Genomic DNA, 57671 nt, shown 5'->3' with positions numbered 1-57671 from the left:
GCGATCGTGAGCCTCGGTGCGTTCCTCTCCGCCAGAAGCAGGCTCGCGTTCCTCTGCGCCAGAATCGGGTTCGTACTCATCGCCGTTGTCGTACATTCGCCTACCTCGCTGCCGGGAACGTTGTGGATACCGCAATCCTCGACACATCCACATCCCACAACCAGACGACATTGGATTACCAACCGATCCCCCAGGTGCCCGGCACCTCACCCCCGCGGGGGACGACGTTCCCCGCGCACGGTGCATCCCGCCACCGCGACCGTCCCTGAAGAGCCCCCGCCGCGAGGCAGCAGCGCAGCATCGCAATCGGCCCGGACAACACCCGGCACGCCGAAGATGCCGGCCACAGGATCAACGGATGGGCGGACCACGTCTGCATCCCGCGCCCAGCCAAGGATGGTACCCGCAACTGGGGGCCGAACCGCCACATTCCACGTCTCGGCCGGTGCGCCATCCACACTGGACGGCGAGCACCGCGGCGCGACTCGACCACTCGACGAGTCAGCCTGAAGAAGCAGTCGAGCGCAGCCCGTCGACAATGAGGCCGGTGATACGGGCGGCTCTGACCGCATAATAACCAAGCGAGGAATCACGCGACGACGTCATGCACCTCACGGGATTTGACCGGCCGGCACCCGGTTACCGCTAGGGAACCCCGAAGCTTCCGAATCCCGGAGCGACGGACAGTTGGAACCGATTGGGATCGACGGACGCAACAACATCCGCAAACGCGGCGACCGTACCGCTACCGGTAACCACCCGGACCGGGGTATACCGGCACCAATCCACCGCAGCGATCGGTCGGCTGAAACCCATTGGCGTCACGCCACGAAGCACAGTGGTACCGGCAGCGCCAGTGGACAGATTTCGCCAGTTCACCGCCAGGTCGATACAGTCCAGCGTGGTCATCACGGGCGACTGTTCAGCCGTGAACGTCACTACGCCAAGCGCCTGTATCGATGCCGACGGTGTCACCGACACTACCGGCGGCACAGCGCACACGAGCAGACTGAAGCATCCCGAGACAAACGTCGCAGGCACCGCAAACGCCGTAGTCACCGCTGACGGCGGCGGTTCCGCCCCCGCAACAGCAGCCGATCCGAACGGGAGCGAAAAACCGGCCACAAATGCAATAGTCCATGCCACACACAATCGGCGAGTTCTCGTACAGCGCATCGTTGACACTCCCGCCTGGGATTTGGCCCCGACCTGCCGAGCTCCCAGAATACCCGTTCCTGCTCACTGTGTGGCACACCACTGATGTTGCTCCACCAACTCCCGGCCACCGGAATTTTCACCGGGCCGGTCAGCGGTGGTCACCTGCAGGACGGGGCAGAGTAAGTCGGTGCCGCTGAGACATCCGATGTTGCAAAGGGGATAACTGTCGCTGAGAATCCGAGCTGACATGTTCCCGCGGCCAGGACGGCGTGGTGGTAGGGGTGCGATCAGCGGGTGCCGGCGTGCACACCCGGGACCAGGCTCAGCACGCGGGCGAGGGCAGTAGCTACCGTCATCACGGTGGCCACCACCACGATGACGCACACGAACGTTGCAGGAGTCGGTGGAGTACCCGAACGCTGCCCCGCTGCCCACACCGGCGACGGTGGCTGCGATCGCACCGACCCGAGAGGCAGTGCGCACCCTTGCGCCAGTACCGCTCTGCGGGCGGAGAGCACCAACACCAAAGCCCATCTCACGGTGACGTGAACGCGGCGTGCAACAACACCAGGAACGGAGACAGCCCGACGAATGTCATCGCTGCAGGTCGACAAACCCCGTATTGTCGACCTGCAGCGGCGTCAGGAGCCGTTGATAACAAGGTCGGCGAGCCAGACCAGCCACGGTATGCCGCCTTCAATTGGCAATTCCCACATTGTTCCCTCCCGGTGTTTCGGTTCGCTGTGACCGTCACATTGTGCCCGACTCTCCGGAGCCAGACCAGGATCCCGTCCTCGTCGGTACCGCGCCGATGCCGCTGACACCTTCGGACAGCAGCTACCCTTGATACCGGACCGGTCGTAGGCGCGCGGAGGCCGGTTACCCTCATCGTAGGAGGGTGAGCCTGGCGGTGCGGTGCCGAACTTACGCTCCGTGTTCCGATTTCAGTTCGGAATGGCAGGGTTCTCCTCCGATCCCAGGTTTCGCACCAGCCATCGCCCGTCGACGAAGCGCATGAGGACCGGGCACACGTACCGGGGATCGTTCGGCTGCCACAGGCCGCCCTCGAGCGTCGAGACATCGAGCACGTACAGCGCCTCGACTCCTGGGGCGACCATCCTTGCGGCTGAACTGATTCCCCACGTCGCCGGATCAGGAAGCATCGTGCGGAATGACCGCACATGCACGCGCTCGAAATGCACCCACAGCGGATGATTCGGCGTCGGCCCCGCGAGGGCCGCCGCGACCGCGTGACCATCCCACCCGTCAACGGTCATCTGATAGTGGTTGTCCTGCACCCACTTCTGCGCGAGCACCACCCGGAACTCGGGATCCACATTCGGCCATACCGACCACAGATCCCCGTCCACGCACACCGGTGTCAGGAACGCCCACACCGCACTCACCAACTCCGCATGCCCGAGGAACCGCACCCGTTCGACCGGATCCATCGCACGAAGCTGCCGGTACGTCTGCCGCACCTCGGGCGGCAAGGAGTCGATCTGCTCGTCGGTCAGCTCCGGAAGGGACGACGCCGCCGGTGCCGCACCGGCGGCAGGATCTTCGTACGGTGCGAAAAGCCCTGCCCGGAGGGCGCCGACGAACCGCGGGGTCAGCGGCTCGAGTGACTCGAGCATCTCCCCCACCGTGCGCGGCGGGAGTGCATTGCGGGCGACCAGTACGTGTATGCACTCGAACACCGCTGCCGGGTCCAGATCGAGTTGATCGCAGAGGAATTCGTCGGGGTCGATTGCCTCGATGTCGAACGGGTCGAGGGCCGCTGGAGGGAAGTCTTTCAGGTTGGCGGTCACGATCTGTGCTGCACCTGACCGTACGGCCGCAGCCAGGACGTGCCGGTCCTTCGGATCGTTGGCCATCGCGGGGATCAGTTCCCGGTATCCGCGTGACTCCTCCTCCGCGAGGGGAAATACCCTGCGCATCTGCTGCACTCGCCGCGCTGCCTGTTCCGGCGACTTACCGAACTGCTCGCCGGACAGGTTGCGCTCGACCTCCGCGAGCAGATCCGGCGTCCACACCGGCCGGAACACCTCGGCATCGGCGAGGGTGAGCAGCAGATTGGTCAGGGTCCGGGGAAGCAGGACGCACGCATCGAGAACCACCCGAAAGGCAGCCATGTTCGGATCAGCGGGTCGACACGAAGCTGTCCGCGGCGGCGGGGTCCGGGATTTCTTCGTGCGCCATCTCCTCGAACACCTGGCCGCGGCGCCCGCGTTCACGTTGCTGGAATTCGAGCACGTCCGCCAACTCCACCCGCCGATGCCGGCCCGGTGAGGTGTACGGGATCTTCCCCGCCTCCAGCAATCGCACGAGGGTCGGCCGCGTTATGCCCAGCAGTTCCGCGGCCTCCTGCGTCGTCAGCACGGTGCGATGCGGCTCCACCGTCACCGCCTGCCCCCGATCCAAGGCTGTGACCGCGTCGACGAGCAACCCCCGAACACTGTCCGGCAACGGCACCGAACCGTCCGGGGTCGAGATCGACACATCCTCATGAACAGCGAGAACAGCCTTCAGCGCGGCGAGAAGATCCCGATCGTCGGCGCCCGGCGGCAACACCGTGTGGTTCATCAGAGCACCCATACCCCACCATAAAACGAAAAAAACGAACACGCAATGTCAATCCGCCGATCTGAGGCTCGCTTCCGCCCATCTGGTGCATGCCCACCTTCCTCGGTGCCGCTCGTACCCAGGAACCGGATCGACCCGTCCGTCGACTCGGGCTGGTTGTAGAACACGAGATCCTCATCCGAGCGAACCTTGCCGCCGGAGTCCAGCAGCAAAGCCGACGCATCGACCTCGACCTCCGACTCGGTCCACCCGAGCACCACATCGACCTGCTCCACCGCAACCACGGTGCTCGACGGCGTTCAGGGTCTGGCCTTCGGCCAGCCGCATCGATTCGTCGATCACACTCGTGCTACCGGGATTGATCCCGACACGCCAGTCGCTGTCGAGTCCGAAGACAACCGCGGGAACGAGGTCGGGCACGCACACCCTTTCGGTTGCCCATGCTTGCCGCGGTCGAGGTCATCGTTCTCATCTGCGTCTGGAAGCGGCCCCGTGGCTTCCATGACGGCGTCTATTCGCCGTCGGACCAGCTGACGTGCTGGGTCAAACTCTCGATACGCCAGCCATCCGATGTGCGGGTGGAGTTCGCGGTCTCCCAGGGACAGAAGGCCCGCAGCCCACGAATGTGCGGAGTGTCTATCGAGACCGCGGGGCCCGATCCTGTCGGTGCGATTCTCTGACATGGCCGACAGCGCCGGCAGCCACCCACGGAGCCACTACCGCGACGGCCTTGATCGCACCGGACCGTCCGACCAGGCGGGCGCCGCAGATCCCCACCAGGAGGTCACCGGTGTCACTGGCGAGCCCGGCCGACGCCCAGCGGCGGAACTCGTCGGGCCTGCCCCGAGTCCAGGCCAGAACCGCACCCCCACCGAGGACGAGGTCGCGAACCCCGACCGTCCGCATCAGCACGGCGTTCGTACCGTTGCCGGCGTCCTCGCGAGGCAACACGACGGTCGGCGCCGCGATGAGCAACACCCCGACGCCGATCCGGGCGGACGCGAGCAACAGCGAAACGTCGACGCGCGCAACCATGATGAGAACAGTATCGCCACGCGCAAGCACGTGGCGCCGTCGAGGCACCTGCGCAGTAGCCACCGACCACCGTCGTGCCCAAGCCAGGTCCGGGCCGATGCTTCCCGTCGAGTCATTGATGATGCACTCAGTGCGGTCCGGTTCGGCGCCGAACACTCATTCGCCGACTCGACGCGGCGGATGTTGCCGGGTTTCCCGCCTCGGGGCCGTCGTCAGATCCCGACCGGAAAGCCCCGGTCTTGGACCGGACGATGTCGCCGAACCAGTTCGTTTCACTACCGCGCTGTTCGATGATCTCGTGGACTCTTCTCCATGTCGAACCTGCACCGGCGGGCAAGGACACCGAGCTTCGCGCGCCCAGCGAACGAGGACTGCCGATCGGGCTATGCTCGAGGTTGTTCGGGAACACCCACGACCGCCCGATGACGGGCACCGAGGGGCGATGCAGGGGCCAACCATGGCCGTTGATCCACTGGCCACGAAACGTGACCTGACAACGCGGATAGCAGCGGAGCTCGCCGACGCCGGATTCGAAGCAATGCACGAAATCGGTCATGGCGGCTTCGGCGTCGTCTACCGCTGCCGACAGCCTTTCCTCGATCGGATGGTCGCGGTCAAGGTGCTCACCGCCGACCTGGAGACGGACAACCTCGAACGGTTTCTGCGCGAGCAACGTGCGATGGGCAAGCTGTCCGGACACCCGCACATCGTCAGCATCTTCGGCGTCGGCGCCACCGACTCCGGCCGACCGTACCTGGTGATGCAATACCACCCCCGTGGATCGCTCGACGCGCACATTCACCAGTCCGGCCCTGTCGACTGGGAGTCCGCAACGCACATCGGCGTCAAGGTCGCCGGCGCGCTCGAGACCGCGCACCGTTCCGGAATGCTGCACCGCGACGTGAAGCCAGGAAACATTCTGCTCACCGACTACGGCGAGCCGCAGCTGACCGACTTCGGCATTGCACGCATCGCCGGCGGATTCGAAACGACCACCGGCGCGGTGACCGGCTCGCCGGCTTTCACCGCGCCGGAGGTGCTGCAGGGTGACGCGCCGAACCCCGCCGCGGACGTCTACGGCCTCGGCGCCACCCTGTTCTGTGCCATCACCGGTCACGCAGTCTTCGAGCGTCGCAGCGGGGAGGAGGTGGTTGCGCAGTTCCTGCGAATCGCGCGGCACCCCGTCCCCGATCTTCGTGCCGAGGGCATCCCGGCGGATGTGTGCGAGGTGCTCGAGCACGCAATGTCTCGGGATGTTGCCACCCGGCCGCCGACCGCGGCCGACCTGGGCGAACTGCTCCGCGACCTGCAGGGCCACCACGGGTTGGCGGTCGACGAGATGCCGGTCCCGATCTCGGCGGGGCCCGGACCGTCGGTGCGGGGAACCGGACAGCACAGCGGCCCGCAGCAGGGTGTGCCGCGGCCTCGCCTCACCCCAACCTATGTACGGACCGCCGCGTGGCGGTCGTCCACGGCGGCGATCACTCCGCCCGCCGCAGCGACCAGATTCAGCCCACCGGAGCGGGCTGGGCAGCTGGTACCGCGCCTACGCCTGCTGGACCAGTTGCGGGCCGGGCAGCGGCGGCGGCTCGTCGTGATCCACGCGCCGACCGGATTCGGCAAGAGTGCGCTGGCCGCCCAGTGGGCGGACGCCCTCGCCGCCGAGGGCGTTGCGGTCGCGTGGCTCACCGTCGATCACGACGACAACACCGTCGTCTGGTTCCTCGCGCACCTGATCGAGGCGATCCGGGTGGTGCGTCCCGGGTTGGCCCGCGAGCTCGGGGCGGCACTGGAGGAGCACGGCGACGATGCGGAACGCTACGTGCTCACGTCGCTGATCAACGAGATCCACAAGCGAGGCGAGCAGGTCGCCGTGGTCATCGACGATTGGAACAAGGTCAGCAGCGCCGACACCCGATCGGCGTTGGCGTTCCTGCTCGAAAACGGCTGCCACCATGCGCAAATCGTTGTCGCCAGCCGAACCCAGTCCGGTCTTCCTCTGAGCCGCATGCGGGTGCACGACGAGCTGGTCGAGATCGACTCCACTGCATTGCGATTCGACCAAGGCGAGTCGAGACGCTTCCTCGTCGACCTGGCGGGACTGGACCTTGATCGCGGCGACGTGGAGGATCTGACCGAATCGACCGGCGGGTGGGCGGCGGCACTTCAGCTGGCGTCGGTGTCGCTGCGTGACTGCGACGATCCCACCCTGCTGATCGCGCATCTGTCCGGCCGACACCATGCCATCGGTGAATTCCTGACCGAGAATGTGCTCGCCTCCCTCGATCCCGCAATGCTCGACTTCCTGCTGGCGACGTCGGTCACCGAGCGGATCTGCGGCGAACTGGCCTCCGCACTTTCCGGCGTATCGCGCGGTCAGGAAATGCTGGCCGAGGTCGAGGAGCGCGATCTATTTCTACGCCGCGTCGACGACGAGGGCCAATGGTTCGCCTACCAACCACTGTTCGCAGACTTCCTTCGGCAACGACTGCAGCGAGATCGACCGGAGAAGATTCAGGAGCTACACCGCACCGCATGCGAATGGTTCGCCACGCATCGAATGCTCAGCGACGCGGTCGATCACGCACTGGCCGCCGACGATCAACGGCACGCCGTCGAACTGGTCGAGGACGGCGGCGTCTACCTGATCGACCACTCACAGGTGACCACACTGCTCGGGCTAGTGGGGAAACTCCCGCCGAGATTGGTTGTGGGGCGACCACGGTTGCAGCTGCTCCTCGCCTGGGCAGACATTCTGATGCACCGCACCGACGCCGCGCGGCAGGCGCTCGCTATGGTGGACGCAGCGCTCGAACACAGCGAGCTGGAAGAATCGGAAGTCGCCGAACTTCGGGTCGATGCCGCCGTGGTGGAGGCGGTGGTCGAGTCGCGCGCGGATCACACCGACCCGGTTGACAAGCTTGTCGCGGCCGCCCTGGCACAACCGGATGCATTGCCGCCGTGGGTTGTTTCGACCGCCGCGAACCTCGCGACGTTCACCGCGAGCACCCGCAGCGACTTCGCTGAGGCCCACCGCCTGCAGGAGTGGGCGCTGCCGTATTACGAGCGCAACACCGGCCCCTACCTCCTCGTGCACGGGCAGTGCTGGTTGGGTCTCGCCGAGATGGAACAGCTCGAACTCGACGCCGCCGAGAATCGGGTGCGCAAGGCGGTCCGTACGGCCCGCCGAACCGCCGGTCGGCACTCGCTCGCGGCCCGGCTGACAGGGTCAGTACTCGGCGAATTATCCTACCACCGAGGCGAACTCGACGAGGCCGAGCGGCTGCTCGACGAGGGCTACACCCTCGGTGGCGAGCCAGGGCCGGTCGATTTCAAGCTCGCGCGCTATGCGCTCGGCGCCCGCATCAAGGTGCTGCGAGGCGACCCGGCCGAGGCGTCCATCCGGCTCAACGAGGGCATGCGGGTTGCCGAGGCCATGTCGCTGTCACGGCTGCGGGCTACGGTCGAAAACGAGCGAATTCGGTTGGGGCTCGATCTCGGGGCCGATCTGACGGGGCCGCCGCCGGTGCAGTATGCGCAGCGCCGACGGCCGGTCGCCGGCATCGATGCGATCATCGCGCAGATCGAGGAGGACACCGGGATCCGACTGCTGCACGGGCACGATCCCGAGCTCGCCTGCCTCTGGGCCCAAGAATGGGTGGATCACCACGATGGCACCGAACGCAGGTATTCACTGCTGCTGGCCCAGCGGTTGTCGGTGGGGTGTCTGGCCGCGGCGGACCGCGTCGACGAGGCGAAGGCGCTGCTCGCCGAGATCGCCGCGCGCTGCGCCGCGCTGCGACTCGCGCGTTTCCTGCCAGACGGAGGTCCGCGCCTCGCCGCGCTGCTGGCGGCGTTACACGCCGATCAGCGCGAGGGGCACTGGCGGCCGGAATGGGCGGCGGTACCGGCGGCCTTCCTGCAGGCGGCAACGGCTGCCGCGGTGCCACACACGCTTTGAAGGTGGACGATGAGCAGCTGGCCCTACTGGTTTGAGATCGCCGTGATCTGCGGGATCACGGCCGTGGGCACCATCGTGTGGGGACACTGGGAGGAACACACCCCGAAGTGGCGGCGGATCGGGAAGATCGCCGTGTTTTGCGGGCTGTCGGTCCTCCTTTCCGCCACGGCCGGGCGATTCTGGTTCTTCGTGCTGCTCGGAGTGCTGGTCGCGATCGTGCTGCTGATCCACGCCTGGTGGCTTCCGCGGAAAGGCATCAACGGTTGGACCGGCGAGCCCCGCGAGAAGTACTACGCTCTCCGCGGCTGGAAGTGGCCACCGGAGATACGATGAATTACTGGTCATAACTGAATTAGATTAAGGGCGTTCGCCCTTCGCGGCTGCGGCCCACGGGCAGTGGGAGGGTGCACTCGACAATTTTGGCATGTTGGCGGGAATACGGCATGCACGGAATGCCTCCGCCCCACCACCAAGTGGCGGTCAACATCGCTTCTCCGTGTGGTGCGCCAAACTTGTTTCGAGATCTCCCTTTTGAGGCAGCCTTACATTCTAGACCTGATCACTCGTACCTGACCCGGCCCTATCTACCGCGGAGTCCCGAGACGGGCAGGTACCTCGGTGTTCGGGTCGACAGTGGACTCATCGCGATGGCAGGTAACGCCTGAGGACGGCACCTACAACCAGATGGGCAGGCAGGACTCGCTGATCCCGAAATCGGCCGCGATCTGCTTCAGATGCTCCACCAGTTCACGGTTGTGGGCCACGCGGACGACATCGTCGCGGAACTTGCGGCATCGGCGGGGAGGGTCTCATCCCGCCTCCGCCCCTGCCATGCTCCCGTACTCCAACTCGGCCCCGAGACTGGCAAGCAACCGTGATGCTGTTGCGTTCTGGATTGCGATCATTTCGCTCGTGTCTGGCGTAGCGCCGGGCCCGAGGCCGAAGTAGGCCCAGCGCGGCCGCAGCGTACATCCTCGCCAGACCTTCGCAGCCGTGGTTCCGAGTCCGTAGTGGATTCGACGCACGCCATTGCGCTGGGCCCATTTGATGACGTCGTAGTAGACGACGTTGAAGTAGCAGTATGCACCTGAAGATGCCTCGTAGTCGAAGCCGGCAGCACGCGTATACAGCACATCGCCGAACCGGAACGCCATCAAGTATCCGAGGATCTGTTCGGTCCCGCGTGCGCTGAACACGACGAGCCGCTCGCCCACAGTTTCGCGGAGGGTGTCGAACTCCTTACGCGCCCATGTTTGTCCCGCCGTGTGACCGTATTTTTCCCGCAATGCCGACCGCAATCGGACATGGTCGTCGGTGAGCGCCCCTGGGCCATAATCGACTTCGGTTCGAGCACCGAACTCGGCGTATGCCCGGATTTCGCGACGGATGGTCCTCCGCCGCGAACTGGGCAGCATCGAGAGGTAGTCGTCGAAGTCGCCGTCTGGCACGTCGAGGACGCCTTCACCGCCGAACACCGAACGACAGAGTCCGGCGACGACGGCGTCCGACGCCAACGCGGCGTCCTCCTCCGGATCGAGGTACAGCAGTGCATGGCTTCGGCAGCCGACGAGTTCGGCGACCACCTCTGCCAGTCTGGCCAGCGCCGGGACGACAGTTGAAACGGGGAGCGTCATGCGACCGGGTGCAAAGGGCCGCAGTCCGAGGTTCGATCCGAATGTGCCGACCGTCAGCGACGGGTAAAGTGCCGGCCGCGCCGCCTCGACCCCAGCGGTCAACCAGGGCAGCGCTGCCTGCTCGTCCGGCGCGAGATGGGAGACCGAGCCGATCGCGGACAGATCACCAATGATCCGCGGACCGTTGTAGAACAGCAGGCCTCGGGTGTCCCGAACGATCAACGCCGGTGCTGCGGCGACCGGTCGGCTGTCCGCGCCGTCGATGACCAGATACAGCGATTCGTGGTCGGGATCGGCCTCCACAAAGCGCCACCATTCAGGCGAGGTCCACGCCGCCTCCCCGTTCGACGCTGCCAAACCTTCCTGCACGAGTAGGTCGACCGTGGCGACTACCCGCCCGGTCAACCCGGCACCGAGCTCGATCCGCTCGACCGGTGGTAATCCGTTGGCGCGCATCTAGGTCTCCACTCGCGGCCGGGACAGCGCCACCGCGCGCCGCAGAACGTCTCGGACATCGTCGTAGCTGACCGATCGGGCGATCGCGTAACCGAGCACGGCGCTCAGTGCGTCACCGGGCGGGAGCACGATGTTCCCACCAATTTCACGCTCGAAGACGAAGTGCTCGATTCCAAAGATGTTGAGAACCTCGGCCAGACCGTCGAAGCCGCCGAAGCGGCCCCGCGCCGGGCTGAGTACGCCGCGGCTGCCCGCGTACCGATTCCGAGTCGGAATCATGTCTGGCTGTTGTCCGGTTGCCACTCGAACCAGGTTTTCGTGGAAGGAAATTTCGGTGGCGAACGGAATCAGGTGGGATGTGATGTAACCACCGGCCGGCCGGGCGGCGATCTCGAGCAGCTTGGCACTCCCGTCGGGAAGGACGCGACATTCGAGATGGAACGCACACCAGTTCAGGCCGATCGCCTTGACCACGGCTTCAGTGAGGTCGTGCACGCTGCGCTGCGCGGCTGCCGGCAGAGCGGTGGGGTGCACCTGCTCGTACTCGACGTAGTACGGCTCGGTCACCCATTTGTCCGTGATCCCCGCGATATGCACTTTCCCGTCACTGGCCAAACCCTCGACACTGTGCTCGGTGCCGCCCAAACGCTCCTCGTAGACGAATTCGCCTTCGTAGTCGGCAAACAACCGAGAAATGTCCGTTGTGGTCAGCCGGGACGCGTGCGCGTACAACGCGGCGAGGTCGGCCCCCTCCTCGACGTGAAGTATGGACCTGCTGCCACTGCCACCCGCCGGCTTGAGCACCGCAGGTGTGCCGATCTCCTCGTATGCCGACTGCAAGTCCGACAGGGAACGGACATGCCGAAACCGTGGAATGAACTGCGCCTGATCGGCCATCGCGGACCTCATCGAGTGTTTGTTGCGAGCCCGGTGCGCCGCCTCGGTGCCAGGACCCGGCCATCCGCATCGCTCTGCCAACGCGGCGGCCAGCTCGACACCGATGTCCGTCCAGGACACGACGCCCTCTGCCCCGCTGCGGGCCGCGAGCGCCATGGCTGCCTGCAGGGTTGCTGGGCGGTCGAAGATGTCGACGATTTCGACATCGTCGACCAGGTTCTTGCACATCGGCGGAACCGACCCGGTGACCAGGGCAACTCGATACCCGGCAGCGTGTGCGGAGAGCAGTGCTGCCTGCACTTCCAGAGGGACACGCCGAGTGCCCATGAAGACGATCGTTCGACGTACCATATTGCTAGTCCCCTTGTCGTTGTTCGGAGTGTGCATGGCAGTGGTGGTGTGCGTGCCGCCGTCCGGTGCCGGCCGGTCGTTCTTTCGCCGGTGGCCCCGCGCTGTGGACGGGGCGCGCGTGGTGCCGTTGTCGCGGCCGGGTCATGAGGAGCGCATGAACGAACCGCTTGCGACGTCGCTCACCGCGGCCGCGGCGGACGTGGCAGGCAGGGTTCTCGCCCTCGAGCAACCCCAGGTTGTCCTTTTCGGTCACAGCATCGGGGCTACGGTGGCGTTCGAGGCCGCCCGTCTGCTCGCCGATGACGCGGTGGACGTCGAGCTGGTGGTGTCCGCGCGGCAGGGTCCGCAGTGCGCTGGAATTGCAGGAGAACTCACCCACCAGACCGATGCCGAATTGCTGGCCACGGTACAGTCGTGGGGCGCGCACGCACTCGACCAGTCCGTTCAGGACATGCTGATTCCGTTGCTGCGCGCCGATTTCGAGCTGAGCGCAAGCTACTCGTGGGATGGTGTCCGGGTGTCCGCGCCGGTGACAGCGCTGAGCTACATCGACGATGTGGTGGTCGACGCCGCCGCAGTCCGACAGTGGTCGGCGGCCACCTCGGCCTCTCATACCCACCTCACGCTGCCGGGCGGCCACTTCGCGGCAAGCGATCCGACGGATTCACTCATCGCGGTCCTCCGTGCCGCCGTGTCCCGGCTGCGATCGGGTCAGCCACGCGTCTGAGTGTTCTGTCACCGATATCCCCGTCGCTAGGAATCGCTCGAGAAGTGCATCCGCCTTCCCGTCGACCAGAACTTCGTGGGCGTAGTGAACACCTGCTCCCAGGCCGCATACTGCCCGAATCGCAGCGGCGTGCACCGCCCCGGTCAGTCGTCCCATACCGGTGACGCCGGTGACGGCGTCGGTCTCGGCGATAGTCACGGTCGACCTGTTCGAGGGCGTTCCGCCCGAAGTTCCGCTCGACTGGACGGCCAGCACGGTGACGTCGGTGTCCCCGAGCTGAGGGGAAATGTGCGGAGCGAGTATGGCGTCGAGCAGCGCGCGGGGACGGACCGGGCCGTCGATGGTCTGGACCGGCAGCTCCCCTAGCAGGCCAATCTCGGCGAGTAGCCGGACACGATCGGCATAGCCCCGCCACCGCAGCGTTTTGGCCGTGTAATCGGCCAGCGAGCCGAGCACGGCATCGGCGCCGACGTAGGGCGACAGACCGTCGTGGAACGCTTCCAGCGAGCCGAGGCCGGGGACGTCGACCATTTCGACCCCACTGAATCGTTCGACCTGACGGAGCACGCCGCCGCGAAACTGGTAGGTCGGTCGCGCGTCGATCGTCATGCGCGTGCCGTACCAGGACACGTGATGCATCGGCGGTCGCGGTGCCCGTGGGACCCCGCCACAGTATGAGTGCACGGTTCCGCCCACATCGAGGTCACGTGCCAATCGCCGCGCGAGGATTTCGGTCAAACCGGGCTCGAGACCGGCGCCGACAACGATGGAAGCACCGGATACCGATGCGCGACCAGACAGTTCTGTTCGGGGATCTGCTGGTGGGCGACCGATACCCACCAGCCGAAGTCCGTGCTCCAGCGTGAGATCGAGCGCCGGTGCGGCATCGACCCACGACAGGGCGGTGGCCAACACCGTTTGCTCCGCGAGTAGTTGCCGGGTGGGATGGTGTGCCGCGTCGCCGTGGTGCGCTTCGACCGCAACGCCGGCCGATGCCGGTAGGGCCGCTGCGAGCGCACGCAGCCGTCTCGCGTCGCGGTCGACCAGAGTCAGCTGCAACGGCTCCCCCTGGCGGGGCCAGGAAAGCACCAGCTCGCGGGCAGCGGCGGCGCCCATCGGACCACAGCCGATCAGCGCGCACCTGACGGGATCGCTCATCCTCGTCCTCCACTCGTGCGCTGTGCGGCACCATCGAAGCGCGTTCGCGGCACCGCGAAGGCGCTGGCCAACCGGGCCGCGGTGTCCGGGACAAGCACTGCCCCATTGACCAGGACCTTCAGGACCGCGTCCCGAAACCTGTCACCGTGGGATGCCCCGGCCAACCCGGTCAGGGTGAGCACCGCCCGAGCCGCGTTCTGGCAGGACAGGCTCTCGGGCCGCAGCGCATCGGCAAGTTCGGAGGCCGCGTGCTCGAGCTCGATGCAGGGATCTCTGGAAGAGTCCTCATCACCGGGTGGAACCTCGCCGGTATCCGCCCACGCTCGCAGCCGACGTACCGCGGAGACCTCTGCCGACTCCTCGAATGCCGATCGGGTGAAGTTGGTCGGCGAACGCTCGGGCCGGTTCGCAGCGAGGTACAGGCGGGCCGCATCGGCTCCCGCCACTCCGACAAGTTCTGCGACGCCGACGATGTGGCGGCGGGACGTGGAGAATTTGGCCCCGTCGAGCATGTAGAAGTAGGTCAAGTGCATGACGTCCGGAAAGGGAGCGTGCGTTTCGGTCAGCCCGCGCAGCACTGCGGGGAAAAGGAATACTCGCTCGAACGCGTTGTCGACACCGAACACCATGGTGGTCCTGGTGCGTGCGGGTTCGTAAGCACTACCAGCGCGGTGTCGCGCAGTCATGACGACATAGCGGGGTGCCAACTCGAATGCCGGATAGATGGTCTGACCTGGCAACTCCTCGTCCAAGGCCGGGATGCCCGGTCCGCCGAGTACCGTGACGGCAACGGACGGCAGCGCCTCCGACAGCACGGACTCCGCGTATTCGCGGACCGGGTCGCCGAGTGTGATGCTGCCCAGGTATTGCTCGAACCAGGCACGCTGTGGTTCCAGCTCGAGGAACGCACGGCGCAGGGGCCGAAGTTCTGTCGGCTCGTGGCACACGGTGCACACGGCGTCGAGCAGTTCGGCGTCGTCGTGGTACAGACCGCACTGTTCACAGTCGATGCCGTACGCGTCAGACGACCGGCAACGCGGGCACCGACCGGCAACGAGTCCCTGGAAGCGCCACGCTCGGCATGGCGAGCAGTAGTGTGCGACGGAATCCCGCACCACGATCATGCCGAGCTCGCGCAGCGTCGACCATGCGCGCCGGGTCATCTGCTCGATCGACGGCATGTCCTCGTGTCGAAGCATCACGTCGTACCCGATATCGGCTGCGGCGAAGGACTCCTCGATCTGGGCGGCGAACTCGCTCGCGACAGCAAGGACATCGCGACCCTGCCGGCGGGCGGCCAACAGCACATGCGTTTGCTGCCAGGCGGTGCCGAGCAGGACAGCGGCGTCTTCACCCCGGGCGATGGCAGCACGCCGTAGTGCGTCCGCACCGATGTACGGTCCAGCGATGTGCCCGATGTGCAGGTCCCCGTTCGGCGTGGGATTGCTCGGCACGATGAGGTGCTGGGTCATGGTCGGCTACTTTCCGTCAGCAGGTCGACGCCGGAATCCACCGGCGGGTGGGTGGCAGCACGATCCGCGACGTCCCACGAACACGTCGAGCTACGCAGGTCGGGATACAACGGGGTCTCGGTGATCGTGTTCAATACAGTGGCCGCACGCCACGAGGCGAGGCTGAGATTGGGATCCGCGATGCCGTGACTGAGCTTTCCGGCGTTGAGGAAGAACATCTTGTTTCCGGCTGGGCCCGCCCATGAAACCGAGTAGTCCGCTGCAAGCTGTGGCAGGCCGCAATTGGTACGCGCGATACGACCCCCGAGGGGGTGGAGGAACTCGGGAAGGGGGAAATGGTACCCGGTGGCGAGGACCACGATATCGGCACCGACCGAATCGATTTCGCCGGTATCGATGTGCGTCAGGCTCATCCGCCAGCCCCTGCCACCCGGCCCACGGCAGAGTCCGGTCACTTCACGGCCAGGCAGCAGGGTGGTCCGAATGCGATCCGAATCGACGAAATCGTTGTGATACAGCCTGCGGTAGATCGATTCCAGCAGCCCCTTCGAAATGCCGTCGCTGGCGAGCTGCTGGGCATTGAGCAACTGGCTACGACGGCTCTGCGATAGGCCGTGGAAATACCGAACATAGTCCGGGTGGAACCACTCGTTGGTGAACGGCGACTCGTCGAGCGGCTGGAACCCGATCCGCCTGCTCGCCCAGGTGAGCGAGCCGACGGCATCCCGGCCAGAGAGCTGCAGAAGGTGTTCCACCACCTCGGCGCCGCTCTGCCCACCACCGACTACCACGACGTCGCGGCCAGCGAGCGAATCGGTGTGGTAGCCGAAGTCAGATGAGTGGAACACATCCTCACCGAGCTTGCCGGTGGCGACCTCCGGCACGTACGGCCGCGGGCCGACCCCGATCGACAGGTGTTGTGCCGCATACGCACCTCGGGTGGATTCCACCCTGAACGCCTGCCCGTCGAATGTTACTTCCTCGACCGCACACCCGAACTGCACCTCATCCAACTGGTCGCTGACCCAGCGCAGATAGCTCTCGTATTCTCGGCGAGCGATCAGCGGGGTATGCAAACTGGCGAAGCGGTGGAGCCGACCCGTGCGCGCGAGGAAGTTCAGGAAGGTGTAGCGACTCGTCGGATCGACCAAGGTTACGAGGTCCTTCAGGTGCGAAACCTGCAGCACCGCGGCGGACAGCATCAGACCGGGGTACCAACGTTGTGTCGGTTGCCGGTCCAAGAACTTGCACCGCAGCCGACCGATCGGCGCGGAAAGCGCTGCGACGCTCAGATTGGACGGACCTGCACCGATACCAACCAGATCAAGGTGTTCCAACATTGACTGCTCCCTCGACTTCGGGACGGGCAAGCGGTGCGAGACGATTCAGGCTGTCCAGTACGAACTGCCTCGAAGGACCGAAGTCGATCAGGCAGGCGACCTCGTCCACTCCGGCGGCGGCGACCGCCTCGAGCATTGCCAGGCACTTGGGCACGGCGCCGAGCAAGCTGGCGTCGTCGAAGAAACGGCGCGTGCGTTCGTCGAGCAATTCCTCCACAACCGCCTCGGACAACGCGGGCAACGCAAGTCGTCTGCCGCCGCTCACCCGGCCACCACCAGCCGACGCACGCAGCTCCAGCTCCAGCGCCGATCGCAGGTACGACCGCAACGGTGCGCGAGCTGCCGTCCACGCCTGCGCGTCGTCGGCCGTTGCCAGCGTATGCAGCATCAGGGTGACCCGGCCGGAGCCGGGGTCGTGGCCGGCCGTCGCTCGCGCGTCACGGTAAAGTTTGATCTTGCCGGCCAGCTCGCCCAGGTCCTGGCCCAGCAGGTGCGTCAGCAGATTGGTTCCCAATCGTCCTGCCGCAATGAACGTGTCGGGATTTCCCGAGGCGGTCAACCACAGTGGCAGCTCACTGGAAAGTGGTGGCGGCTGGATAGCCACCTCGACCGTCCGGCCCGAGCCGTTACGCCGGGCGACCCGCCGTCCGGCCCACAGCGCGCGAAGCTCTGCTATGGAGGCCCGTGAATCGGCCACCCTGGTCTCGTACCGGTCGGGCGCCAACACGAAGTCGTTCGTATTCCATCCGGAACCGATCGACAGCCCGACGCGGCCACCACCGGACAGATTGTCCACCACCGACCATTCCTCGGCGATCCTTATCGGATCATGCAACGGCGCAACGACACTCCCGGCGCGCAGGTGACACCGCGTCGTTGTGCCCGCAAGTGCGGCGGCCAGAACGGACGGGTTCGGGAACAGCCCGCCGAAGACGTCGAAATGACGTTCGGGCAACCAGATCGCCTCGTAGCCGAGACGGTCGGCGGCCGCAGCGGCGTCGTGAACCAAGCGGTAGCGGTCGGTGCGGTCCGCCGGCACCGAACCGGCGAAGAACATCACGCTCAAGCTTGGCCTGGCGTTCACGGACGCCACCAGATCGACACGATCTCGACCGGAATGTCGCCGTCGTTGTGCAGTTGGTGGCGTCGATAGCTCTCGTAGTACAACGTGTCGCCGGCCCGCACCCTCGACCGGACGCCGTCTAGGGTCAGAATCCCCGACCCGGACTGCACAAGCCAGATCTCCCGCACCTCATGGTGATCCTCGACGGTGGTGACGCCCGCGGGCACACGAATGTGTGCCAGCGTGAATGGCGCCACGGAGGCCTCGATCTTCGGCAGATCGAAGATTCCGAGTTTCGCGCCCGAAGGCCTGTTCTCGAATGCCAGCTCCGGCAGTCTTCCGTTGACACTGTGGACGATGCCCTGGGTGACCGAGTCTGTGGTCATCGACTAACTCCTTCAATGGGTTCGGGTCGGGTGCGATCGCGAGATGATTCCCACGGCCATGACGGGGACAGAGCAGGGGTCAATTGGTCGATCCAGACGGCGCTCTCGCTGTGTCCGGCGAAGAACAGCGTGCCGGCCAGCGCTTCATCACGTGCCTGCAACAGACGCAGTACGAACAACCGCTCGCCGTTCACGACCGTCTCGCCATCTATGGCGATCTTGCCGGGGGTCGCTGACATGACCGGGCCACGTGCAGTGCGAGCCAGACCGGAAACAGCACGCTGCGCCTGCTGGAAAATGGTCAGCGCATGGGCTAGCGGAACCTCGAAGAACGCGCTCGCGCCGGTGTCGCGCTCGACGAAGGTGTAGTAGGGCTGGATGCCGAGCCGCACCATGTGCCGCCACATCGTTGCCCACGCGTGCGGTGAGTCGTTCACGTGGCGAATAATCGGCGCCTGCGCTCGGACTATGGCCCCCGCTGAACGCAGCCTTGCTACGGCGGCCGCTGCCGCCTCGCTTTCGAGCTCGCGTGGGTGCGAGACGTGCAGCATGATCGCGACGCTCTTTCCCGCGGTAGCGCACGCCTCGATCAGCCGCAGCAGCTCGTCGGCATCAGGTCCGGACGTGACGCGGTACGGCCACTGCACCAAAGCCTTGGTGCCGAGGCGGATGTTCGTCACATGCTCCAGATCAGGCGCTAACAACGGCGTGACCCACCGGGCCAGCACCGGAGTCGACATGATCAGCGGATCGCCGCCGGTGAGCAGCACGTCGGTGACCTCCCGGTGGCCACGGAGGTAATCGGTCATCTGACCGGGACCCGGTGCTGCGAACTTCAGGTCCGCATCACCGACGAATTGCGCCCAACGAAAGCAGTACGCGCAGTACGAGTGACACGTCTGACCCTGGGATGGAAATACCAGAAGCGTTTGTCGGTACTTGTGCTGGAGCCCAGGAACCGGCTCGTCGTCGAGCAGCGGCACGTTGTACTCACGCTGGCCGGACGGATGCGGGTTGAGGTCTTGGCGGCCTTTCCGCGCGATTGCTTCCAGCTGCTTTCGGTCAACGCCGTTCAAGAGCGCGTCCGACACCAAATCGTATATACGCGGAGGCACCATCTCTCGGACCGGAAAGGTCATCCGAAAGATAGGGTCGTCGGGAGCCGACGACCAATCGATCAACTCATCGAGAACATAGTTGTTGACTTTGAAAGGCAATAGGTTTGCGACGACCCGCATTTCGTGCCGGTCCTGCTCCGTGAACTTTTCAAGCTGCGGAAGGTCGGCAAGCTGCACGCCGCGGAAGGTTCGCATTGGGTTCTTCATGTAGCTTGCCCCGATCCAATCGTCGCGCCCGCTGGAAACACCACCGACAAAGATCGCCCGACTGAGCTCGAACCCGGTTTCGGCAGAGACACACTCCGCGAGTTCGATGGTGGTCAGGTCGTTCGTCCTCATCTCGAGACCGACTCCTCGGCGGCCTGGGAAAAATCATGGGTGGCTCTCCACGCCACCGATAGACACCCTTGGGTGCAAAGTGACCCATCCACGGGCCGTCCGATCGGCGCGGAACCTACTCGCCCAACTACGGCCGATAGATGCGTCACCGGGGTACCGAGCGCAATTCCCGAACGCGACTGACGTGCAAGGTGCGCGACGCCAAGCCACATCTGCCGGGCAAGGGGTCCGATACTCCACACCAAGGGTGGATTTACTCCAAGCGTGTCCGGCGCCCATGATGTGTCTGTCCATTTGGGGGTGATCTCTCCTAAATGATTGTCTCATTGAGCAATTCGTCCTGGGCGTTCCGCTGGAAGGGATTTACTGATGGATGCCGTTTCAATCGCAGCTTTGTGGAGTCGGCTACTCGACGGGGCTTCTGTCCGGCCCGATGACGATTTCTTCTTCGACCTCGACGGGAACTCGTTGCTCGCCGCCTCGATCGTTTCGGAACTTTCGGTGTCCACGGGATTGCCGGTCGAACTCAGAGATCTTTATCTGGCCCCAACTCCGCGTGAGTTCGCCAGCTATCTCGACCATCTGAATCGACGTCTCGGCGAATACCGCACAACTTTGGCCGCTGCCTTCGACCTCGGCGTCGTCGCAGACGCCTTGGCTGAACTCGGTGCCTCGGCGGCGGACGCCCTGCTGCCCGCCGAGGTGACGCTCGCTTACGGCGATGGCGACGGATCCCGGGTTGCGCTGTTGCGTCAGGCCCGCGGAAACGGCGCCTGCACACGCCTTCCTATGCAGGGCGGCGACGTGCTGATACGACGGGGAGGGACGGTGCTGCGGTTTGATTGCGACTCTGATACTGCCGGTGTGCGGATCCTCGTCACCGACCATCCCACCGGGTAGAGCGATGCGCTCACCAGCCACTTACGCCGCCGGCTCGATCGACGTCCCACTGCGTCGGCTGATCGAGTCCGGATTGTGCGGGACCGACCCGATGCACCGTGCAGTCGTGCAAGGCGATGCCGTCCTGACCTATGGTGAGTTGCTCACGAAATCGCGGGAACTCGCCGCGAAACTCACCTCTGGCACGGGCCCAGTTCTGATCAGAAAACCACGGGGCGTGGAGTCTCTCACCGAGATGGTGGGATGCATTCTGGCCGAACGCCCGTTCCTACCAGTTCCTCCAGATTCCATGAGCGATCCGGCCACCCTCCCCGACACGCCGGAAGGCTGCGGATACCTGCTGACCACCTCGGGCACGTCGGGTGAACCGAAAGTCGTCGTCGGCTCGCGTAGTGGGCTGGCTCGCTACCTACAATGGCAGCAGGCAGAACTGGCCCTCGCCCCGAGCGATGTGGTATCCAACACTGCGGATCCGTGGTTCGACTTCTCGTTCAAGGAGACACTTGGCGCTCTGGTCGCCGGCGCGACGATCGCAGTGACACCAGCTGCCGCGCTCACCGGCGGGACGACGTTGCTGACGTGGCTCGCCGAGCATCAGCCCACAATGGTGTGCCTCCTTCCATCGATGCTTGCCCGGTTGGTTACGGCGATGGACCGAGCCGACCCGACAACGGTCCGCTCGGCGACCGAGCGCCTACGGCGACTCCTGGTGTCCGGCGAACCTTTTCCGCAGCCACTGCTGAGGCGTTGGCGAACACACGCCCCTTACCCGGTCGTCATCAACCTGTATGGACCCACCGAGTCCACCGTGATCAAACTTCGCCACGTGCTGCCGGCGGGCGCCGAGGTGCACACTGCAATCGTGCCCGTCGGCACACCGATACCTGGTACCGCGGTCGAACTCGTGCCGGTCGATGACCTCGACGATGCCCAGGAGCTTTGTATAGTCAGTGAGGACCTCGCGCTGGGTTACCTCACACCCGTCACGGGGTCGACCCGATTCGAGCGTGATGCGGCGGGCCGGCGTCGACTGCGCACCGGAGATCTCGCCTCGCTCGCGCCCGACGGCAGCGTCGTTGTGGAAGGCCGACTGGACCACGTCGTCAAGCGCCGCGGCGTCAAGGTCTCGTTGCCGGCCATCGAGGCAGCGGCGGTCGCAGTCCCGGCCGTCGACGCCGCAGCCGCGGTGGTGCAGCAGGGCGGTCGGATCGTGTTGTACTGCGGTGTATCCGCAGGTGCGGACGCGCTGTCACTTCGCGCTATTCGGATGGCGCTGCTCGACACGCTCGCCCCAGCCCAGTTGCCGGACAAGATCCTCCTAGTCACGCGACTCCCGTTGGACAGGCGGGCCAAGGTCGATCGTGCGGCACTTCGCAACGGCACAACGGGAAACTCATGAGCGTTCCCGACGTCGCAAGTGAGCCGACAACGCCGGCACGTTCGCAGCCGAGAAGCATGCAGCGCCTGGTCGGAGGCGCTGCCGTGGACTCATTCGGCACCGGAATCAGCGCGGCTGCCACGATCCTCTACTTCGTCACGATCGTCGGTTTCACCGCCAACTCGGTCGTCGCCGCAATGTCGGCCGGCGCGGTCTTCGGTGTCCTCAGTCCCATCCTCGTGGGACGACTGGCGGACCGATTCGGGCTGATCAGGATTTACTGCACTGCCCTCGCGTTGCGCGGAGTCGGATTCGTCGCCTATGCCCTGGCCACCCAGTACGTCACCTTCCTGTTGTTGACGCTTCCGTTGCTGGCATTGGAGGCGGCGACGCCGCCACTACAACAGTCGCTGGTAGCGCAGTTGTTCGCCGGTGATGCCCGAATCCGGGTGATGTCCTCGATCAGGGCCGCGCGCAACGTCGCACTCGGCGCCGGAACTCTCGTCGCGGGCGCCGCATTGACGACGCACTCGCAGCCACTGGTGGCGGGCCTCCTCGCGATAAACGGGACCTCGTTTCTCGTACTTGCGTGGGTCGTGTACTCGCTTCGCCGCAGTGCAACACCACCGGCCCAACAGGAGGAGAAGAATTGCGGAACCTCGAGACCGGCATTGCGCAACCCGGCGTTTCTCAGCCTGGCCGGGCTCAACGGTCTGTTGCTTCTACACGACTCCGTCTTGTTTGTCCTGCTGCCACTGTGGATGGTGTTGCGGCTGGGGGCCTCGCCACTGTGGGTCTCACTGATGCTCGCGTTGAACACCGGGCTCACGGTGGTGATGCAACTGGGGTTCGGCCGTATTCGGCGGTTGACGACCGCGACGAACTCGACATTGTTCGTCGCCGCCGGTGCCCTCGTCGCCGCCTGTCTCTGCTGTCTCACCGCCGAACGAATCACCGGATCAACGGCAATTGCCCTCTGCGCGGGGGCAGTTGCGTTACTCACTCTGGGTGAGAACCTCCATAGCATCGCGGCGTGGCAGGTATCTTTCGAATTGGCTCCGGATGGCCGCCGTAGCGAGTACCTCAGCGCATTCAACAGCGGATCCGGCCTCCAGCGGATCGTCGGGCCGGTGCTCATGACCGGTGTGGTACTCGCGCTGCCCACAACCGGTTGGCTTGTTCTCGCCATCGTCTTTGCCGCGGCCACCGTTGGCTTCACGACGATATCAACTGCCTCTCGGGGCAATGACATTCACCTAACGGCTTCGAAATGAGGCGAACGATGTCCGATCACGTGCTTGTCGTCGGTGGAGGCATGGCCATGCCGGGGTTGTTGCGGTCCTTGGGCACCGATGTGCGGACGTCGGTCGTCTGCCAGCTCGCCATCGTGCCGAAACTGCGTGAGCAACATTTGCATCAGCGCATATTGGGTCTGCGGGCGGAGGCTAGCGACCAGGAGTGGCTGGCGATTGCGTCAGCGGTCCATCGCCTCGACCCCTTCACCAAGATCGCGTCGTTCGCCGAACGGGATCAGGATCGGGCAGCCGTGATCGCAGAGGAACTCGGCCTTCCTATGCACACCAGGCAAACCATTCACTGGGTGCACCACAAGCCAAGCATGCGGGAGCGGCTGTCCGCGCTCGGCATAGACGACACACCCCACGCCATCGTCCGGTCCGTCACCGAGCTGCGCGAGTTTACACGGATCCACGGATTCCCTTGTATCGCCAAGCCCGCCGTCGGCGCAGGGAGCATAGGAATCCGCCGGATCGAAACCGAGGCCGATCTGGCGACCGCCTTCGATGCAGCCGGCGTCACCGGCGAGTGGACCAGCGGAGGTGTGCTGGTCGAACGGCTACACATCGGGTCGCAAGTCAGCGTGGAGGCATTTTCCGAGGGAGGCGTTCACGAAATCATCTGCGTCACCCAGAAGTACTCCGACCCGTTTGCCCACGTCGAGGTAGGCCACGTGCTGCCAGCCCAGGTGAGCGCCGACCAACTGGCAGCGATCGGCGCCTACGTCCGCTCGGTGCTGTCGGCTTTGGAGATCGGCTTCGGCCCGACCCACACCGAGTTGGTGCTGACCGAGGGCGGGCCTCGGATCATCGAGACACACACCCGGCTCGCCGGCGATTGCATCCCCCAGCTGGTCCAGGACGCTCTTGCGGTGAACCTGACCGAGTACACCGTCCGCCAGGCCCTCGGCGAACGGAACCTCCTCAACGGGCTCCGCGCCGAGCTCGCCCACGCGGCGACGCGACCACCCATGTACGAGGCAATCTGGTTCGCGTCAAGCGAGATGGACTGCACGCTCGAGTCGATAAGCGGCCTCGAGTCGGCTCGACTCGGCGAGGGTGTGCGCGAAGTGGAGCTGTACCGCGCTGCTGGTGCCAGGTTGGAGCCACTGCGCACTTCTGATTCACGGTTCGGACATGCTCGTGCATATGCAGACGACCCGCGAGTAGCGGTTTCGCGAGCCCGAGGGGCTCTGGACGCGACCGAGATCCGGGTGCTCCTCCCTCCCCTGCGCTCAACGTCGCCGATTTGACTGGGAACGGTTGGGTGAGAGCGCGGATGTGGCGCGACTCGTGGTGGTCGCGCTACTCATAAAGACCTCGTCGAGGTGCCACTTATCGCCCGGTCGTGCCCGGTGTGGCCGCAGCCGGCTCGCTCGGTCCTGCCCGAACTTCGCGCACCAGCGCCGGATCGTCCCGTAGGACAACACGACACCGCGTTCGATCGCCCGTGCACAAGGCTGTTCGCGACTGTGGTTGGTCACGCCGAACGACAACCTCGACTCGATGCAGTTCTACCAGCGACGCGGCTTCCGCTTGTCGGCTGTTCGATGCGACGCAGTGGACGAGACGAGACGGACCCTGAAGCCGGACATCCCCGATGTGGGCTACTACTAGGTCCCGATTCGGGATGCAAACGAGTTCGAGTTCGAGCGCGACCTCGAGCCCGCGTAGGCGAGCCCGCCCACTCCCCCGCGCTCGATCGAGCCCGAGCGCCTGAGTAACGAGAACAACCACCTGATCGTTCGCGACGCTTCAGGTGCAGCAGTGGAGTCGGTTCCACCGGCGATCGCCGTCGACGGCTTCGCGCACCCGGTCGCCGCACTGATCAACGGCCGCACCACAACTCTGACCACCGATATGAGCCCGGCCGCCGCAACCCCGGTCACCCTGCCGTTGCGGCAGGTCGACCTGTCTGCCGCAACCACCGGAGTCAAGGACAACATCACCCTCACCGTGGGCGCAGGGTGAACGGTTCTCAACCATCCGCCGAGTCGGGGCACAGCTTGCCAGGTGTGGCGCGTGTGAACCAGTCGTCCCCGTCTCTCGTTATAACTAATGAGAGTCCATCGACCTCAGCCCCAGATAAGGGAGCGACCTGACATGCCGTCCGACGACCATAACCAGCAGCAGAGCCTGCGGAGCGATCAACTAGCGCTTCCCCGCCGAACAGTTCTCGTCGGTATCGGCGCTGCGGCAGCCGCCTTGGCCGCCGGCAGCGCGCTGTTCCGTAGAACCCACGCCTCGGCTGCGCCCGGCGCCAGCGCCAGGCCAGCCGCGAAGCCCGCGAGTGCAACCGTGCCGACCGGCGACGTTCCCGTCGGTGGCGGCACGGTGCTCGGCGATGTTGTCGTCACACAGCCCACCGGTGGTGACTTCCGCGGGTTCTCGTCGACATGCACGCACGCGGGATGCACCGTCTCCGACGTCTCTGGCGGCACCATCAATTGCCCGTGCCATGGCAGCAAGTTCAATCTCGACGGGTCTGTGCACACCGGTCCGGCGTTCGCTCCGCTCGTCCCACGAAGCGTCTCCGTTCAGGGTGACTCGGTCGTGGTCGGCTGAGGTATGTGACAGCGCCGTCGGTGGCCACGCTGATGCGGGCGCCACCGACTCGTCGTGCGACAGAGAGACGACAGCGTGGATCGTCAATACTGTCGCAACGGAGGAGCTGCCATGAGCGTGGCGCTACGCCCGGCCCCATAGCGAGTTCCTACATTCTTATTGGACCGCCCTGGCCACGGGTCCCTCCCGCCCAAACGGTGTCACCCCTGCCTCGATGAGGCAGACGGATGAAGTCGTCGAAACAAATCACTCACGCATGACGCAGTCCAGATAATTCCACTGTGCCGCTCCCCCGGTCATTCGCCTCACAGGAGTCGCGATGGACCCTAAGGCCTCCGAGTCAACTCAGCTTCCAACGCCTCGATGCCTTCGACAACCCCACGTCATGAAATCCGCCAGACTTCGTGGCTGCGCCGCAATCCAATGCCGCAAACCAATATAGAGTCGACAGCACTGGAACCGTTGGCCGAACCTGAGGTTGTGGAAACTATCGACGTAGATACTCGACCTGCCGTTGCGTCGGCCCCCGCGCCCGCTGCGACAGCCCGCGTTTCCTCGACGCAAGCCGCCGCGACGGTCGCCGCCACACCGGCCGCAGTCGACATCGTCGATCCCGGCGATTCGCCCCGGGATTAGCCGACGATCATGGCCGCACGGAAGACCACCCGGCGACGCTCCAGTCCCAGACGAGCCAGCGCCGCGCCGCTGATACCCACCCCGGGGCACGGGGAGCAGATCTGGATCCTCGATGTCCCTTATCGGGCGTCCGCGCCCGGTGCCAAGTACTACAAGGCACTCAAAGCGTATGCCTACATCGGCGCTCGATTGCCTGACGAACTCGCCGTCTACGCGTCGAAGCCGTACTCATACGCTCGCTGGGTCGAAGAGGACTTCAACGGCGTGCGGCAACCGCGCGCTACTGGTTTCCACAAGATACCGCGGCCAGAACAGGTGGACGCCGCGGAGGCGATCGCAATGGCCTTTCACCACGGCAAGCGCGGATTTCTGTTGGCCGACGAGCCCGGTGTAGGCAAGACCGGCAGCGCAATCATCGGCGCGAAAGCTGCGCTGAAATTGGGGGGCGGCGACACCGTACTCATCACCGTGGACCGGCCAGCCCAGATCACCATCGCCGCGTGGCGCGACGCCCTCGCTGCGTTCGGCGACGGTGGGTATCGGTGGCTGATCATCTCTCCGGACCAGCTGAAGAAGTTGCTCGGACGCAACGGCCAACCGAAGTACTCCTTTTCCCTCATCATCAATGACGAGGCACAGCAATTCAGGCACCTCACGGCCCAGCGCACCCAGTACCAGCGGCGCATTAACCGCCTCTCCGCGCCGCCAGAGAAGGCGCCGTTCGTGATAACCGTGACGGCGACGCCGGGTCATCACCCAGGCGAATACACCTACTTGTCTTCGCTTTTCGCGCAGCTGCACGATGACCCGCCGGGCGAGTGGGCCGATCTTGGTCAGAAGCTGGTCGAGCATGGATTTCCCCTGGCTCCCGGGTGGGACAAGGGGAAATGGGACTGGAACGACCAAGCAAAAGGTTCTCAGCGGCTGCAGCATCAGGCCGTCACCCGCGTCCGGAAGTGGATGACCGACTGCGACCCGCCCGTCATGGTGCATCGCGACGCGCCCTGGGGGCCGCCACCTGTCGACGGCCTGCCACTCGACTTCACCGCCACACAATGGGCTGCGTACCACCAGGACTGGAGTGAGTTCCGGAGCGCGATGAGGATCGCCCGCCAGGGGAACGACACCGCCCGAGGCCGTGCCGCTCTGATGCGGTTCCGGCAGAAGGCAGGCATGCTGCGAGCCCCGCAGACCGCCGAGTTGGTAGCCGCACACGTCGAACGCGGCTACCAGGTACTCGTCGCCGTCGAATTGGTCACCACGGCCGCCGACCCGGTAGCCAGCCTCTTGGAGGAGCACGGCATTGGCGTCTCGCGCATCTTCGGCGGGGGCGATCTCGAGACGGAGCGCATGAGATTTCAGCGCGGCCACAACCCGGTCGTGGTGTTCAACACCGCATCTGCGATCAATCTGCAGGCGTCCGAGTTGATGGTCGACGGCTCCCGCGCCTCATCGGCACGTCGCATCGGGTTCTTCCACCAGCCTCGCTACTCCGGAATTGCCGCACGCCAAACGATGGGTCGTGCGCATCGCGACGGGCAGGTTTGCTCATGGTCACTCCTGTTCGCCGCCGGAACGGTGGAAGAGCAGGCGGCTCGGATCATGATCAATCGGCTCATGGTGACATCAGCCAGTGTCGATGGTGATCTCGGGGCGTTCGGGAAGCTCGCGCGACTGTTCGACGCAGACTGGCTTCCCGAAAGCATGTTCGAGTAGGAATGATGCCTGGACCAGCCAGCTCCCAGGTGGGCATTTTTCCGGCGGTGTATCGGGAGCAGTTCACACCGTGTTACCTGCGGCGATGCAAGTTTGCACATCCCGGTTGCAGGTTCGGTGATTCCCCCGCCTTCCTTCCCCCGGCACACTTGTGTTCGGCCCCGCCAGAAAGCTAACGAACAGTTTTCGGGGTCATCCATGAGCTCGTACGAGTTGATGTCACCTGCTGGGCACACCCTCGGTCTCCGCGTGACACTCGGCTATCACACCGCTAGGAGTACAGATGAGCAAGATCGCTTTCCTCGGGCTCGGGAACATGGGCCTGGGTATGGCCACGAATCTGGTGTCCAACGGCCACACGGTCATCGGATTCGATCCCTCCCCTGCGGCAGCGGAGATGGCAACATCACGCGGAATCGGCTCTGCTGCATCTGCTGTCGAGGCAGCAGAAGGTGCCGAGGTGATCATCACGATGCTGCCCAGCGGTAAGCACGTGCTCGACGTCTATGCCGACCTGGTTCCGGCCGCCCAGCGGGGAACCCTCTTCCTCGACTGCTCGACGATCGATGTCGCCGATGCGCGGGCAGCCGCTGAACTGGCTGTCGGCGCCGGGCATCGGGCGGTGGACGCCCCGGTGTCCGGAGGCACGGTCGCCGCGGACGGCGGGACCCTCACGTTCATGGTCGGCGGCCCGGCCGACGCGGTGGAGCAGGCCAGCTCACTTCTCGACGCCATGGGAGCCCGCATCGTCCGATGCGGCGACTCCGGAGCAGGTCAGGCTGCGAAAATCTGCAACAACATGATCCTGGGGATCTCCATGATCGCCGTCAGCGAAGCCTTCGCGCTGGGCGCGCAGCTGGGTCTGACCGACCAGGCCCTGTTCGACGTCTCGTCGACCGCGTCCGGTCAGTGCTGGGCGTTGACCACGAACTGCCCGGTTCCCGGACCGGTTCCGACCAGCCCCGCCAACCGCGACTACGCCGGCGGATTCGCGAGCGCGTTGATGCTCAAGGACCTTCGACTCGCGCAGGCAGCCGCGGCGGACAACGGTGTCGACACAGTGCTCGGACGACGCGCCACCGAACTCTACGAACAGTTCGTCGCCCAGGACGGCCCGGGCCGCGACTTCTCGGCGATCGTAACGGCGATCCGTGCCGGCGCATTCGACGCGCAGGCACAACAGTCGTAGCCCCTCCCACGTAGACCTCACCCCGTGCTGCTGCGGCGCCGGGCGTGAGACGCTGCTCGATGTGAAAGGAATTCGTTGTGCGCATCATTCTGACAGGGCCGCCGGGGGCGGGTAAAGGCACACAGGCGCAGTCGCTTTCGACGGCCTTGCAGCTCCCCCATATCTCGACCGGCGATCTGTTCCGTAGCCACATCACACAGGGCACGGAACTGGGACGGACGGCGAAATCGTTCCTCGACGCCGGCGAACTGGTCCCGGACGAGGTCACCATCGGTATGGTCGCGGAGCGTCTCGCAGCCGACGACACGGCCACAGGATTCATTCTGGACGGCTTCCCCCGCACCGTGACTCAGGCAATCGCCCTCGATGAGCTCCTCGGCGGGCAGCTGAGCCAGATCGACGCCGTCCTCGACTTTTCGATCGCGGACGATGCGGTCGTCGAACGGATGCTGGCCCGCGGCCGCGCCGACGACACCGAGGACGTCATTCGTCGACGTCTGCGGGTCTATCACGACGAAACTCGACCGCTGCTCGACTACTACTCGCCACTCCTTCTCTCGGTCGATGCAGAAGGTGAGGTCGACGACGTCTACGCCCACGCGATCGGCGCGCTGTCCGAACGCGGAAGCGTCGCTCCGTCCACCTAGCACTGCTCCCTGCACCCCAGCAGAGCCATCCGTATATCAAGGAGATTCCGACATGACCTCCACACAAACCTCACTCGCTGAACTCCACATTCCCGACGCCCGCGATTACCCCATGTTCGTCGACGGGGCCTGGGTGGAAGCCCTGTCCGGTCAGTGGAGTGATGTGACCACCCCGATCCTGCGTAAGCATGTGATCGGCCGTGTCCCCGCCTCGGGCACCGAAGACGTCGATCGCGCGGTGCGTGCCGCGCAGAAGGCTCTCCCCCGGTGGCGCTCTCAGCACTTCACGGCACGAGGCCGGATCCTGAGCCAGATCGCCGACGCCATCGACGCGCGCGCCGAGGAACTGGCCCGCCTCACCGCCCTCGACACCGGAAACGCGCTGCGCACCCAGGCGCGCCCCGAGGTCGCCACACTGGCGAACCTGTTCCGGTACTTCGCCGGTGTCGCCGGCGAGATCAAGGGCACGGTCCTGCCCGCCGGCGACGATCAGCTCCAGTACTCCCGCCAGGAGCCGCTCGGCGTCATCGGCTGCATCCTGCCCTGGAACTCCCCGCTGATGATCGCCGGATTCAAGATCCCCGCCGCCCTCGTCGCGGGCAACACCGTCGTGGTCAAGGCTGCCGAGGCGGCCCCGCTGAGCGTGTTGCTGCTCGCCGAGATCTGCGCCGAACACCTGCCGGCCGGTGTACTCAACGTCCTCACCGGATCCGGCAGGGTCGCCGGCGAAGCCCTCGTCCAGCACCCCGACGTCGACAAGATCTCCTTCACCGGCTCCACCGAGGTGGGCCGGCATGTTGCCCGCGAGGCCGGTGGCCGTCTCGCACACGTCTCCCTCGAACTCGGCGGCAAGAACCCCTCGATCGTGTTCCCCGACGTGAACATCGACGACGACTTCATCAATCAACTGCTGCTGTCGACCCGGGTGCACCGCCAGGGCCAGAGCTGCACGGCTGGTTCCCGATTGTTCCTGCACCAGGACATCTACGACGAGGTCCTCGACCGGCTCGTCACCACCCTGGCCGGACTCGAGGTCGGGAACCCGCTCGCCGAATCCACGGACATGGGCGCCATCATCAACGAGACGCAGTTCGCCTCCGTCTGCGGGTTCCTCGACGACGGCCTGAGCTCGTCCAAGGTGTCGACGGTCCTCGACGGATCCCCCGCCACGATCCCGAACTCCGACGGCTACTACATGGGACCGACCGTGTTCTCCGGCGCCGACAACTCCTGGCGCCTGTCCCGGGAGGAAATCTTCGGACCCGCGCTCGTCGCGATCCCGTGGAACGACCACTCCGACGTCATCGAGATGGCCAACGACTCGCACTACGGTCTGGCCGCCTACGTGTGGACACACAACCTCGATCTGGCTCTGTCCACCGCCCACGCCCTCGAAACCGGGTGGGTGCAGGTCAACCAGGGCGGAGGTCAGATGGTCGGCCAGTCCTACGGCGGATACAAGCAGAGTGGCCTCGGCCGCGAAGTGTCACTCGAGGGCATGATCGCCGGCTTCACCCAGACCAAGCAGGTCAACGTGCGCCTGCGCACACTCTGAGAAGGGAGCGCCCCATGACTGTCGGACCACTGAACGACATCCTCGTGCTCGACCTCTCGCGGGCTTTGGCTGGACCCATCGCCGCGATGATGCTCGGCGACCTCGGAGCCCGCGTGATCAAGGTCGAAGCCCCGGGCACCGGCGACGACTCCCGCACGTGGGGGCCGCCGTTCGTCGGGCCGCAAGATGACCCGCAGTCGTCGTACTTCATGTCGGCGAACCGGAACAAGGAATCGATCGTGCTCGACCTCAAATCCGAGCACGGCAAGGATGCGCTGCGTCGGCTGATCCGGCGGGCCGACGTGCTGATCGAGAACCTGCGGCCGGGCGCGTTCGACCGGTTGGGCTTTCCCGCCGACGTGCTCGAGGAGCTCAACCCGCGTCTGATCACGTTGTCGATCACCGGCTTCGGGCATGACGGCCCGGAGGGGTCCCGCGCCGGCTACGACCAGATCGCCCAGGGCGAAGCCGGGCTGATGTCGGTCACCGGTGACCCCGCCGGGGAGCCGACGCGGATCGGAGTCCCGATCGCCGACGTCCTCGCCGGCGTGCATGGCACCGCCGGGGTGTCGGCGGCGCTGGCGTCGCGGGAGAAGACCGGCAAGGGCATGGTTGTGCGGACGTCCCTGTTGGCCGCCGCGATCAGCGCCCACACCTTCCAGGGCACCAAGTGGACGGTCGGCGACCAGGTCGCGCAGAGGTCCGGCAATCACCACCCACAGATCGCACCGTACGGAAGCTTCCGCTGCGGGGACGGATTCGTCCAGATCGCGGTGGGCAGCGAGGCGATCTGGGCAAAGTTCGCGCCGGTGGCAGGTCTGTCGGCACAGGATCCGCGGTTCGCCGTCAACCGGGACCGGGTCGCGGCCCGGGATGCGTTGATCGCCGCGATCGAGGCCGACTTCGCAGGCCGCACACGGGTCGATATCCTCGCCGAGCTCGAGGCCGCGGGTGTTCCCGCGGGGTCGATCCGCACGATCGACGAGGTCTACGAGTGGGAGCAGACCCGCAGCCAGGGACTACTGCTCGAGGTCGACCACCCCGTGGTGGGGCCGGTGCAGTTGCCGGGTCCCTCGCTGCGGATGGAAACGGCCGGCGGTGAGTCACTGGTGCGGTCCGCGCATGCTGCGCCGCCGGTGCTCGGACAACACACCGAACAGATCCTCGACTGGCTCGACACGGTCGACACCACCGATCCGCTCGACACCATGGTGCCCGCGCAGGTGTGAGTGCGGTGAGAGTCCGACTGGCACAACGGTCCGCGGCGTTGCAGGAGTCTGCGTCCTGCGACGCCGCCCCCAGTGCCGTCGGCAATTACACGGTGGGGACCAGTTCGGCTCGCCGACTGCGCGCCTCTTCCTGAATCGCCTGCCGGACGGCCTGGACCGCCGGATTGGTGAGGCTTTCGCGGCGCGCGGCCAGAGAGAAGGCGAGCCGGACGTCGACGGCATCGGGCAAGATCCTGCGCAGATCGGCGTGTTGGTCCGCCATGAACGCCGGTAACAGTCCGATGCCGCCGCCGGACCGTGTGGCAGCAACGTGGGCGAAGATGTTGGTGGACATGAACTTTGCCGCAACACCGGGGAGATGACGGCTCAGGTCGAGATCCCCGACCTGCAGCAGAGAATCGACGAAGAAAACCAGCGGGTGCGCTGTCAGCTCGTCCAGGTTGCCGGGTTCACCGTGGTCGCCGAAGTACTGTTCGCTGCCGTACAGCCCCAGCGAGTACTGGCACACGCGTTCGGAGACCAGTCGACTGGTGATCGGTGTGCCCACCGCAACGGCGAGGTCGAACCCTGATTGATAGAGATTGAGTTGCCTTGTATCCGTGATCAACTCGACGACAAGGTGCGGGTGACTCATCCGCAGCTTGGCCAGAGCGGGCGCGACGAACAACGACCCGAATCCGTCCGGAGCGGTGATCCGGATGGTTCCCCGCAGTGAACTCTCACCGATGCCGAGGACCACGTCGGCGGCTTCCTGAACCGCTTCCTCGATCAGTCGCGCCTTTTCGGCGATCGATCGGCCGACGTCGGTCAGCTCCCAGCTGTCGGCGCTGCGCTGTAGCAGACGGACACCCAGGGCCTTCTCGAGGGCGCGTATTCGCCGTGAGACGGTGGTGTGGTCGACGCCCAGGTCCAGGGCCGCGGATCTGCGGCGACCGGTTCGCGCCACGGCGAGCAGATACCGCAGGTCATCCGAGCGGATGTTGCGTGCGTCGGTCACGGCCGGCCTCCCGGCAAGTCCGCCGCCGCGATGCGCTGTCCGCCCGGTGCGGCGGTCAATGCACGTCGGGTTGCGGAGAGGAGATGGTGCAGATCGTCGTGAAGACGACTCATGATATTCGGGTCCACGAGGGCGAGGGCATCGAGGGCGCGGGTCGCCGAGACAGCCACCTCGCGGCCCCTGTCGGTGACCGAGACAAGGGTCGAGCGGCGATCGGAGCGATTGGTCGCCCGTACGGCCAACCCGGAACCTTCGAGTCCGTCGATCAACGTTCCGATGGTGGTGGGATGACGATCGAGAGCGCGGACGATCTGCACCATGGGCAGTGGGCCATTCGCGGCGACGATCATGGCCAAGACTTCATACCGGGCGAAGGACAGTCCGAGTGGACGAAGCGTTGCGTTGAGGTGATGGGTGATCAGCTTCTGCGTCTGCAGTACTGCGGCGAGCAGCGGCGCATAGGGCGCCGCCACAGAGTCGGCGACCGGCGCCGAGATGGGTGGTTGGGCAATGGCCACCGGAAGCCTCCTTGCTATCGGGAATCGAAATCGGCACTTGCGTGCGCGTTTCGGATCGTCGCCGTTGATGGCCGAGATCTTCGCCCCTGTTGAGGGCGCGTCCCGGCCCGATTGGTTTGGATTGGGTCACACCCACTGGCGAATTACCTGGATGTCCAACTATAGTACTTCCAACTTCCCCGATCTGAAAGGGTCGATTCATATGTTCACCTTGACCGATGACGAGCGGGCGATCAGCGACACTGCCCGCGACTTCGCGGCCGAGCATCTCGCGCCGCACGCCGTGGAATGGGATCAGACCAAGCATTTCCCCGTGGACGTCCTCCGCAAGGCGGCGTCGCTGGGGATGGGCGGGATCTACATCCGCGAGGACGTGGGTGGATCCGAGCTGACTCGCGTCGACGCCGCCCGCATCTTCGAGCAGCTCGCCAAGGGCTGCCCGTCGATCGCCGCCTACATCTCCATCCACAACATGGTCACGTGGATGATCGACAGGTTCGGCGACGACGAGCAGCGTCACGCGTGGGTGCCCGGGCTGTGCTCGATGGATCAGCTCGGCAGCTACTGCCTCACCGAGCCGGGCGCCGGTTCGGATGCGGCGGCGCTGAGCACCAGGGCGGTCCGCGACGGCGACGACTACGTGCTGAGCGGGGTCAAGCAGTTCATCTCCGGTGCCGGTACGTCCGATGTCTATGTCGTGATGGCCCGCACCGGGGAGAGCGGTCCGCGGGGGATCTCGGCGTTCATCGTCCCGAAGGGTTCGCCGGGTCTGTCGTTCGGGCCGAACGAGGTGAAGATGGGGTGGAACGCCCAGCCCACCCGTCAGGTGATCTTCGAGGACGTGCGGGTGCCGGCGGCGAACCTGCTCGGCTCCGAGGGTGGTGGCTTCCGGATCGCGATGGCCGGGCTGAACGGTGGCCGGCTCAACATCGCGGCGTGCTCGGTGGGCGGCGCGCAGACCGCGCTGGACAGGGCCGTCGCCTACCTGGCCGACCGCACGGCGTTCGGGTCGCCGCTGATCGAATCGCAGGCGCTGCAGTTCCAGCTCGCCGACATGCGCACCGAACTGGAAGCGGCACGCACGTTGCTGTGGCGGGCGGCGGCCGCGCTGGAGGAGGGCGCCCCGGATGTGGTGGAGTTGTGTGCGATGGCGAAGCGGTTCGCGACCGACACCGGTTTCGAGGTCGCCAACCGGGCGCTGCAACTGCACGGGGGTTACGGCTATCTTGCCGAGTACGGAATAGAGAAGATCGTCCGGGACCTGCGCGTGCACCAGATCCTCGAAGGCAGCAACGAGATCATGCGCCTGGTCATCGCCCGGAGTGTCGTCGGGGGAGCCCGGCAGGGAAAGCAAGGAGCGGCATGACTGACGCGGTATCCACCGAACCGGAAGTTCTGATCGACAAGAGCGGCGGTCTGGGCCGCATCGTGCTCAATCGGCCCAAGGCGATCAACGCCCTCAACCATGCGATGGTGCGGCAGATCGCGGCGGCCCTGGCGGTGTGGTCCGGCGACGACGCGGTGCGGGCGGTGGTGATCACCGGTGCCGGGGAGCGGGGCCTGTGCGCCGGCGGCGACATCGTGTCGATCTACCACGACGCCAAGGACGGCGGCACCGGGTCGCGGGAGTTCTGGCGCGAGGAGTACATCCTCAACGCGGCCATCGCGAACTACGGCAAGCCGTACGTGGCGATCATGGACGGCATCGTGATGGGCGGCGGGGTCGGGGTGTCGGCGCACGGCAGCGTGCGGATCGTCACCGAACGGTCGATGATCGGGATGCCCGAGACCGGGATCGGGTTCGTCCCCGACGTCGGGGGCACCTACCTGCTCGCCCGCACCCCGGGCGAGCTGGGCACCCACATCGCCCTGACGACGGCACGGCTGAGCGCCGGCGACGCGATCGCCTGCGGGTTCGCCGACCACTTCATCCCGTCGGAGAGGATCGGGCAGTTCCTCGAGACGCTGTCGACCACGACCGTTCAGGATGCGCTCGCACAGTTCACCGAACCGGCACCGGCCTCGGAGTTGCTGGCGCAGCAGGGCTGGATCGACGCCGCGTACTCGGCCGACCGTGTCACCGACATCGTCGCCCGCCTGCGCGGCAGCGGGATCCCCGAGGCGGAGAAGGCGGCCGAGCAGGTGCGTTCGAAGTCGCCGACCGCGTGCGCGGTCACCCTGAAATCGCTGCGCCGCGCCCGGCACGCCGGCAGCCTCGAAGAAGTCCTCGGCGACGAGTTCCGGGTGTCCGTCGCCTGCCTGAGCTCGCCCGACCTCGTCGAAGGCATTCGGGCGCAGGTCGTCGACAAGGACCGCAACCCGCAGTGGTCGCCCGCCACGATCGAGGAGGTCGACGACGCGCAGGTCGACGCATTCTTCGCACCACTCGGAGACCTCGAACTCGGCCTCACCCCACCCACCACAACCGGAGACAACCTGTGACCGACTACGACACCATCCTCCTCGACCGCAAAGGCCGAGTCGGAATCATCACCCTCAACCGCCCGAAAGCACTCAACGCGTTGAACACCCAGCTTCTACGCGAAATCGTCACCGCCGTCGAAGAACTCGACACCGACAGCAACATCGGCGCCATCCTCATCACCGGCTCCGACCGCGCCTTCGCCGCCGGCGCCGACATCAAAGAAATGCACACCAAGTCGTACATGGACGTCTACCTCGACGACTTCTTCTCCATCGGCGACCGCATCGCCGCCGCACGCACACCCATCATCGCCGCAGTCGCCGGATACGCCCTCGGCGGCGGCTGCGAGCTGGCAATGATGTGCGACATCCTCCTCGCCGCCGACACCGCCAAGTTCGGTCAGCCCGAGATCAAACTCGGCGTCATCCCCGGCATCGGCGGATCGCAACGACTGACCCGCGCCGTAGGCAAGGCGAAGGCCATGGAACTGTGCCTGACCGGCCGCACCATGGACGCCGAGGAGGCCGAACGCGCCGGCCTCCTGTCCCGCATCGTCCCTGCCGCCGACCTGTTCGACGAAGCACTCCAGACCGCCACCACCGTCGCCGAGATGTCACTGCCCATCGCGATGATGGCAAAGGAAGCCGTCAACCGGGCATTCGAGACCACCCTCACCGAAGGGATCCGCTTCGAACGGCGAGTCTTCCACTCCACCTTCGCCACCGAGGACCAGAAGGAAGGCATGGCCGCGTTCGTGGAGAAGCGCACGCCGCAGTTCACACACCGCTAGTTTCTGTCGGCACGAAGGCCCCGCACCAAGTCGTCGGTGCGGGGCCTTCGTGGTTGCGTGACGCGTTTCGGCGACGGTGGATCGGATTGGTTTCCGGCCTTCGTTGCCCTACGGCTTCGAAAAGAAGTGCTCGTATCGGTGTTCTTCGGACGGTCGCAATTTCGCCGCCTCTTCGCGAGCTCATCGGTGTGCTCGCCTTGTCCTTGATCGTCAGCGCGTTCCTGGCATCTCGGACGCACTCGTCATGTCGGCGGACCTGCGTCCTGCTGACGGCGTTGATGAAACCGCTCGCGCTGCTCATCGAGCAAGATCACACCCTGCCTCTGGACGCGGTGATGTTCACAGGCAATCAGCAGGCGCACCGACGCGGTCCGCCGCTTCAGGTCGGCTGCGCGCCTGGCCGCGTCCTCATCGTTGAGCAAGAACGCCGCGGCGCGGTCGCAGTCGATCAAGATCTGCTCGTAGGCAAGCCGTACCGGCTCCTGTTCGTCGAGCCGAGACACCGCCACGTCTTCGAACAGTTGCAGCGGAAGCCGCACCAGTCGATAGTTCGCGCGTAGAAGGGCCAAGGACAGGGAGCCAAGTGTCACGCGCGGAATCGTAAGCCCGGCGGAAGCACTCGCGAATAGAGTCTTAAGTCCCGTTGTTGATAGCCGCGCCTTCCACCGAGCGCTCATGCCGAGTAGGTCATCGTCACGATCCTGAGACTGCCTACCTCTCGGCACATGCCGCAGTAACCGATTCTACGTTCGCGTCGATGTCGGTCACCGCGAGTCACACCGGACCTTTCGGGATTATCCGAACATGGACAGTTGCCCAGTGGCGCTCTCGACTGGAATGCGGTAAGAACAAAGCCCTGCAACTAGATTGTGACCCAAATCACTCTTAATCGTTACCGGAGGAGACAGACAAACCTCACAGGCGGTCTCCGTCAATCGGACCCGATATCGCCACCGCCTGCATCTACCTTGCGAAAGGAGCGTGGAATGCATCCCTCGCTACCCATGAAGCAGCGGATACCGGGCGGTACAGAACGCTTCACCCAGCCAATCATCGGTGCCGGTGCCTCACTATCCGTAGCCATGCCCGCCTGGACTGTCACCAACTCACTGACCGCCACCGCCGCGATCGTCGCCGCGACATTCGCCGGCCTCATCGCGGCAGCCGTGATGCTCCGACCTTCTCCGTAGACGCGCGCCAACACCGAGTACACGCTGAGCACACGATCCGATCAGCGAACGACCTCGACGACCACCCGACCGCCGACCCGCTCCACAGCACCCGCATCGCGGCCATGCTCGCCAGCCCTACTATCGCCGACCACACCAAGTAACCACCCAGCGAACACAGGAGATTCGATGAGAACCAACGCCGCCCTACTCGTCACCGTCTCCCTCGTCCTGGGTAGCGTCGTCGCCGGACAGACGGCACTGAACCGACCAGGCAAGAGACGCCGCCCGCGCGGCGTGCCGTTCCATCTCAACGGCTGACGGCGACCGACAACAGCCAACGTCGACCGCACCCAGTCGGCATCCCAGGAATCGTAAAGGCTCGGTACAACTATGCCCTGGACTGTTGTGGTCATCGCCGTCACGTTGATCGTGGTGGTCGCCTCTCTCGGCGCAGCGCTCGCCGCGGATGCGATGTCGGATCGTCACGAACATGAACTCGAATCGTCAAGTGCCGGTGGACCAGGCACTGCCCCCGCGCCTCCCACCCAGATCCGCAATCCCCGCTGGCGCCGGACCGCTGTGCAGGCCTGGACAATCTGTGGTGCCGCCTCGGCAATTGCGATTGCGATAGTCGGATTGCTGACGACCGCTGGCTGAGGGCATGCCCTCATCGGGTGCCAGCACCGGCGCGCAACACCCGTTGTTCGCCGACACCGATGACCCCACCACCAGCCCCCGCGTGCCGAGCCAGGGCCCGCTGGAGGCCGGATGCCCGGCTGAACCCAGGAGACTGACGATCGCCGGGTGGGGAGTGCATGTGGTGTTCCTGTGAACCCGTCGGGGCCTCTGCCCCCTACTATCGGACGGTCTGCGGCGCAGCGGTTTTCGTGTGGGAGGCGGACTCGCGGCGAACGCCGCCGTAGGTTGCAGTTCGGATGCTGAACAAGGTGAGCAACCCGATGAGGCACGAGCCTGCGAGAAAGTATGCCGGTGACAATGAGCTGCCGGTCCGGTCGATCAGCCAGGTGGCGATATAGGCGGCAGTTCCACCGGTCGCGATCGTCGCCAGGTTGAAGCCGAGGGCGACGCCGCTGAGCCTGACGCGGGAGTTGAACAGCGACGGGAACAGTGGTGCCGTGGCGACCTGGATGAGCGGGGTGCCGAGCGCGAAGACGAAGAATGCCACGCCCGCGACGACCAGCCCGTGGCCACCCATCAGGGACATGGCTGGGTAGGCAAGGATGCCGGATCCGATCAGTCCGGCTGCCGCGACCGGGACGCTGCCGAATCTGTCGACGAGTAGACCGGCGACCGGCATCAGCAGCGCGATGAGCACGATGATGAGCGCGGTCGTCCAGGTGACCGCGGTCCGATCGAATCCGCCTTGGCGGACCAGGTGGATGCCGATGTAGGTGAGCACCATGTAGCCGGTGGCGTTCTGTGCCACGCCGAGTCCGAATACCTGCAGAACCTGCTTGGGGTGTGTGCGGATGAGTTCGGTGAACGGTGACTTCGCCAGGTCGTCCGTGGCCGCGGCGTTCTCGAACTGTGCAGTGTCCTCGATGCGGGTCCGGGTCCACAGGCAGAACAGCAGGAGTGGGACGCCGAGCAGGAACGGGATTCGCCAGCCCCAGCTGGTCATCTGCGGTTCGGTGGTGAGCGCTGAGACGGTCCCGACCGCGATTGCGGCGAGCGCGAAACCACCGTTGCTGCCGAGTGCGACGAACGAGGCGCCGAGGCCCTTGCGTTTTTCTCCGACGGTCTCGTAGACGTAGGTCAGTGCTCCGCCGAGTTCTCCGCCGGCGGAGAATCCCTGCACCAGACGTGCGAGGACGAGCAGGATCGGCGCGGCGATGCCTGCTGACGCATACGTCGGCAGGCATGCCATGAGGAGGCTGCCGACTCCCATCAGCAGCACGGACACCAGCAGAGCGCGCTTGCGTCCGTGCCGGTCCCCGAGGCGGCCGAAGAAGATGCCGCCGATGGGGCGCATGAGGTAGGCCGAGGCGAAGACGGCGAGGCTGGCGAGCAGTGCTGCGGTGGGGTCGTTGCCGGGGAAGAACAGTGGGCTGACGACCACGGCGAGGTAGGCGTAGACGGTGAGGTCGTAGTACTCGACGATGGTGCCGACCGCTGCGGCGAGGACGCCGCGGCGTCTGGTTTGCTCGAGGGTGCGCGATGTGGAATTCGTGTGGGTCGCCACGAACGTCTCATTTCTGTGCGGAATGCGTGGACCGAAGGTGCGCTTACCGCAGGTGGGAGTGGGTCACCTCATGCGAGCGCTTCCACACCATAACCGCGCATCCGCTAAATCTGTACATATTTCCGAAAATGAACGGAAGCAGACCGCTAGAGCTGCCAGTGCACGGGCTCGGAGATGATGTGTGCAAGGCGCTTGCGGTAGTACTTCGCGGTGTCGTGGACGAAGGCCTCCATCGCCTCTCCCGCGGCGGACGCATTTCGGGAGCGCATGGCATTGAGTACCAGTTGCTGCGCTTCGACGGCGGCGGTGCGGGTGATCTCAGGATGCCGTGAGGGTTCCGCGTCCCGCACCAGCAGCAGCAGCGTTTCCATGAGGATGCGCAGCACCGGGTTTCCGGATGCGGTGTAGATGGTGGTGTGGAACAGCGCGTTCTTCTCGATGAAGTTGTCGTAGTCGTCGGGCTGTGTCCGCATGCTGTCGAGCGCTGCCTGCAATTCGTCCAGCTGACCGTCCGTAATTCGAGGTGTGGCCTGTTGCGCGACCACCGGTTCCAGGGTCAGCCGAGTGTCGATGACGTCGCTGAGATTTGCGCCCTCGAGCTGCAGGAACAGTTTCATGGTGTTGCCCAGTGATTCGAATTGCGGTCGGCACGCGACGGGGCCGCCGCCGACGCCGGCCCGAATGGTGACCAGGCCCCGGCTCTCGAGCAGTCGGAGGGCTTCGCGCACAGTCGTGCGCGCAACGCCGTACTCGGCGACCATCTCCTTCTCGGTCGGCAACCGGTCACCGGCCTCGATGCCGCCTCCGAGGATCTCGTCCGCTATCTGATTCGCGATGCGTTCGGACATTTTCGGGGCCCTGCCCGGTGCGCGATGGGCGTCGTCCGGCGTCAGTGCGTTCCCGGTGCGCTCGTCGACAGTTCGATGTGTAGCCGCCATGCGTACAAACCCTACCCAGCTCCGAGACGGTATCGCTAAACTCTGTACATATTTAGGGAAAGTGGCTAGCGTGGGCTCCAGTCAACACGTGGCACCAGTCAACATCCGAACGTGACGCTCTCCCGGAGGTACAGATGTGGCCGACGCGCCCACCGACGCCCGACCTTGCCCATTCCTACCGCGAGTCAGGGCACTGGCGTGATCAGCCGATAGGGCACTACTTGACACGCGCCGCCTCGCTGTTCCCGGACGCAGTGGCCGTGATCGACGGCGACACACGGTTGACCTTCGCCGACGTCGACCGCGACGCGACCACGCTCGCTGCGGCGCTGCATTCGGCCGGGATCGGCGCCGACGACGTGGTCTCGTTCCAGCTCCCCAACCGGGCCGAAGCGGTCATCGTCTACCAGGCGATCATGAAGCTCGGCGCCGTCGCCAACCCCATAGTCCCGATCTACCGAGGGCGCGAGCTGCGGTTCATCCTCGGGCAGGCGCGGACGTCGGCCGTCTTCATTCCCGCGACCTACCGGGGATTCGACTACGCCGCGATGTATGACCAGCTGCTCGACGACTTGCCGCACCTGAAGAAGATCGTCATCCTCGGCGACCGTGGCGAGCGCGGCACCGACGAGCGGATGACCACCTGGACGGAGCTGCTCGACAGTGCCCCGGCCGGGGCCGCGAAGGTGGTTGCCGCACTGCCACACCCAGATCCAGATCAGGTCTGCCTGCTCTTGTACACCTCTGGGACGACCGCGGATCCGAAGGGCGCGCTGCACAGCCACAACACCCTGGTATTCGAGAACCTCTCGATGATCGAGTTGTTCGGCCTCAACGAGAACGACGTCATCTTCAACCCGTCGCCGGTCACGCACGTGACCGGCGTGAATTGTGCCTTGACCCTGCCTTTCCTGCTCGGGGCGCCCGTCGTGCTGCACGATCAGTGGGATCCAGTCGCCGCGCTCGACAAGATTTCCCGCGACGCCGCCAGCTTCATGATCTTCTCCACACCGTTCCTGCAGGGGCTGCTCGACGCCGCGATCGCGGAGGGTCGCCCCACTCCGTCGATCAGGTACATCGTGTGCGGCGGCGCTGACATGCCGGACGACCTGACCCGTCGGGCCACCGAGCGACTCGGCACCGTCGTCCGAATGTACGGCGCCACCGAGGGACCGTCCGTCACAGCAGGCAATCGCTGGGACACAGCACAATTACGCACCCGAACCGACGGTCGAGTCCTCACGCCCACCGAGGTGATCATCGTCGACCCCTCCGAGCGCCCCGTCGAGCCCGGCTCCGTCGGCGAAGTACTGTGGCGCGGCCCCGACACCTTCCTCGGGTACCTCGACCCCTCGCTCAACGCCGCGGCGTTCACCGAGGACGGCTTCTTCCGGTCCGGTGACCTCGCACGGTTCGACGACACCGGCGCAATCCACATCGAGGGCCGAATCAAGGACATCATCAACCGCTCCGGCGAGAAGATCAGCACTCACGAGGTGGAAAACCTGCTCAGTGAGCACCCCGCCGTCAGCGAGGTCGCCGTCGTCGCCGGGCCGGACGCGACGACCGGTGAACGGGGTTGCGCCTTCGTCGTCACCCACCACGCACAGGACCTCACCCTCGAAGACGTCCACGAGTTCCTGACCGGACGCGAGGTCGCCAAACAGAAAATCCCCGAGAGCGTCTTCGTGGTGGACGTACTACCCAAGACCGCGAGCGGCAAGATCCAGAAGTTCGCGCTCCGCGACTGGACCCGTAACCGCACCGACCTCCCGCCGCAGATGGTCGGCGTCAGCCTCCATGCGGCGCATGAGAAGTGAGGACGACATGACCGAGCACATTCTCATCTCCCAACCCGAACCAGGGATCGCGCTGGTCGAACTCGCCCGCGGCAAGGTCAATGCAATCGACCACCGAATGTACGGCGAACTTGCCGAGGCCTTCGACCGGCTATCCGACGATCCGACAGTCAACGTCGCCGTGCTCACTGGACGCGGTCACGTGTTCTGCGCGGGCAACGACCTCAACGACTTCCGCACCATGGACACGACGAGCGGTGAATTGCAGATGCGCAACGTCCGCCGCGCGATGTTCAACCTCATCGATTGCTCGATCCCCGTCATTGCCGCCGTCAACGGTCCGGCCCTAGGCAGCGGATTTGGTCTGACCGCATCCTGCGACCTCGTGGTGGCGTCGGCGAAGGCAACGTTCGGACTGCCGGAAATGAACGTCGGGGTACTCGGCGGTGGCCGATTCACCGCCCGCATGCTGCCGCAGCAGGCAATGCGCCGGCTGTTCTTCACCGCAGAAGCCGTCGACGCACACACCCTCGAGCGGTGGGGCGCGCCGATCGAGGTGGTCCCCCACGACGTACTCATGACCACGGCGCTCACCCGCGCACGGTCCATCGCCTCGAAGAGCCGCTACGCACTGACCCTGGCGAAGCAATCGTTGAACGGCTGCGAGGGTATGGATCTCAAGCGCGGCTACGAGCTCGAACAGACCTTCACCGTCCGGCTGTCCGAGCATCCGGACTCCAAGACTGCAGTCGGGGCACGAATGGCCGCACTAACGAACGGCAAGAACATATGAGTACGGCAACGAGCGAACTGGCAACACCGGAAGACCTGGACGCGTTCGAGGAACGCGCCACCGCGTGGCTGTCACAGCGGCTGGACCGGCATCCCCCGGCCACCGAAACCGACCTGCCAGGAAACGACGCGGAGCCGTCCTACGCCATCTTCCACAACCGCACAGAGGCCGAAGAGCGCGAACTACTCGTCCGCGGCAAGGCCTGGCAATCCGCACGCGTCGACGCCGGATTCGGCGCGATCACCTGGGGCCCCGAATGGGGCGGACCGGGCCTGACCGCCTCCCACGAACGGATCTACGTCGAGCTCGAACGTCAGTTCCGTGCCCCGGAGCGGCACGAGACCATCCTGGTGACCGTGGAGCTGATCGCACCGACCATCCACCTGCTCGGCACCGAGGAACACAAACAACGATTCGTGCAACCGTTCCTGCGTGCCGACGAACTGTGCTGCCAGCTCTTCTCCGAACCCGGCGCCGGATCCGACCTGGCCGCGCTCGCGACCCGCGCAGTTCGCACCGACACCGGCTGGAAGATCACCGGTCAGAAGGTGTGGAGTTCCGGCGCACAATTCTCCGAGTGGGGACTACTCATCGCGCGCAGCGACCCCGCCGCACCCAAGCACCGCGGAATGACAGCGTTCCTGGTGCCGATGGACGCCCCAGGAATCGAAACCCGGCCAATCCGCCAGATGTCCGGCGGTTCCACGTTCAACGAGGTATTCCTCACCGCCGTCGAACTGCCTGACTCGCTGCGTCTCGGCGAGATCGGCGACGGTTGGAACGTCGCATTGACCACCCTCGGTTTCGAACGCAGCTCCAGCGGCGGAATCGTCTCCGCCGGCGGAAGCGCAGCCGATCTGATCCGCCTGGCCAAGCAACTTGGTATCACCGACGACCCCCACGTGCGTCAGACACTTGCCCGAGTCGTCGTCTACGAGCGAGCCACCGCAATGTTCAACGCCCGCTATGCCGAACGTGAACTCGCCGGCCATGTTCCTGGAGTCGAGGGCTCGATCGCCAAGCTCGTGTGGACGCAGAATCTCAAGCGCATCGGCGACGCCGCGGCCCGATTCCTCGGACCCCGCATCCTCGCCGACACGGGCATTCCGAACACCTATGCCTGGACCGAGCATCTCCTGGGCGCCCCGGGCTACCGCATCGCCGGCGGCTCCGACGAGATCCAGCGAAACATCATCGGCGAACGCGGCCTCGGGCTGCCCAGAGAACCGCGCTAGGAGCAAACATGGCCCTCGAATTGACCCACGAACAAGAACAACTTCGCGACAGCGTCCGCGCCTTCCTTACGAAGAACGCCGACACCGAACAAGCACTGTGGGAAGGGCTCACCGGCCTGGGATTGACCGAGATCCCCTTCCCCGAACGCTTCGGCGGAGCCGGTTGCACCCTCAAAGACACCTCCGTCGTGATGCACGAACTCGGCCGCACCATCTCCAACGCCCCCTTCTTCTCGTCCGTGTGTCTTGCCGGGCTCACCCTCTCGGAATGCTCCTCCGACACGGGCCGCGCCACGCATCTGCCCGCAATCGCAACAGGCGAACGCATTGCCACGCTGGTCGCCGGGTACCCCTACTCGGACACCCCGATTACCGCCAACGTAACCGGTAACAGCCAGTTGATTCTGCGGGGCACACGAGAATTCGTGGTAGACGGCGCCAATGCAGACCTCCTCGTCGTTGTCGCACGCGGAGAGAAGGGCCTCGAGCTAGCAGTCATCGACGGCACTACACCCGGCGTCGTGCGTACCCCCCTAGAGTCCCTTGACACCACCCGCCCACTGACCCGGATCGAGTTCTTCGACGCCCACGCGCAGGCGGTCGGCAACCCGAACCTGGCTGCGACGCTGCCACGCGCGCAGGCGTCAGCCCTCGTGGCGCTTGCGTCCGAACAGGTCGGCGCCGCCGAGGCGTGCCTGGAAATGTCGGTCGAGTACGCCAAGAACCGGGAGCAGTTCGGCCGACCGATAGGTTCGTTCCAATCGATCAAGCACCGCCTCACCGACATTCTGGTGGCACTCGAGCTGGCGCACGCCGCAGTGCTGGACGCGGCGAACGCTGACGACCGGCCAACGGACGAACTGGCCACTGCAGCGAGCATCGCTCATGTACTGGCGTCCGAGGCCTTCACCTTCGCCGCCGAAGAGTCCATCCAAATCCACGGCGGCATCGGATTCACCTGGGAACACCCCCTACACAGGTACTTTCGGCGCGCCAAGAGTGACTCACTGCTATTCGGCAGTACAGAGACGCACCACGAGGTCATTGCAGCTTCGGTGATATAGGGGTTCGGAGCGGACGGCCGCCCGCAGCCGGAATCGCCTGCCGGAATGATCGCAGCTGATCACCATCAGTTGCCGGTTGACACACGGACGTGCCCGGACGAGCGAGTTCGGATGGAGCGGCCCACTGTCCGCTTTCAGTCTGGTGAGAATGTCGTCTGCAGGGTGCGATCGACGGGCACGACACTTTCCGAGTCCAAGTTGCGCTTCACCGACCGACCTTCAACGAGAAGCGCGTTAACGCGTGGTTCGCAACGTCAGTTTCGGGTCCTCGCGGACGTCCATTTGCGATGGGCGTCGGCGCAACGCAGGTCCGCCTCGGCCCTCGCCGCGACCGCGGTCCTTGCAGTGGGGATGCCCCCGAACCGCGGCAGTGTAAGACGTTCAGCTGACAGGGCGGGCCGGGTCGGATACAACTGAGGGGCATCGACAGTGACGTGGGTGGATCACCCCCGCGATGGAGACCGGCCGGCACCACACGTCCGGTGACCGATGCATGCAGCGAAGGAGCAAACGTTCGTGCTCGAGAACGAAATCCACCCCACAGTCCGCATCCCATCACCGCCCGCCGATCCGCCGCCGCTCCGACAAGCGACTCACCCGGACCGATCACCGACTCTGGCCGCCGTCCGGTGCGGGGCTGTGCGGCGACCCCTGGCCGACGCCGATCCGGATCGAAAATCCGGGGGCGAGGACCCGAGCAAATCCTTGTCGCTAGCCGACGATCCGATCGTCTGGCCCGACCCCAGCCCGCTCGCCGACTGGTGGGACCGAGTGCTCGGCCGGCCCTCGACCACCTGAGGACCCACGGACCTGCTCGCCGGTGTGGAAACCGTGCAACCCAGTGTCGTCGGGGCTGCTGCGAATTCCTCCGCGGACCGATGTCGAGAATCCGCGGCCGGCGCCGTCCCTGATGTGAACACGGCCATAAGGGGCCGCGTTACGACGGAAGGTGAACACGCATGAAGCGGCACGAGATCGACGACGAACTCACCAGCACCGGCGCGCAGCAGCTGCTCACGTCCAGCTCGGTGGCCCGCCTGGCGTACCTCGCAACGGACGCAACCCCGCGGGTGATCCCGATCGGTTTCTACTGGACGGGCGACCAGGTCGTGGTCTCCACCGCCGCGACCGCACCCAAGGTCGCGGCGCTGTCAGCCCACCCGGACGTCGCCCTGACAATCGACAGCGGCGACACGCCCGGCGACGCACGATCCCTGTCGATTCGCGGACGGGCGAGTGTCCAGATCGTCGACGGGGTGACCGAGGAATACCTCGCCAGCGCCAGAAAGGCCATGGACGCCGAGGCGGCGGCCCAGTTCGAGCAGAACTGCCGCGAGCTGTACGACCAGATGGCGCGTATCGCGATCACGCCGCACTGGGTGCGCTACTTCGACTTCGGCGCCGGCCGACTTCCGCACTTCCTGCAGCAACTGGTCGAGCGGACCGGGTGACTGTCTCGGGCATCTAGGATCGGTCGATTGCGCGCTGGGACAACGCCGGCGAACACCCAACGAAAGGTCGCGAGAGGTTCACGGGGACCGTCATGCACCAGGGGCGTGCCCTGGTCTTCCAGCCGCGAAAGCAACCTGTCGTCCCGCACGATCTTTCGAACCCTTAGGTTGACTGCAGCTTTGCGGCAAGAACAGGTCGAGATCCCAGCACCGGCTCCGTCCCAGCATCGAATCGGCACCGACAACAATGGAGGATGGATCCCATGGCACACGTACAACGTTTCGACCACATCGGCATCACCGTCGCGGACCTCGACTCGGTGACGGCGTTCTTCGTCGGACTGGGTCTCGAGGTCGAGGGCACCGGATCCGTGGAGGGCGAGTTCGTGGAGACCGTCTGCGGCATCCCAGGCGCGCACTGTGAGATCGCGATGCTGCGGCCGCCCGATGGAGGGTCCCGGCTGGAGCTCGCGACCTTCGTCACGCCCGAGCACGAGCCCGGATCGCCCGCGGCGATGGCCAACGAGCTTGGCCTGCGCAACGTGTCCTTCGAGGTCGGCGACCTCCAGGCGGCCGTCGATGCGGTGGCTGCGGACGGGTACGGGCTCATCGGCGGCATCGGCGAGTACGAGAACAGCGTGCGGATGGCCTACGTGCGCGGGCCCGAAGGGATCATCGTGTCGCTGTTCGAGCAGATCGGCTGACGCGCGTGCGGGTTGCCCGCGTGTGTCTGTGCGCCCAGATCGTCTACAACGGCGTGGCAAGAGGCGCCGTACGGACGAGATCAGGAGCGGGTCGTAGGTTTGATCGAGGTCGAACGCCAAGAGGAGGGTGTGAACGAGATGAGCTCGGACGTGACTGACGACCAGATTCAAACCCTGGCCGCGACCGCCAAGCCCTTTAGCCTGGTTCAGCTTCGATGGAGCTCGGACCGATATCAGGACGGAGCCGAGGCGATCGAACTCGAGCACCAACGTCGCATGGTGTCGCTACGCGCCGAAGGTGTGATCGCGATCCTCTGTCCCGTCATCTCTGACACCGTTGCCGGCATGGCGATCATGACCGAGCCCCTTGAACGGGCACGGCAGACCATGGCCGCCGACCCGTGTGTGCAGGCCGGAATCATGACCTGTGAGGTCCTCCCGTGCCTCGGCTTCCCGGGCGACACACTCCCTGAGTAGCCACACTCTCCGTCAGCAGGCATCGGGACGGTCCAGCTCTCAGACTTGAACGCGCGCACCACGATCGCAAAACTGCTCCCCGGCCCCATCCCAAGACAACGCGCTAGTCCTTCGTGGCTGGCGACGTCGAGGTCGGGATGTGGATCGTCAACCAGGTGCACAGCTTCGGCGGACACGCGGATCGCGTCCCTGGTATCTGCTACTGGCGATAGATCTCCACGTGGGCGTTGGTGATCACGCCGGCATCCAACGTGGGGGCACCCCAATTCGTGCCGCAAGCCCCTGTGGCCTGACCTGTCGGCACGAATGAGCGACTGGACTGGCTAAAGGGCCCGATCGCATAGAACGGAAAGGCGTTGGGGATGCCGTGAAGGCCCCAGCAGTCGACGATCAGCGCGTACTCCCTACCAGGGGGTGCGTCGGTGTCATGGCAGGTCGCCGTCGCGCTGAAGGCATCCCGCTGGATGACGCAGTCCTGGGGGGCCGCCTGGGCGGTGCCGGAGCCGATGATCGCCGCGAAGGCGACACCCGTAACGACGGCGGCCGTGACGCGTGCTGTAGCCCTAATTGTGCCTCTCATTGAGATCCTTTCAGTAGCAATACGTCTGGTGCCGAGCAGTCCTGCTTGGCCCGTCCGATGACCGACGGCCCGCTCATCGCCCGGCGACAGGACGTTGCTGTTCTTTTGCGAATCCACTAGGCCCGGACGAGGGTCGATGCGAAGACTGGGCGCGGCTGTGCCACGGATGTTGTCCGGCGTCGAGTGGCCGGATTCGGAATGTCCGGACCTCGGGTCAACCATCGGCCTCGGCCGGGCTCAGCCCACAGATGGGCATTCTCTGGCAAGTACCGTACGTGTGGCCGGTTCAGATGACGATGGGCGCACCCGTGACGAGGTCCCAGAGTCCCAGGCCCAGGCCCAGGAACAGCACCGCACCCACTGCCGACTGCACCGGATTTCCGTTCAGAAAACCCTCAGCACCCCAGGCGACCAAATCAGTGAAGATTTCGGACGAACCCATACTTCTCGCTCCTTGTGTCGGTATATAGCCTTGGCACCTTGATCGTCCAGACCGACTGGTCCGTTACGGATTCGAATCTCTCAGCGCCGGCGAGCAGGTCGTAGGACTCAGCCAGGATTCGGTGCTCTCGGCCTGCGAGGCATCGGCTCCGCTTACGGAACCACCTGTCCGGCGGCGGCCTGTCGGCCAGACTGTCGTCTCGCTGCTGGTTGATTCTGCGGGACGCCACTGGCGTGATCACTCCAGCGCAGATACTCCGGGTCCGTCGAGGTCACCCAGCGCCGACTTGCGCCCCGATATTGCCATGAGCAGTGACAGTGCCGGGCCGCAGACTTCTGGGCCATCGCCGATCGACACGTCTGCGTCGGTGGCCCGCAACTGGACCGAGGAAATGAGTTGCTTCGCACCGCCCAGGGATACCGGGGTGCGCGCCTGATACCGCAACGACCTGACGACCGCCTCCGACGGATATATACGGGTGATGCCCAGCGGCCGTCGGATGTCTTCGCCATGGACGACCTCTTCGACCAGCCTGCTGTCGAGCGGTGCCGGCGGCGTCGACGTACGTGTTGCCACCTGCTGAAGCCCGGCGAGCGTTTGGCGGGGCGTGGCGCCGCGTTCGCGTTCGACGCCTTGGGCGTTCTGGCGATCGAAGTTGAAGCGCGCACGGGCCATGTTGCGCACGATGCCGAGGCGGGTGGTCTTCGCGTTGTTGATCAAATGTGCAGCGACGTCGTGCACGGTCCAGTCACCACAGAGCGACGGGTGGGCCCACTGGTCGTCGGTGAGGTCGGTGAGGTCATCGATCAGCGCCGCGCGCTCCGCGTGCACAATCGGCCAGACATCATTCATGAACCCAGTGTGACAAATACTGCCCGTCACCGACTGGATTGGGCCCGACGCCGTCCCGACCCAACGTCGTGGACGATTCATGCCCGCCGTGCCGCAAGCCGATCGGTGAACGGTCTCATCGGAGGTCCCTATGCCTTGGCGCGAGGAGTCCTAGTCGCCGCTGCAGCCGGTCGCGGTGCTAGCGCCCTCGCCGGACCGCGCATGCGGCGCGCAGCTCGGATCCTCGGACTGATTCCGAGTCCCGGCACCCGGCCGCGTCTACCGATCAGCGGCCAGCACTGCCGTGAGGCCTTCTTGCAGATCCTTGACGAAATACTCGGGAACCTCCAGTGACGGGAAATGTCCCCCTGTTTCGGGCGACCTCCATCGGACTATCTGTCGGTATCGCTCCTGCGCCCAGGCGCGCGGACACTTCTCGATGTCGCGGGGATACACACTGATTGCCGACGGGACGTCGACCCGAAGGTCGGGGTCGAGCGAGTTGTGGCTTTCGTAGTAAATGCGGGCTGACGATGCGCCGGTCCGCGTCAGCCAGTACAGAGTGACGTCGTCGAGAACTCTGTCTCTGGAAACCGTCTCGAACGGGCTATCTTCGGTATCTGTCCACTCGGCGAACTTGTCAAGGATCCAGGCGAGAAGCCCGACTGGTGAGTCCACGAGCGAGTAGCCGATGGTCTGCGGTCGGGTCGCCTGCTGCTTCGCATACGCCGCGTGGTGGCGCCAGAAATCGCGGGTTTCCTCGGTCCATTTGCGCTCGGCCGCCGTCAGCCCGTCCGTTGTCAACCCGGGCGGTGCCTGCGCGGTCGTTGTGTGGATGCCGAGAACGTGCGCCGGGAACCTTCCGCCGAGCACCGTGGTGATCACACCTCCCCAGTCGCCGCCGTGGGCTACGAACTTGTCGTAGCCGAGCCTTCCCATCAGTTCCACCCATGCGGCCGCGATCTTTTCGATTCCCCACCCGGTGGTGGCCGGCTTGTCGCTGTAACCAAAGCCCGGTAACGACGGGACCACGACGTGGAACGCTGGCGCGTCGGCATCTTTCGGATCTGCGAGCTCGTCTACTACATCGACGAACTCGGCAATGCTGCCTGGCCAGCCGTGCGTCAAGATCAGAGGAGTGGCATCTGCGCGCAAAGATCGGCGGTGTAGGAAGTGGATTCCCAGATCATCAATGGTCGTGCGGAACTGGCCGATCCGGTTGAGGCGCGCTTCGAACGACCGCCAGTTGTATCCGGTGCGCCAGTAGTTGACGACGTCGACGAGGTCGGCGAGAGGAACGCCCTGTTCCCATCGGCGAGGGTCGGGCGCGGCGCGATAGACCGTCTCAGCCTCCGGTAGCCGAGCCGCGGCTAATCGCGCGCGCAGATCGTCGAGGTCAGCGTCAGTTGCGTGGGCTTCAAATGCTTGCACGTCGCTGGTTGGACGGGGCATGAGACCTCCCGGTCATCGGGGAACCGGCTAAGACCAATCTCGAACCGGCTAAGACGGTTCTAACACGTCTTCCTGACAGCGTGCAACCCGCTAAGGTGGTTCCATGCGTGCTGGGTTCCCCGACTTTCGCCTCGGTAACGTGCTAGCGACCAGCTTCACGGGGACTCTGACGGAGCGTCATGGCAACGCTGTGGAGCGCATTCCAACGCCGCAGCGACTCGTCGACTGGTTGGCAGAGAACGGCCTAGCCGTGGACTCCTGCACCACCGCCCAACTCGAACTCGCTCGGGAACTGAGGGAATGTATTCACGCCGCAGCGACAGCGGCCGCGATCCAAGACGCTCTCCCTGCGTCCGCTGTCCACGTCATCAATGACTGCAGCATTCAGGGTCGGGCAGCGGCAATCCTGACTCCCGAGGGCAATCGGCGATGGCGACTGAGCTCGCCTCCCTGCGTTGAAGATGCCCTAGGCGTGATCGCCGCCGACGCGATCAGCATCATCGCAGGTGAACGAGACGGAAAATTGGCCCTGTGCGCATCGCCAACCTGCCAAGCCGCCTTCTTCGACACCAGCCAAAGCCGCACCCGCAGATGGTGTGACATGAACACGTGCGGGAATCGTCAGAAGAAAGCGCGCTTCAGTGCAAACCAGCGCAAGAATCCCAACTCGGCAAAGTAATCGTTACCGTCCGCACATCCAGGTGGGCCCACGTCTGCGACACATCTAGGTGACATGGACAGACAGCCGAGGACGATTTTCCCGATGGTCCAAACGAACCACGGCTATCTGGTGGCGGCGACTCCCGCAGCCATGTCCGCGACCTGAGTGCGCGGATGCAGGAAGTGTTCGCAGGCTTCGTCGCGCACACCGACGATCAGATCGGACGCCTCGTCGCGGTCCCCGACGAACTCGACGTCGCCGAGGACACGCTGGTCATCCTCATAGTCGGCGACAACGGGCCCAGCGCCGAAGGCGGATTGACCGGCACCGTCAACAACATGGCCACCCAGAACGGCATCCCCGACACCGTCGCGAACATCCTCCCGCACATCGACACCCTCGGCTCCGAACTCCATGAGAACCACTACCCGGTCGGCTGGGCCTGGGCCGGCTCTTCACCGTTCCAATGGACCAAACAGGTGGCCTCCCATTTCGGTGGCACCCGCAACCTCGCCGCGATGACCTGGCCCGGACACATCGAACCGGGAAGCATCCGCACCCAGTTCCATCACGTCATCGACATCGTCCCCACGATCCTCGAGGTCGTCGGGATCGACGCCCCCGGCGCATGTGAATGGCATCGAGCAGACCACCTTCGACGGTATCTCGATGGCGTGCACCTTCCCCGACAGCGCCGAATCCGAAGCGGACCTGCGTACCACCCAGTACTTCGAACACGGCGGGAACCGCGCCATCTACCACAACGGTTGGATGGCGGCCGCACGTCACGGCGTGCCGTGGCAGCTCGTCGGCAAACAGGGAGACTTCGATTCCGACACCTGAGAGCTCTACCACCTCGACGACGACTCTCCCAAGCCCACGACCTCGCCGCACAGCACCCCGACAAGCTGACCGAACTCAAGGACCTCTTCGACGCGCAGGCGTGGGCAGACAACGTCTACCCGCTCGACGACCGCTTCGCCGAACGAGCGTACGACCCGCTCCGCCCGTCGATGACCCACGGCCGCAACACCTTCGTCTACCGATCCGGAACTACCCGGGGCACCGCCGGATCCGCCGCGCCGACCTTAACGTCTCGCACCGCATCACCGCCCGCATCACCGTCCCGGAGACCGGCGGCGAAGGTGTCATCATCGCCAACGGCGGCCGATCCGCCGGCTACTCGCTCTACCTGCAGAACCGGCGACTGGTCGACGAATACAACTTCTTCGAAAGACCCGAACCATCGTGACCTCCAGCATCGACATTCCCGCCGGGAATATCGAGGTGGGCATCGAGTTCCTCGCCGACCAGGACTACAGCCCCGGCACCGGCGGGATCATCCGCATCGCCATCGACGGTCGAACAGTCGGCGAGGGACGCACCATTCCCGGCCGGTTCTCCGCATCCGAAACCCTCGATGTCGGCTGCGACCTCGGCGGACCGGTCAGCACCAGCTACGACAGCCCCCACCGATTCACCGGCGCGATCGACTGGGTCAAAATCGAAATCACCTCCGCACCACCATCAACGGCAACGCCCTGACACAACTTCTCGCTGCCCCTTCTGAGGTTGTGTTGCAGCGGCAGATGGAACCGGGTGCGGAAACCCGATGCAGAAACGGTGCGGGCCGATGCTTCCCGGGCGTTAGCCCACACGGTCGCTATCAACCGTGATCTGCTGCAAGGTCGCCGCCGGCCGCGCTTCGAGCGAGTACTGCCGCCGAGATATGCGCATGGACAGTCGAAGTGTGTTGCCACGTACCAGGCTCGATCGTCTGGCCACCACGAGTGAGCTTCCAGCCCGTGGAACGTTTCTGCTGCCCGAGCGACCGACCGCGCAGGAGGTAGTACCGGAAGCCCTCGACCGTGAGTTTCGGAACGCCGCGAACGAGGCCGGCGAATGCGGTGTTGCCTTTGCCAACGGACCCGTCCACCGAGATGAGTGTTGTTGCTCGGCAGGATTGATGCGTCGTGGGGATCAGCTCTGCGAGGGCAGTCAGCCGGCCCGTGTCTGCCGTCGACGGCCCTTCGCCGACCACCCACCAGCGCCCCCGCATACCCAGGTCGAAACCGGCGGGCAGGCCCGGACTCAGCGCACTCGGACGCGGAACCGCCCCGTGTAGATGATCGCGCACGACCGTCGAGTCGGCGCCTACGGCACCCGGAGGGTGACACTTCCGGCACCCAAGGGGGATGTTCGCGGCGGCGACGGAAACCGAGAATTGTCTGTGTACCCACACCCGCCCGAGGAGTCAGCATGTTCAGTCGCACCCCCGCCCAACGCGCCGTCGACACGGCACTGAAGAACGGGGCCTTGCCCCCCGGCGCACCTACGCAGGTGTGGGGACCCCTACTGGCCGACAAACGCGCCACACTCGCCCGCATGCGCACGATCACACTGACCCTCGCCGCGACGATCTGGTTCATGCTCACCATCGCCACGATCATCTCCGCCGCCGAGGGCTCCGCCACCTTCACCACCTACCTGCGGTCCGCGGTCTCGATGATCACCATCGCGGCACTACCGCTCGCATTTCACTACCACCTCCGCAAGGTGGACCAGCTCGCCTCGCAACTCCGACCCCTATAAGCCCGTCACCATGGCTACCACCACCGTCATCGGAATCTGCCTCCTCGTCACACCCATCATCGCGATGCTCGTCCTCGGAGAAATCCGGGATCGCCTGGCAAAGCACAAAGGTCGCCACCAGCTGACCGAGTTCCAACGACGATCACTGGGTAGGTACGTGACGAGGTACGCGCTGGACACCCTGTCCGACAATCCGCTTCCGCCACGGGACTGCCGCACCGAACCCCCTCACTGAGACGAGCACTGACCACCGCACCGCTGAACCACCGTGCGGCCATGGTGAGTAACCGGGTTCCGGTCGTGGTCGTCGACGTCGCACGCGGGGATCCGCTCGCCACCTCGGCGGGCGCACCGAGTTCGACCTTTGATGTTGTGGCTGGCAGCGTATACAGTTCGATCGCCATGTGACCGGACTCCTGGAACGTGATCATCCGCGTGACCCCGTCGAAGTACAGGTTGAGGTAATCGGCGCGGCCCTCCGACTGCACTGTCGCGTAGACCTCAGCGACCTTGAACATCTCTTAGCACAACACCATCCGGCCATCCCTACCTACCAAACTGTGTTGATACCAACACATTACATGCCGACGACCGCAACGCTCTCGGGCAGTTTGCAGACTTCCTCCATCGCTTCGGCCAAATCTTTCGATCACCTTGTTGTCGCGGGCGTCGTCGCGCCCGTAGGATCCGACGCCGAACTGCCGTCACCATCAGAGCGAGCAGTGCCACCGCTACCGCCGCGGACCAGAGGAGCCGAGCATGCAGAGTAGCCGTCGAAATCATCTCCACAGGAGCATGTTGTGAAATGCCGGGGTGAGGCAAAATTGCAGCAAGCCGCACCCCGTCGCAGCGGTTACACACTTGTGGAATCACCTTTGTTACCAGGCGAAAGCAATGCTCCGCACTCACGCCGGGGCGTACGGTCTCCAACTGCAATCCGGACGGCAGTGCCACTCCGGTCCACCAAGTTCGACGTTTCGAATACTGCTCCGTCCCAACCGGATCACCACGGGAGCACGGATCACCACGGGAGCAGACCGGATAGGCTCCGGCCCCGGTCGTCGGGTTTCGATGCCAGGTCGATGGCAGGCTGGCCGCGACCACCACAGAGGCCAACGGATCCGGCATCCGCCCATGAATCTGTACGACATCGTTGTCGGCGTTGGTCAGTGCCGTGTTGTCCCAACCCGCCCACGTCTTGCTGATCCGGGCGACCTCGGTGTCGGACTCGTCGACCACCGAAAAGTCCCAGGCCAACACGTTGTCAGCCCGGTGTTCCAGGAACGCCTGCTGTGGCTCGCCCGACGGGCGGACGGATGCGGCGACGGCCTGTGCCCGCCCGGGCGCAGAATCCCGGGCGGGCGCAGGTCGTCGATGGTGTGGTGCCGAACGGTGACGAGGGTTGTACGCCCTCCGTTGTTCTATCCGACGTTGCCGCCGGCGCCGCCCGTGCCACTGCCGCCGCGGTTTCCGACGCCGTCGCCGGTGGAGCCGCCGACACAGTCGCCGCCGTCCCCGCCCCGGCTGCCGCTCCCGGGCGCACCCGGCTGGCAGTCGGCGCGGCCCGGGGTGTCCGGAACTGTGACTCCGGCCACCGCGGGGCGGCCGAGAGTCCGGCCGTCGGACGCGGCGGCGGACCCGCAGGCGATCACCGCCGCCGCGGCACACGCAACGATCGTGGTCCTTCTCGACATGAGGTGCTCCCTACCCGACGTCGCCGCCCGCACCTCCGGTGCCGTTGCCGCCGGTGTTGTTG

The 57671-nt window shown here is 65.3% G+C and carries 54 protein-coding genes and 3 pseudogenes (1 of these 57 only partly in view); 32 read left to right on the top strand and 25 right to left on the bottom strand.

Features of this window, described 5'->3' with window-relative positions:
• Positions 1 to 1445 precede the first annotated feature (1445 nt).
• The 5 genes and pseudogenes from DTA22_RS36150 to DTA22_RS34270 all read right to left on the bottom strand — a co-directional run bounded on the left by DTA22_RS36150 (position 1446) and on the right by DTA22_RS34270 (position 4779).
• Complete coding sequence (locus tag DTA22_RS36150; RefSeq protein WP_156046727.1) at positions 1446 to 1619, bottom strand: hypothetical protein; 174 nt, start codon at positions 1617 to 1619, stop codon at positions 1446 to 1448.
• 483 nt (positions 1620 to 2102) lie between these two features.
• Positions 2103 to 3293 carry a PIN domain-containing protein gene (locus DTA22_RS34290; protein WP_112302364.1) on the bottom strand — a complete coding sequence of 397 codons (1191 nt, stop codon included), beginning with the start codon at positions 3291 to 3293 and terminating at the stop codon, positions 2103 to 2105.
• A gap of 7 nt (positions 3294 to 3300) precedes the next feature.
• A complete protein-coding gene (locus DTA22_RS34285; RefSeq protein WP_112302363.1) occupies positions 3301 to 3756 on the bottom strand; it encodes a helix-turn-helix domain-containing protein in 456 nt (151 codons plus the stop codon).
• Positions 3757 to 3830: 74 nt separating this feature from the next.
• Positions 3831 to 4028: pseudogene (locus DTA22_RS34280) on the bottom strand (TerD family protein); the annotation flags it as partial.
• Positions 4029 to 4380: 352 nt separating this feature from the next.
• Positions 4381 to 4779 (bottom strand): hypothetical protein, encoded by a 399-nt coding sequence (locus DTA22_RS34270; RefSeq protein ID WP_112302362.1) that lies wholly within the window; start codon positions 4777 to 4779, stop codon positions 4381 to 4383.
• Between the two features lie 457 nt (positions 4780 to 5236).
• Here DTA22_RS34270 and DTA22_RS34265 point away from each other — a divergent pair, with 457 nt between their 5' ends.
• Together DTA22_RS34265 and DTA22_RS34260 are read left to right on the top strand one after the other, a co-directional pair.
• Positions 5237 to 8740 carry a serine/threonine-protein kinase gene (locus DTA22_RS34265; RefSeq protein ID WP_112302361.1) on the top strand — a complete coding sequence of 1168 codons (3504 nt, stop codon included), beginning with the start codon at positions 5237 to 5239 and terminating at the stop codon, positions 8738 to 8740.
• A gap of 9 nt (positions 8741 to 8749) precedes the next feature.
• Complete coding sequence (locus DTA22_RS34260; RefSeq protein ID WP_037239256.1) at positions 8750 to 9073, top strand: hypothetical protein; 324 nt, start codon at positions 8750 to 8752, stop codon at positions 9071 to 9073.
• 476 nt (positions 9074 to 9549) lie between these two features.
• On the opposite strand, the gene DTA22_RS34255 is transcribed toward DTA22_RS34260, so the two are convergent.
• Positions 9550 to 10830 (bottom strand): GNAT family N-acetyltransferase, encoded by a 1281-nt coding sequence (locus DTA22_RS34255; RefSeq protein WP_037239258.1) that lies wholly within the window; start codon positions 10828 to 10830, stop codon positions 9550 to 9552.
• Entirely contained in the window at positions 10831 to 12054 is a 1224-nt protein-coding gene (locus tag DTA22_RS34250; RefSeq protein ID WP_245973277.1) for an ATP-grasp domain-containing protein, read from the bottom strand.
• Between DTA22_RS34250 and DTA22_RS34245 the strand changes: the two genes are divergently transcribed.
• The gene (locus DTA22_RS34245; protein ID WP_322789952.1) at positions 12053 to 12805 is read left to right on the top strand and encodes a thioesterase II family protein; all 753 of its coding nucleotides are present in this window, start codon (positions 12053 to 12055) and stop codon (positions 12803 to 12805) included. The two genes, DTA22_RS34250 and DTA22_RS34245, sit on opposite strands and share 2 nt — an antisense overlap.
• On the opposite strand, the gene DTA22_RS34240 is transcribed toward DTA22_RS34245, so the two are convergent.
• Genes DTA22_RS34240 through DTA22_RS34215 form a run of 6 tightly spaced genes read right to left on the bottom strand, consistent with a single transcriptional unit; the run spans position 12743 to position 19681 of the window.
• Entirely contained in the window at positions 12743 to 13963 is a 1221-nt protein-coding gene (locus DTA22_RS34240; RefSeq protein ID WP_112302358.1) for a saccharopine dehydrogenase family protein, read from the bottom strand. The genes DTA22_RS34245 and DTA22_RS34240 overlap by 63 nt on opposite strands.
• Positions 13960 to 15435 (bottom strand): class I tRNA ligase family protein, encoded by a 1476-nt coding sequence (locus tag DTA22_RS34235; protein WP_112302357.1) that lies wholly within the window; start codon positions 15433 to 15435, stop codon positions 13960 to 13962. The genes DTA22_RS34240 and DTA22_RS34235 overlap by 4 nt, the downstream gene beginning before the upstream one ends.
• A complete protein-coding gene (locus DTA22_RS34230; RefSeq protein ID WP_112302356.1) occupies positions 15432 to 16775 on the bottom strand; it encodes a lysine N(6)-hydroxylase/L-ornithine N(5)-oxygenase family protein in 1344 nt (447 codons plus the stop codon). The genes DTA22_RS34235 and DTA22_RS34230 overlap by 4 nt, the downstream gene beginning before the upstream one ends.
• Positions 16759 to 17859 carry a MupA/Atu3671 family FMN-dependent luciferase-like monooxygenase gene (locus tag DTA22_RS34225; RefSeq protein ID WP_235214432.1) on the bottom strand — a complete coding sequence of 367 codons (1101 nt, stop codon included), beginning with the start codon at positions 17857 to 17859 and terminating at the stop codon, positions 16759 to 16761. Before DTA22_RS34225 ends, DTA22_RS34230 begins: the two co-directional genes overlap by 17 nt.
• Entirely contained in the window at positions 17856 to 18224 is a 369-nt protein-coding gene (locus tag DTA22_RS34220; RefSeq protein ID WP_037239283.1) for a cupin domain-containing protein, read from the bottom strand. Before DTA22_RS34220 ends, DTA22_RS34225 begins: the two co-directional genes overlap by 4 nt.
• On the bottom strand, positions 18221 to 19681 hold the full coding sequence (locus DTA22_RS34215; RefSeq protein WP_245973278.1) for a KamA family radical SAM protein: 1461 nt from the start codon (positions 19679 to 19681) through the stop codon (positions 18221 to 18223). The genes DTA22_RS34220 and DTA22_RS34215 overlap by 4 nt, the downstream gene beginning before the upstream one ends.
• A 369-nt stretch (positions 19682 to 20050) precedes the next feature.
• Between DTA22_RS34215 and DTA22_RS34210 the strand changes: the two genes are divergently transcribed.
• The 4 genes from DTA22_RS34210 to DTA22_RS34195 all read left to right on the top strand — a co-directional run bounded on the left by DTA22_RS34210 (position 20051) and on the right by DTA22_RS34195 (position 24507).
• Positions 20051 to 20581: a phosphopantetheine-binding protein gene (locus DTA22_RS34210; RefSeq protein ID WP_037239285.1), complete on the top strand. Its 531-nt coding sequence runs from the start codon at positions 20051 to 20053 to the stop codon at positions 20579 to 20581.
• A 289-nt stretch (positions 20582 to 20870) separates the two neighbouring features.
• Positions 20871 to 21980, top strand: coding sequence for an AMP-binding protein (locus tag DTA22_RS34205; RefSeq protein WP_245973279.1), 1110 nt, complete (start codon positions 20871 to 20873; stop codon positions 21978 to 21980).
• Positions 21977 to 23233, top strand: a complete 1257-nt coding sequence (locus DTA22_RS34200) for an MFS transporter (RefSeq protein ID WP_255309570.1) — start codon at positions 21977 to 21979, stop codon at positions 23231 to 23233. The genes DTA22_RS34205 and DTA22_RS34200 overlap by 4 nt, the downstream gene beginning before the upstream one ends.
• An 8-nt stretch (positions 23234 to 23241) precedes the next feature.
• The gene (locus DTA22_RS34195) at positions 23242 to 24507 is read left to right on the top strand and encodes an ATP-grasp domain-containing protein (RefSeq protein WP_037239295.1); all 1266 of its coding nucleotides are present in this window, start codon (positions 23242 to 23244) and stop codon (positions 24505 to 24507) included.
• Between the two features lie 57 nt (positions 24508 to 24564).
• Here DTA22_RS34195 and DTA22_RS37260 read toward each other — a convergent pair.
• Positions 24565 to 24696: pseudogene (locus DTA22_RS37260) on the bottom strand (IS6 family transposase); the annotation flags it as partial.
• A 34-nt stretch (positions 24697 to 24730) separates the two neighbouring features.
• Here DTA22_RS37260 and DTA22_RS37240 point away from each other — a divergent pair.
• From DTA22_RS37240 to DTA22_RS34145, 8 genes are all read left to right on the top strand, one after another.
• Complete coding sequence (locus tag DTA22_RS37240) at positions 24731 to 24871, top strand: hypothetical protein (protein WP_328286529.1); 141 nt, start codon at positions 24731 to 24733, stop codon at positions 24869 to 24871.
• A 150-nt stretch (positions 24872 to 25021) separates the two neighbouring features.
• The gene (locus DTA22_RS34180; protein WP_245973280.1) at positions 25022 to 25225 is read left to right on the top strand and encodes a hypothetical protein; all 204 of its coding nucleotides are present in this window, start codon (positions 25022 to 25024) and stop codon (positions 25223 to 25225) included.
• A 132-nt stretch (positions 25226 to 25357) separates the two neighbouring features.
• Entirely contained in the window at positions 25358 to 25819 is a 462-nt protein-coding gene (locus tag DTA22_RS34175; RefSeq protein ID WP_052033557.1) for a QcrA and Rieske domain-containing protein, read from the top strand.
• Positions 25820 to 26464: 645 nt separating this feature from the next.
• Entirely contained in the window at positions 26465 to 28171 is a 1707-nt protein-coding gene (locus DTA22_RS34165) for a DEAD/DEAH box helicase (RefSeq protein ID WP_112302354.1), read from the top strand.
• 283 nt (positions 28172 to 28454) lie between these two features.
• Positions 28455 to 29360 (top strand): 3-hydroxyisobutyrate dehydrogenase, encoded by a 906-nt coding sequence (gene mmsB / locus DTA22_RS34160; RefSeq protein ID WP_112302353.1) that lies wholly within the window; start codon positions 28455 to 28457, stop codon positions 29358 to 29360.
• 77 nt (positions 29361 to 29437) lie between these two features.
• Positions 29438 to 30007: an adenylate kinase gene (locus tag DTA22_RS34155; RefSeq protein ID WP_112302352.1), complete on the top strand. Its 570-nt coding sequence runs from the start codon at positions 29438 to 29440 to the stop codon at positions 30005 to 30007.
• Positions 30008 to 30059: 52 nt separating this feature from the next.
• Complete coding sequence (locus DTA22_RS34150; protein WP_112302351.1) at positions 30060 to 31562, top strand: aldehyde dehydrogenase family protein; 1503 nt, start codon at positions 30060 to 30062, stop codon at positions 31560 to 31562.
• Positions 31563 to 31576: 14 nt separating this feature from the next.
• Positions 31577 to 32791, top strand: a complete 1215-nt coding sequence (locus DTA22_RS34145) for a CaiB/BaiF CoA transferase family protein (RefSeq protein WP_037239305.1) — start codon at positions 31577 to 31579, stop codon at positions 32789 to 32791.
• Positions 32792 to 32876: 85 nt separating this feature from the next.
• Here the strand turns inward: DTA22_RS34145 and DTA22_RS34140 are convergent, their stop codons facing one another.
• Both DTA22_RS34140 and DTA22_RS34135 read right to left on the bottom strand, forming a co-directional pair.
• The gene (locus tag DTA22_RS34140) at positions 32877 to 33788 is read right to left on the bottom strand and encodes a LysR family transcriptional regulator (RefSeq protein ID WP_037239308.1); all 912 of its coding nucleotides are present in this window, start codon (positions 33786 to 33788) and stop codon (positions 32877 to 32879) included.
• Positions 33785 to 34306, bottom strand: coding sequence for a MarR family transcriptional regulator (locus DTA22_RS34135; RefSeq protein ID WP_037239311.1), 522 nt, complete (start codon positions 34304 to 34306; stop codon positions 33785 to 33787). Before DTA22_RS34135 ends, DTA22_RS34140 begins: the two co-directional genes overlap by 4 nt.
• A gap of 202 nt (positions 34307 to 34508) precedes the next feature.
• On the opposite strand from DTA22_RS34135, the gene DTA22_RS34130 reads away from it, so the two are divergent.
• The 3 genes from DTA22_RS34130 to DTA22_RS34120 are packed head-to-tail and all read left to right on the top strand — an operon-like array spanning position 34509 to position 37521.
• The gene (locus tag DTA22_RS34130; protein WP_112302350.1) at positions 34509 to 35672 is read left to right on the top strand and encodes an isobutyryl-CoA dehydrogenase; all 1164 of its coding nucleotides are present in this window, start codon (positions 34509 to 34511) and stop codon (positions 35670 to 35672) included.
• On the top strand, positions 35669 to 36748 hold the full coding sequence (locus DTA22_RS34125; protein ID WP_112302349.1) for an enoyl-CoA hydratase/isomerase family protein: 1080 nt from the start codon (positions 35669 to 35671) through the stop codon (positions 36746 to 36748). The genes DTA22_RS34130 and DTA22_RS34125 overlap by 4 nt, the downstream gene beginning before the upstream one ends.
• On the top strand, positions 36745 to 37521 hold the full coding sequence (locus DTA22_RS34120; RefSeq protein WP_037227569.1) for an enoyl-CoA hydratase: 777 nt from the start codon (positions 36745 to 36747) through the stop codon (positions 37519 to 37521). Before DTA22_RS34125 ends, DTA22_RS34120 begins: the two co-directional genes overlap by 4 nt.
• 242 nt (positions 37522 to 37763) lie before the next feature.
• Here the strand turns inward: DTA22_RS34120 and DTA22_RS34115 are convergent, their stop codons facing one another.
• A complete protein-coding gene (locus DTA22_RS34115) occupies positions 37764 to 38111 on the bottom strand; it encodes a hypothetical protein (RefSeq protein WP_081792214.1) in 348 nt (115 codons plus the stop codon).
• A 768-nt stretch (positions 38112 to 38879) separates the two neighbouring features.
• Here DTA22_RS34115 and DTA22_RS36965 point away from each other — a divergent pair.
• Positions 38880 to 39011, top strand: coding sequence for a hypothetical protein (locus DTA22_RS36965; RefSeq protein WP_255309568.1), 132 nt, complete (start codon positions 38880 to 38882; stop codon positions 39009 to 39011).
• A gap of 538 nt (positions 39012 to 39549) precedes the next feature.
• Here the strand turns inward: DTA22_RS36965 and DTA22_RS34100 are convergent.
• Entirely contained in the window at positions 39550 to 40896 is a 1347-nt protein-coding gene (locus DTA22_RS34100) for an MFS transporter (protein ID WP_112302348.1), read from the bottom strand.
• A 146-nt stretch (positions 40897 to 41042) separates the two neighbouring features.
• Complete coding sequence (locus DTA22_RS34095) at positions 41043 to 41834, bottom strand: FadR/GntR family transcriptional regulator (RefSeq protein ID WP_052032899.1); 792 nt, start codon at positions 41832 to 41834, stop codon at positions 41043 to 41045.
• A gap of 221 nt (positions 41835 to 42055) precedes the next feature.
• Here DTA22_RS34095 and DTA22_RS34090 point away from each other — a divergent pair, with 221 nt between their 5' ends.
• The 7 genes from DTA22_RS34090 to DTA22_RS34055 all read left to right on the top strand — a co-directional run bounded on the left by DTA22_RS34090 (position 42056) and on the right by DTA22_RS34055 (position 49357).
• Positions 42056 to 43654: an AMP-binding protein gene (locus DTA22_RS34090; RefSeq protein ID WP_112302347.1), complete on the top strand. Its 1599-nt coding sequence runs from the start codon at positions 42056 to 42058 to the stop codon at positions 43652 to 43654.
• Positions 43655 to 43661: 7 nt separating this feature from the next.
• A complete protein-coding gene (locus DTA22_RS34085; RefSeq protein ID WP_112302420.1) occupies positions 43662 to 44426 on the top strand; it encodes an enoyl-CoA hydratase-related protein in 765 nt (254 codons plus the stop codon).
• A complete protein-coding gene (locus DTA22_RS34080; RefSeq protein ID WP_112302346.1) occupies positions 44423 to 45661 on the top strand; it encodes an acyl-CoA dehydrogenase family protein in 1239 nt (412 codons plus the stop codon). The genes DTA22_RS34085 and DTA22_RS34080 overlap by 4 nt, the downstream gene beginning before the upstream one ends.
• 8 nt (positions 45662 to 45669) lie before the next feature.
• On the top strand, positions 45670 to 46725 hold the full coding sequence (locus tag DTA22_RS34075; RefSeq protein WP_112302345.1) for an acyl-CoA dehydrogenase family protein: 1056 nt from the start codon (positions 45670 to 45672) through the stop codon (positions 46723 to 46725).
• A 959-nt stretch (positions 46726 to 47684) separates the two neighbouring features.
• Positions 47685 to 48176, top strand: coding sequence for a pyridoxamine 5'-phosphate oxidase family protein (locus DTA22_RS34065; protein ID WP_112302343.1), 492 nt, complete (start codon positions 47685 to 47687; stop codon positions 48174 to 48176).
• A gap of 263 nt (positions 48177 to 48439) precedes the next feature.
• The gene (locus DTA22_RS34060) at positions 48440 to 48880 is read left to right on the top strand and encodes a VOC family protein (protein ID WP_112302419.1); all 441 of its coding nucleotides are present in this window, start codon (positions 48440 to 48442) and stop codon (positions 48878 to 48880) included.
• Positions 48881 to 48979: 99 nt separating this feature from the next.
• Positions 48980 to 49357, top strand: coding sequence for a YciI family protein (locus DTA22_RS34055; protein ID WP_218027729.1), 378 nt, complete (start codon positions 48980 to 48982; stop codon positions 49355 to 49357).
• Positions 49358 to 49556: 199 nt separating this feature from the next.
• On the opposite strand, the gene DTA22_RS34050 is transcribed toward DTA22_RS34055, so the two are convergent.
• The 4 genes from DTA22_RS34050 to DTA22_RS34040 all read right to left on the bottom strand — a co-directional run bounded on the left by DTA22_RS34050 (position 49557) and on the right by DTA22_RS34040 (position 52662).
• Complete coding sequence (locus DTA22_RS34050; RefSeq protein ID WP_245973281.1) at positions 49557 to 49937, bottom strand: hypothetical protein; 381 nt, start codon at positions 49935 to 49937, stop codon at positions 49557 to 49559.
• 286 nt (positions 49938 to 50223) lie between these two features.
• Complete coding sequence (locus tag DTA22_RS36395) at positions 50224 to 50379, bottom strand: hypothetical protein (RefSeq protein WP_174233902.1); 156 nt, start codon at positions 50377 to 50379, stop codon at positions 50224 to 50226.
• 237 nt (positions 50380 to 50616) lie between these two features.
• On the bottom strand, positions 50617 to 51231 hold the full coding sequence (locus DTA22_RS34045; RefSeq protein WP_112302342.1) for a maleylpyruvate isomerase family mycothiol-dependent enzyme: 615 nt from the start codon (positions 51229 to 51231) through the stop codon (positions 50617 to 50619).
• Between the two features lie 258 nt (positions 51232 to 51489).
• Positions 51490 to 52662: an epoxide hydrolase family protein gene (locus DTA22_RS34040; RefSeq protein ID WP_112302341.1), complete on the bottom strand. Its 1173-nt coding sequence runs from the start codon at positions 52660 to 52662 to the stop codon at positions 51490 to 51492.
• 103 nt (positions 52663 to 52765) lie between these two features.
• On the opposite strand from DTA22_RS34040, the gene DTA22_RS34035 reads away from it, so the two are divergent.
• From DTA22_RS34035 to DTA22_RS34020, 6 genes and pseudogenes are all read left to right on the top strand, one after another.
• Entirely contained in the window at positions 52766 to 53341 is a 576-nt protein-coding gene (locus DTA22_RS34035) for a CGNR zinc finger domain-containing protein (RefSeq protein ID WP_112302340.1), read from the top strand.
• A gap of 143 nt (positions 53342 to 53484) precedes the next feature.
• Positions 53485 to 53877, top strand: a pseudogene (locus DTA22_RS37235) (sulfatase-like hydrolase/transferase); the annotation flags it as partial.
• Between the two features lie 115 nt (positions 53878 to 53992).
• A complete protein-coding gene (locus DTA22_RS36955; RefSeq protein ID WP_245973283.1) occupies positions 53993 to 54166 on the top strand; it encodes a hypothetical protein in 174 nt (57 codons plus the stop codon).
• Between the two features lie 405 nt (positions 54167 to 54571).
• The gene (locus DTA22_RS36950) at positions 54572 to 54868 is read left to right on the top strand and encodes a hypothetical protein (protein WP_245973284.1); all 297 of its coding nucleotides are present in this window, start codon (positions 54572 to 54574) and stop codon (positions 54866 to 54868) included.
• Positions 54869 to 55582: 714 nt separating this feature from the next.
• On the top strand, positions 55583 to 55915 hold the full coding sequence (locus DTA22_RS34025) for a hypothetical protein (RefSeq protein WP_112302338.1): 333 nt from the start codon (positions 55583 to 55585) through the stop codon (positions 55913 to 55915).
• A gap of 10 nt (positions 55916 to 55925) precedes the next feature.
• Positions 55926 to 56150, top strand: a complete 225-nt coding sequence (locus DTA22_RS34020) for a hypothetical protein (protein ID WP_112302337.1) — start codon at positions 55926 to 55928, stop codon at positions 56148 to 56150.
• Positions 56151 to 57336: 1186 nt separating this feature from the next.
• Here the strand turns inward: DTA22_RS34020 and DTA22_RS36145 are convergent.
• The gene (locus DTA22_RS36145) at positions 57337 to 57609 is read right to left on the bottom strand and encodes a hypothetical protein (RefSeq protein WP_160118543.1); all 273 of its coding nucleotides are present in this window, start codon (positions 57607 to 57609) and stop codon (positions 57337 to 57339) included.
• A gap of 10 nt (positions 57610 to 57619) precedes the next feature.
• On the bottom strand, positions 57620 to 57671 hold the end of the coding sequence (locus tag DTA22_RS34010; protein WP_112302336.1) for a hypothetical protein. Its footprint extends 356 nt past the window's final position; 52 of the gene's 408 nt are visible here — the last part of the coding sequence; the start codon falls outside the window, past its right edge; it ends in the stop codon at positions 57620 to 57622.

This window comes from Rhodococcus wratislaviensis (assembly GCF_900455735.1).
GTDB lineage: Bacteria > Actinomycetota > Actinomycetes > Mycobacteriales > Mycobacteriaceae > Rhodococcus_F > Rhodococcus_F wratislaviensis.
Note: the sequence above shows the minus strand (reverse complement) of the source record. Positions and strands in the feature narration are given on the sequence as shown.

Coding starts and splice junctions, on each gene's coding strand:
- DTA22_RS34290 (WP_112302364.1), bottom strand. CDS start 3,293: ATGGCTGCCTTTCGGGTGGTTCTCGATGCGTGCGTCCTGCTTCCCCGG.
- DTA22_RS34285 (WP_112302363.1), bottom strand. CDS start 3,756: ATGGGTGCTCTGATGAACCACACGGTGTTGCCGCCGGGCGCCGACGAT.
- DTA22_RS34270 (WP_112302362.1), bottom strand. CDS start 4,779: ATGGTTGCGCGCGTCGACGTTTCGCTGTTGCTCGCGTCCGCCCGGATC.
- DTA22_RS34265 (WP_112302361.1), top strand. CDS start 5,237: ATGGCCGTTGATCCACTGGCCACGAAACGTGACCTGACAACGCGGATA.
- DTA22_RS34260 (WP_037239256.1), top strand. CDS start 8,750: ATGAGCAGCTGGCCCTACTGGTTTGAGATCGCCGTGATCTGCGGGATC.
- DTA22_RS34255 (WP_037239258.1), bottom strand. CDS start 10,830: ATGCGCGCCAACGGATTACCACCGGTCGAGCGGATCGAGCTCGGTGCC.
- DTA22_RS34245 (WP_322789952.1), top strand. CDS start 12,053: ATGAAGACGATCGTTCGACGTACCATATTGCTAGTCCCCTTGTCGTTG.
- DTA22_RS34250 (WP_245973277.1), bottom strand. CDS start 12,054: ATGGGCACTCGGCGTGTCCCTCTGGAAGTGCAGGCAGCACTGCTCTCC.
- DTA22_RS34240 (WP_112302358.1), bottom strand. CDS start 13,963: ATGAGCGATCCCGTCAGGTGCGCGCTGATCGGCTGTGGTCCGATGGGC.
- DTA22_RS34235 (WP_112302357.1), bottom strand. CDS start 15,435: ATGACCCAGCACCTCATCGTGCCGAGCAATCCCACGCCGAACGGGGAC.
- DTA22_RS34230 (WP_112302356.1), bottom strand. CDS start 16,775: ATGTTGGAACACCTTGATCTGGTTGGTATCGGTGCAGGTCCGTCCAAT.
- DTA22_RS34220 (WP_037239283.1), bottom strand. CDS start 18,224: ATGACCACAGACTCGGTCACCCAGGGCATCGTCCACAGTGTCAACGGA.
- DTA22_RS34215 (WP_245973278.1), bottom strand. CDS start 19,681: ATGAGGACGAACGACCTGACCACCATCGAACTCGCGGAGTGTGTCTCT.
- DTA22_RS34210 (WP_037239285.1), top strand. CDS start 20,051: ATGGATGCCGTTTCAATCGCAGCTTTGTGGAGTCGGCTACTCGACGGG.
- DTA22_RS34205 (WP_245973279.1), top strand. CDS start 20,871: ATGAGCGATCCGGCCACCCTCCCCGACACGCCGGAAGGCTGCGGATAC.
- DTA22_RS34200 (WP_255309570.1), top strand. CDS start 21,977: ATGAGCGTTCCCGACGTCGCAAGTGAGCCGACAACGCCGGCACGTTCG.
- DTA22_RS34195 (WP_037239295.1), top strand. CDS start 23,242: ATGTCCGATCACGTGCTTGTCGTCGGTGGAGGCATGGCCATGCCGGGG.
- DTA22_RS34175 (WP_052033557.1), top strand. CDS start 25,358: ATGCCGTCCGACGACCATAACCAGCAGCAGAGCCTGCGGAGCGATCAA.
- DTA22_RS34165 (WP_112302354.1), top strand. CDS start 26,465: ATGGCCGCACGGAAGACCACCCGGCGACGCTCCAGTCCCAGACGAGCC.
- mmsB (WP_112302353.1), top strand. CDS start 28,455: ATGAGCAAGATCGCTTTCCTCGGGCTCGGGAACATGGGCCTGGGTATG.
- DTA22_RS34150 (WP_112302351.1), top strand. CDS start 30,060: ATGACCTCCACACAAACCTCACTCGCTGAACTCCACATTCCCGACGCC.
- DTA22_RS34145 (WP_037239305.1), top strand. CDS start 31,577: ATGACTGTCGGACCACTGAACGACATCCTCGTGCTCGACCTCTCGCGG.
- DTA22_RS34130 (WP_112302350.1), top strand. CDS start 34,509: ATGTTCACCTTGACCGATGACGAGCGGGCGATCAGCGACACTGCCCGC.
- DTA22_RS34125 (WP_112302349.1), top strand. CDS start 35,669: ATGACTGACGCGGTATCCACCGAACCGGAAGTTCTGATCGACAAGAGC.
- DTA22_RS36965 (WP_255309568.1), top strand. CDS start 38,880: ATGAGAACCAACGCCGCCCTACTCGTCACCGTCTCCCTCGTCCTGGGT.
- DTA22_RS34095 (WP_052032899.1), bottom strand. CDS start 41,834: ATGGCGGCTACACATCGAACTGTCGACGAGCGCACCGGGAACGCACTG.
- DTA22_RS34085 (WP_112302420.1), top strand. CDS start 43,662: ATGACCGAGCACATTCTCATCTCCCAACCCGAACCAGGGATCGCGCTG.
- DTA22_RS34080 (WP_112302346.1), top strand. CDS start 44,423: ATGAGTACGGCAACGAGCGAACTGGCAACACCGGAAGACCTGGACGCG.
- DTA22_RS34075 (WP_112302345.1), top strand. CDS start 45,670: ATGGCCCTCGAATTGACCCACGAACAAGAACAACTTCGCGACAGCGTC.
- DTA22_RS34065 (WP_112302343.1), top strand. CDS start 47,685: ATGAAGCGGCACGAGATCGACGACGAACTCACCAGCACCGGCGCGCAG.
- DTA22_RS34060 (WP_112302419.1), top strand. CDS start 48,440: ATGGCACACGTACAACGTTTCGACCACATCGGCATCACCGTCGCGGAC.
- DTA22_RS34050 (WP_245973281.1), bottom strand. CDS start 49,937: ATGAGAGGCACAATTAGGGCTACAGCACGCGTCACGGCCGCCGTCGTT.
- DTA22_RS36395 (WP_174233902.1), bottom strand. CDS start 50,379: ATGGGTTCGTCCGAAATCTTCACTGATTTGGTCGCCTGGGGTGCTGAG.
- DTA22_RS34045 (WP_112302342.1), bottom strand. CDS start 51,231: ATGAATGATGTCTGGCCGATTGTGCACGCGGAGCGCGCGGCGCTGATC.
- DTA22_RS34040 (WP_112302341.1), bottom strand. CDS start 52,662: ATGCCCCGTCCAACCAGCGACGTGCAAGCATTTGAAGCCCACGCAACT.
- DTA22_RS34035 (WP_112302340.1), top strand. CDS start 52,766: ATGCGTGCTGGGTTCCCCGACTTTCGCCTCGGTAACGTGCTAGCGACC.
- DTA22_RS36955 (WP_245973283.1), top strand. CDS start 53,993: ATGGCGTGCACCTTCCCCGACAGCGCCGAATCCGAAGCGGACCTGCGT.
- DTA22_RS34025 (WP_112302338.1), top strand. CDS start 55,583: ATGTTCAGTCGCACCCCCGCCCAACGCGCCGTCGACACGGCACTGAAG.
- DTA22_RS34020 (WP_112302337.1), top strand. CDS start 55,926: ATGGCTACCACCACCGTCATCGGAATCTGCCTCCTCGTCACACCCATC.
- DTA22_RS36145 (WP_160118543.1), bottom strand. CDS start 57,609: ATGTCGAGAAGGACCACGATCGTTGCGTGTGCCGCGGCGGCGGTGATC.